Raw genomic sequence first — 55,036 nt, 5'->3', positions numbered from 1 at the left:
CGTAAGCCCCGGCATCCAGAACCTTGGATATCCACGCCGGATCGAGCCAGGGCACCCGCGCCATCAGCACCTTGTCGGAAGCGCGCATTGCCTGGAACATGCCGAGCACGTCCTTGTAGTCGACCGCGCCGTGCTGGATGTCGATGGAGATGGCGTCGTAATCCTGCGCCACCATGATTTCGGCGCTGAACGGGCTGGCAATGGACAGCCAGCCATGCAGCACCGGACGTCCCTCGGCCCAGATTTCCTTCAATTTGTTTTTCCGCATGGGATTCTCCTGCAAGGTTGTCTGTCGCTAGAGCACGTAAACGGAATCGTCGGATGTGCTCTAGCCCTTTGTTTTTCCGCATTTTCCGGACGTAAAACCGCTGCGCACTTTTACTGGAAATGCTCTAAAAGACGATCTGGGCGAGTTTGGTTTCGAGATAATCGCTTATCCCCTCGATACCACCCTCACGCCCCATGCCGGAATGGTTGGTGCCGCCGAAAGGCGCTTCGGATGCGGCGAGCGCGAAGCTGTTGATGCCGACCATGCCGGATTTCAGTGCCGCTACCGTTCGCCGTGCCCTGTCCGGAGAACGGGTGAAGGCATAGGCGGAAAGGCCCATGTCGGAGGCGTTGGCCCGCTCCAGAACCTCGTCCTCGGTGCTGAAGCGGGTGATTGCGGCAATCGGACCGAAATTTTCTTCGGCAAAAACCTTCATCGTGTCCGTCACGCCGGTCAGCACGGTGGGCTCGAAAAAGAAACCGTGGTTCAGGTGTGAGGGGCGTTTGCCGCCATGGGCGATTTTTGCACCGGCGCGCACGGCGTCGGCGACCACCGCCTCGATGTCCTCAAGGCGACCGGCATTGATGAGCGGACCCATTCCGGTATCGGCATCAAGCCCGTCGCCAAGCCTGATCTTCGCCGTGCGGGCCACGAAACCATCGACAAAGGCGTCGTGCAGGCTCTCGTGGACGAAGATGCGATCCGGCGTGACGCAGACCTGGCCGCAATTGGCGAATTTGGTGGGCACGGCAAGATCGAGCGCGTTGTCGAGATCCGCATCGTCATAAATGATGAGGGGCGCATTGCCGCCCAGTTCCATAGAGACCTTCTTCACGGTCTCAGCGGCGTCACGGATCATTTGCTGGCCGACGCGGGTGGAGCCGGTCAGCGACACCTTGCGCACGCGCTTGTCCGCCATGATCGGGCCATAGGTATCGGCGGTCGAACCGACAACCAGATTGACGGCGCCATCGGGAAAGCCGGCGGCCCTCAGGCAGTCGACCATGACCATGGCGACACCGGGCGTCTGGGATGAGGGGCGCAGCACGACGGGGCATCCGGCGGCGAGCGCCGGGGCAAGCTTGCGGGCCGGAAGGGCGGCCGGAAAATTCCAGGCGGTGAAAGCGCCGACGATGCCCACGGCTTCTCGGGTCACCTCAAACCGTCCGCCGGGCACCCGGCTGTCGACGATGCGGCCATAGATGCGGCGCGCTTCTTCGGCGAACCAGCGGAACTGGTCGCAGGAAAGCGCCCATTCGCGACCCGCCTGGGCAATCGGTTTGCCGGTCTCCAGCGAGATCATCTTCGCGCCTTCGTCAGCACGGCGCAGCATTTCGTCGGCTGCCCGGTGCAGCGCTTCGGCACGTGCGAAGCCGCCCATGGCGCGCAGTTTCGGAAGGGCCACAGCCGCCGCGTCAATCGCATCGCGGGTTTGATCGGCGCTGGCAAGCATCACCTCGCCGAGCGCAGCGCCGGTGACTGGAGAGACGACCTCTCCCGTTGCGGCACCTGCAAGCCAGCGTCCATCTATGAAAAGTCCAAAATTCGCGTACATGGCTTACCCGATCTCGCTTGTGTTGACGGTGCGCCCCTCGGCGACAGAGCGGATCGCCGCTTCGGCGAGAAGCAATGCCAGCCGGCCGTCTTCGAAGCCGACTTCCGGTGCCTTGCCCTGTTCCACCGCATCGACGAAGGCGCTGATTTCCGCTGCGAAAGCATCGGCATAACGGTCGATGAAGAAGTTCATCAGCGGTGCTGCCCGGTCGGTACCGGTTTCGGTGTGGAGGCGCAGGTGATTGAGCGTCCGGTTTTCGGAAATCGCCATGCCGGCACTTCCGAAGGCTTCCACCCGCTGATCGTAGCCATAAACCGCGCGCCGCGAATTGCTGATCGTGCATTGTTTGCCCGAAGCGGTTTTCAGCACCACGGTCACGGTGTCGTAATCGTCGCATTTTTCCATCAGCGCCGGGTCGACCAGCCGCGAACCGGTGGCCGAGACCTGGCTGATCTCTTCACCCAGAATGAAGCGGGCCATGTCGAAATCATGGATCGTCATGTCGCGGAAAATGCCGCCCGACATTTCGATATAGGCGGCGGGAGCCATGCCAGGGTCGCGCGAGATGATGACGACCTGATGCAGATCGCCTATCGTTCCGTTTTCGACGGCCTCACGCACGGCGCGGTGTCCGCTGTCAAAACGCCGGACGAAGCCGAGCATGATCGGCACGCCGCTGCCGGCAATTTTTGTTGCACAGGCGTTGACGCGGTCGAGGGAGAGATCGATGGGCTTTTCGCAAAGCACCGGTTTTCCGGCGGCAACTGCCTTTTCCAGCAGATCCGCATGGGTGGGCGTTGAGGTTGCGATCAGCACGGCGTCGACCTCAGGCGAGGCAAAAACCGCCTCGGCCGATTCAAATCGTGTCACATCAAGCTTTTCGGCAATTTCTTTCGCCGAGGGCTCGTATACATCAAAGATACCAGCCAATGTCGCGCGTGGATGAGCGACGATGTTTTCCGCATGCATGCGGCCGATACGGCCCACGCCAAGCACTGCAATTCTCAGCATTGAAATTTTCCTCCCGAGGTATTTGGCAATAATCATTGCAAAGTACCGAATTTGTCAATATGTATTCCAAAAACATATCAACAACCATCCGCAGGAGGAGGCGAGATGACCGCGAAGACCTTACGCCTGACCATGGCCCAGGCGCTAGTACGTTACCTGTGCAACCAGTTTACCGAGATCGACGGAGAGCGCGTTCCCCTGTTCGCGGGCGTGTTCGCCATTTTCGGGCACGGCAATGTCACATGCCTTTCCGAAGCTCTGGAGACGGTGCAGGACCAGTTGCCGACCTGGCGCGGGCAGAATGAACAATCCATGGCGCTTGCCGCAATCGGCTTTGCCAAGGCAAAGAGGCGCAGGCAGATCATGGTCGCTGCGACTTCGATCGGGCCGGGGGCGCTGAACATGGTGACGGCCGCCGGCGTCGCCATGGCCAACCGGCTGCCCGTTCTCCTCATTGCGGGCGATACCTTCGCAAGCCGCCTGCCGGACCCGGTTCTGCAGCAGGTCGAGCATTTCGGCGATCCGACACTGACCGTCAATGACGCGTTCAAATCCGTGGTGCGTTACTGGGATAGGATCGTGCTGCCGGAGCAATTGCTGCAATCGCTGCCGCAGGCGGTCGCTACCATGCTCGATCCGGCCGATTGCGGCCCGGCCTTTATCGGTCTCGCGCAGGATACGCAGGAAATCGCTTTCGATTATCCGGCGGTCTTCTTTGAACCGAAAGTCTGGAAAATTCCTCGGCCGCGTCCTGACCGTGACGCCGTGGCGACTGCCGCCCGGCTGCTGGCGCAGGCGAAATGTCCGCTCATCATTTCCGGCGGTGGCGTGCGTTATTCGCTGGCGGAAGAGCGCCTTGCCGATTTCGCTGCAAAGCGCGGCATTCCCGTTGTCGAAACCATCGCCGGCAAGGGCGCGCTCACCCATCACCATCCGGTCCATGCCGGGCCGATCGGCATCGTCGGATCAACCTCGGCGAATGCGCTGGCCAAGGATGCGGATGTCGTGCTGGCGATCGGTACCCGGCTTCAGGATTTCACCACGGGTTCCTGGACGGCTTTCTCCCGTGATGCGCAGTTCATTTCCGTCAACGCCGCCCGCTTCGATGCGGTGAAACACCGGGCGTTTTCCGTGGTTGGCGATGCGCTCGAGACAATCGACGATCTGGACCAAGCGCTCGGCGCCTACAAGGCCGATGCCGCCCATATGCAGCGGGCCAAAACGCTGTTTGCCGAATGGGACAATCTGCTCGACGAACACCAGCGCATCACCAATGCGCCGGTTCCTTCCTATGCGCAGGTGGTTGGCGTGCTGAACCGGGTTGCGCGGCCCGAAGATACACTGATTGCGGCGGCGGGCGGAACGCCGGGTGAGGTGACCAAGGGCTGGCGGGTCAAGAACCCGAATACATTCGATTGCGAATTCGGGTTTTCCTGCATGGGTTATGAGATCGCTGCCGGCTGGGGCTGCTCCATGGCGCAGGAAGGGCCGGGCGGTGCCGGCGGCGTTCCAATCGTCATGCTGGGGGACGGTACCTACATGATGATGAACTCGGATATCTATTCGGCCGCGCTCACCGGGCACCGGATGATCGTGGTGGTCTGCGATAATGGCGGCTATGCCGTCATCAACCGTCTACAGCAGGCCAAGGGCGTTCCCGGTTTCAACAATCTGCTGGCAGATTGCCGTATCAGGGATCGGGAAAATCCGCTGCATGTCGATTTCGTCAAACATGCGGAAGCCATGGGCGCCCATGCGCGCAGGGCCGAGAGCCTTGCCGATCTTGAAGACGCGATGATCTGGGCGCAGGGCAATGATGGCGTGACTGTCATCTCCATCGTTTCCGATGCCTGGAAATGGGTGCCGGGCGATGCCGACTGGGATGTCGGTGTTCCCTCCGTCTCCAGTTTCGAGACAGTGCGTGCCGCCCGCGCCGCGCAGGAAAACATCCGCAAGGCACAGCGAGTGGGGGTTTGAGATGAAAGCAAGACTTGGTATCGCGCCGATTGCCTGGTGGAATGATGATCTTGCCGAGCTTTCCGATGATGTGAGCCTTCAGGAATGCCTGAGGCAGGCAAGCGAAGCCGGCTTTACCGGTATGGAGACCGGGCGTCGGTTTCCGATGGATATGGCGGAGCTCGGGCCGATCCTCGACCGCTACGGCATATCGGTGTGCGGCGGCTGGTTTTCCGGCCTGCTGCTGGATGGTGACATCGAGGTGGAGAAAGACCGCATCGCGCGGCAGATGGAATTCTTCATCGCCGCCGGCGCGCCCTGCATCGTTTATGGTGAAACGTCGCGCTCCATTCAGGGCGTGCGCTCCGCTCCGCTTGCCACGAAGCCCCGGCTCGACGAGGCCGGCATGGCGGCCTATGGCCGCAGGATGTCCGACTTTGCCGACTGGTGCGCGGCGAAGGGCATGCCGATTTCCTACCATCACCATATGGCGGCCGTGGTGGAGACCGAGCCGGAACTCGATCTCTTCATGAAGCACTCCTCCGTGCCCCTGCTGTTTGATGCCGGGCACATGGCCTTTGCGGGCGGCGATGTCATGCGTGTCATCGAAAACCACCATGCGCGCATTACCCATGTCCACACCAAGGATATCCGGCGTGAGGTTGTCGACGGGCTGGACAGGAGCCGGGAGAGTTTCCTCGATGCCGTCATCAAGGGCGCCTTTACCGTGCCGGGTGATGGTAGCCTGGATTTCGGGGCAATCGTCAAGGCGCTGGCGTCGAAAGGTTACGAGGGCTGGTTCGTGGTCGAGGCGGAGCAGGCCCCGGTCAGGACCCCGCCGCTGGACATGGCCCGAAAGGGGCACAGGGAATTGCTGCGCGTGATGGACGCCGCTGGATATGAGGTCGTGAAATGAACCGTATTGAAGGAAAGATCGCCGTTATTACCGGCGGAACCCAGGGTCTGGGTGCAGCGGTTGCGCAGGTGTTCGCGCAGGCGGGCGTGGCGGGGATCGTCATTGTCGGGCGCGGTGTGGAAAAAGGACAGGCGGTCGCGGATGCCATCACGCAGAAATCAGGCGTGCCGGTTGAGATGGTGGCGGCCGATCTCGGTGATATCGATGATGTCCGCAGCATCATTCCGGCGACGGACAAACGCTTTGGTCGGGTCGATATCCTCGTTAACGCGGCGGGCCTGACGGATCGCGGCAACATGCTCAACACAACGCCCGAGCTTTTCGACCGGATGTTCGCGGTCAATACGCGTGCGCCATTCTTTCTCATTCAGGATGCGGCAAAGGTGATGATCCGCGAGGGGATCGAGGGTCGTGTCGTTAATGTCGGGTCGATGTCGGGTCTGACAGGCCAGCCTTTCCTTGCGCCCTATGCGGCGTCCAAGGGCGCGCTTGCCACCGTCACCCGCCATGCCGGCTTTTCGCTGATGCGCCACCGTATCCATGTGAACCAGCTCGATATCGGCTGGATGAATTCCGATCACGAGCGCAAGCTTGTCCTTTCCGAGACCGGCGATCCCGATTTCATCGACCGCGCGGCGGCGGCCAAGCCGTTCGGGCGCATCCTCGATCCGCTCGAAGTGGCCCGCGCCATCCTGTGGATGGCATCCGAAGACAGCGGCATGATGACGGGCGCGGTTATCCCCTTCGATCAGTCGGTCTATGGCGGTTACGACGACGCGCCGGTGCCGGCGAAAAAGCTGGAGGAATAAGATGATGCGGACCATCAAGGGGCCGGGCGTCTTTCTGGCGCAGTTCGCGGCCGATGAGGCGCCCTATAATTCGCTTGCCTCGTTGGCGGCGTGGGCCTCGGCCAAGGGCTTCAAGGGAGTGCAGATTCCCACCTGGGATACGCGCCTGATCGACATGAAACAGGCTGCGGAAAGCGATGCCTATTGTGATGATCTGAAGGGCATGCTCGGCGAGCACGGGCTGGAGATCACCGAACTCGCCTCCCACATCACCGGGCAGCTTGTGGCGGTGCACCCTGCCCATGACGCGATCATGGACAGTTTTGCGCCGGAACACGTGCGCGGCAATCCCGCAAAGCGTCGGGCATGGGCCGAGGGACAGCTGCGCTTTGCCGCCCGCGCCTCAAAGCGCCTCGGCATCGACCGCCATGTGACTTTTCCCGGGGCGCTTTTATGGCCCTATCTTTATCCCTATCCGCAATGGCCGGAAGGGCTGGTGGAGGAAGGCTTTGACGAGCTTGCGCGCCGCTGGACACCGATTCTCGATGACTTCGACGCCCATGGCGTGGACGTCTGCTATGAAATCCATCCCAGCGAAGACCTGCATGACGGCCACAGCTGGGAGATGTTTCTCGACAAGGTCAAGGAACATCCCCGGGCAAACCTGATGTATGATCCCTCGCATCTCGTTCTGCAGGGAATGGATTATCTCGCCTTCATCGACCATTACCACGAGCGGATAAAAACCTTCCACGTCAAGGATGCCGAGTTTCGTCCAGACGGAAAATCGGGCGCCTATGGCGGTTATCAGCCCTGGTCCAAAAGGGCCGGCCGCTTCCGCAGCCCCGGCGACGGGCAGGTCGATTTCGGGGCGATCTTCACCAAGCTCACCACCTACGGCTTTGATGGCTGGGCGGTGCTGGAATGGGAATGTTTCGTCAAAAACCCGGAAGACGGGGCGTCGGAAGGTGCGCGTTTCATCGCCGATCACATCATCCGTGTTTCGGACCGTGCCTTTGACGATTTCGTCAAATCCGGTGCGAACCGCAATGCCAACCGCGCCATGCTGGGGCTGGAGGAACTATGACTATCGAAAGACCACTTCGTCTGGGCATGATCGGTGGCGGTCAGGGGGCCTATATCGGCAATATCCACCGTCTTGCCGCACGCCTTGACGGCAAATGGGTGCTTGTGGCCGGGGCCTTCGATGTCGATCCCGAAAGGGGCCGCGCCTTTGCGATTAATGAAGGGCTTGACCCGGCCCGCAGTTATGGCAGCTATCAGGAGCTGATTACCGGCGAGGCTGCCCGCGAGGATCGTGTCGATGCGGTTGCAATCTGCACACCGAATTTCACCCACTATCCGATCGCGAAGGCGCTGATCGAGGCAAGTTTCGACGTGATCTGCGAAAAACCGCTGACCGCGACACTGGAAGACGCCATCGCGCTGGAAAAACTGTCGCGGGAAAGCGGCCGCTTCGTTGGGGTGACCTATACCTATTCCGGATACCCGATGGTGCACGAAGCGCGTGTGCGCGTCGCGGCGGGTGAGATCGGCGAGGTTCGCACCGTGCAGGTGGAATATCCGCTGGAATGGATGGCGACCGCCATCGAACAGCAGGGCAATGCCCAGGCGGCATGGCGCACCGACCCGAAGAAGAACGGCCGCGGCGGCTCCATCGGCGATATCGGCACCCATGCCTATCATCTGGCCGGTTTCGTGACCGGGCTGAAACTGCAGTCGCTCACCGCCGATCTCGCCACTTTCGTGGTGGGGCGGGCGCTGGATGACAATGCCCATGTGATGATGCGTTATGAGGGCGGCGCGCGGGGGCTCCTCTGGTCGTCGCAGGTGGCGCTCGGCAATTCCAACGGCGTGCGTCTGCGGGTTTTCGGCGCGACCGGTTCACTGCAATGGTTTCAGGAACAGCCGAACGAACTCGTCTATACGCCGCTTAACGGGCGTGTGCAGACCATCAAGCGCGGCGCGGACGACCTTTCCGAAGATGCGAAGGTTCGAACCCGCACTCCGCCCGGCCACCCGGAGGGATATTTGGAGGCCTTCGCCAACCTCTATGCCGGTTTCGCGGAAGCCATCCGTGCCCGCAAAGCGGGCCGTGAGACGGGTGCGATTGGCCGCAACATTCCGCTTGCCTATGACGGGCTGAAGGGTGTGGCCTTTGTGGAAGCGGTTGTGGATAGTGCCGAAAGCGCCGATCCGCGCTGGATCACGCCGGTGGCGGTGTAAAACGCGCGGCAGACCGTGCTGGAAATCGACCTTTCGGACGGGCCATGTCTGTCCGAAAGGTTCTGGCCGTTCTGTTTGCAGAGCAGGGTCTGTATCTTAACGGCGGATAAAACAGGAAAAAATGGTGTCCACGAGAGGATTCGAACCTCCGACCCCAGGATTCATACCACTTCGGCTTTAACCGCCGTCCCGCCGAAAATAGGCGGGGCGTTCGTGGTCTGGACTGTCCCTTCACCATGGACCTTGCGGCCTTTAGGCGCTGCCCTACCAGTCTCTACACCTTCAACAGGCTTTCGCCTGAAGCTTGGCTCGGGATTGGCATGCTGGAAGCCCAGCTAAGCGTTCCCCGAATTTGAGCAGATCGACTACAGCCTTTCGGACCGCAGCCCCCAATTATCAACTAGGAATCCTGTGCTCTATCCTGCTGAGCTACGTGGACACTGAATTGCTCTTTAACCTGACGATGCCTGCGGATCAACCGCGTTCTTCATCGCGGTTGATCTGTTCCTCGGCTTTCTTTGCGCTCGCCGGCAATCAGCTCGTCAGGCGCTGTTCAGCCAGCTTCACCCAATAGGAAATGCCGTAGGCGATGGCGTCGTCGTTAAAATCGTAGCCGGGATTATGAAGCCCGGCCGAATCGCCATTGCCGAGGAAGATGAAGGCGCCCGGCCTTTCCTTCAGCATGAAGGAAAAATCTTCGCCGGCCATGGAGGGATCGACATCGGGATCGACATTGTGGTCTCCCGCCACATCGCGGGCGACGCGGATGGCGTGGTCGGTCTCGGCGGCGTGGTTGAAGGTCACCGGGCAATAACGCTCATAGACGACTTCGGCTTCGGCGCCATTGGCAAGGGCTATGCCTTCCGCCATCTGCTTGATGCGGTCCTGCGCGAGATCGCGCACCGTTTCGTCGAGGCTGCGCACCGTGCCGGCAATCAGCGCCTCGTTGGGGATGATGTTGTGGCTGGAGCCGGCGTGAAAGCGGGTGACGGACACGACGACCGAACGGATCGGATCGGCATTGCGCGAAGCGATCATCTGCAGGTTGCCGACAATCTGTGCGCCGATGGTGATGGGGTCGATGGTGCGGTGCGGCTGTGCCGCATGGCCGCCCCGGCCCTTGACGGTGATGGAGAACTTGTCCGGTGCCGCCATGATGCCGCCCTTGCGGATGGCGAAGGCGCCGAGAGGAATGCCCGGCATGTTATGCATGCCATAGACCTCGTTAATGCCGAAACGCTCCATCAAGCCGTCCTCGACCATGGCGAGCGCGCCAGCGCCACCTTCTTCGGCGGGCTGGAAGATGACGGCGATCGAGCCCGCGAAGTTGCGGGTCTCGGTGAGATATTTGGCTGCGCCGAGCAGCATGGCGGTATGGCCGTCATGGCCGCATGCATGCATCGCGCCTGCTGTTTTCGATGCCCAGGGCTTGCCGGTTTCCTCGAGAATGGGCAAGGCGTCCATATCCGCGCGAAAGCCGATGGTGCGTTCACCGGCAAGATTGCCCCTGATGATGCCGACCACACCCGTGCGGCCAAGACCGGTCACGATTTCGTCAACGCCAAAAGATTTCAGCTTGTCCGCAACGAAGGCCGCGGTGTTGTCGACATCATACAAAATCTCGGGATTTTCGTGCAGGTGACGCCGCCATTCGCTGACTTCCTGTTGAAGTTCGGCGGCTCTGTTCAAAATCGGCATTCGTTCATTCCTGGGTTCATCGGTGCGGCGTGTGGTAAAAGCCATCCTCCATGGTGGATAGTGCGCCGCATAATTGACGTAATCAATGTACTTTGCCATTGCTAGGACATATATGGTGAATATTGCCATTCCCCGACCGAAGACGGGAATTCGAGGACAAGCCTTGCCACAGACAGTTAAATCGCCAAACGCCGCCCGGCGGCTCTCCGCAGCCGTTGCCATCATGACCGCAGGCCTCGTTGCCGCAGCATCCGTGGCCAATGCCAATCCGAAAATGGTGGTGGATGTTAAAACCGGCAAGGTGATTTCCCATCAGGAAGCCTTCCGCAAGTGGTATCCGGCGTCGCTGACCAAGCTGATGACCGCTTATATCGCCTTTTCGCAGATGAAGGCCGGCAAGCTCAGCCCGCAGACGGAAGTGGTGATGAGCAAGAAGGCCGCCGACCAGCCGGCCTCGAAAATGTATTTCAAGCCCGGCCAGAAGCTGACGATGGACAGCGCGCTGAAGCTGCTGCTGATCAAATCCGCCAATGATATTGCCGTGGCGATTGCCGAGACGATCGGTGGCACGTCCGATAATTTTGTGGCACAGATGAATGCGCAGGCGCAGCGGCTGGGCATGAGCTCCACCCATTACGTGAATGCCAACGGCCTGCCCGGCAAGGGGCAATATACGACCGCGCGCGATCTGGCGCTGCTGGCGCTGATCATCAAGCGCGAATTCCCGGAATATGCCCACTATTTCTCGCTGGAAGGCGTCACCACCGGCAAGAAGAATTATGCCAACTTCAATATGCTGGTCGGCCGCTTTGATGGCGCTGACGGCATGAAGACCGGCTTCATCTGTGCCTCCGGTTTTAACCAGGTGTCGTCTGCCGTGCGCAACGGCCGCTCCGTCATCACCGTAGTACTGGGCGCGGACAGCCTTGCCGGACGAACCGACCAGTCTGCAGACCTGCTGCAGATGGGGCTGACGGCGCCTTCCGGGCAGGGCGTTTCGCTTGCTTCGCTGGCGCCCTATGGCGATACCGGCGATGTGAACGATGTCAGCGCCGAAATCTGCAATCCGAAGGCTGCAAAGGTGCGTAGCGAGGGCCGCGATGAAGCCGGCCGTATGGTCATCCATTCGCCTTATGTGACGGAGATGACCCGCCCGCCGGAATATTCCTTCGCCGGTCTTATCCCGGGCAGCGAGACCGTGGCTGTCAACACGACCAAGGGGGCTGCGGCCAAGGGCGAACTGGCCAACGTGCCGATCCCGATCCCACGCCCGACATTCTGATTGGCTTGATCGCTCTTCAGTGATGAAGGGCGAGTGCGCCTGCGGATTGGCTATTCGCAGCTCTGATCTGTTATGATATTACAGTCTCGCCCATTGCCTTCAGGCCTTGGGCGATTTCTGTTTTATCGCGCGGTTCCGGCTCGAACATCGTTCAACGATCTGCCGGAGCGGCCCTCAACCATACAGGCAAGGCATGTCTCGCGAGCGTATACCGGTCTCCATCATCACCGGATTTCTCGGCGCCGGAAAATCGACGCTGCTCAACCGGCTCCTCAAAGACCCCGAGATGAGTGACGCCGCAATCATCATCAATGAATTTGGTGATGTCAGCATCGATCATATGCTGGTTGAAAGTGCCGGCGAGGGCATCATCGAACTGGCGGAAGGTTGCCTCTGCTGCACGGTGCGCGGGGAACTGGTGGATACGCTGGCGGAGCTGATGGATGGTATCCAGATCGGCAAGCTGAAGCCGGTGAAGCGGGTGGTGATCGAGACCACCGGCCTTGCCGATCCTGCCCCGGTCATGCAATCGATCATGGGCAATCCGGTGATCGCGCAGAATTTCGTGCTCAACGGCATGATTACGGTGGTGGATGCCGTGAACGGCCTCTCCACGCTCGACAACCACGAAGAAGCCGTGAAGCAGGCGGCCGTTGCCGACCGGTTGGTGATGACCAAGCGAGCGCTCGCCGACGCTTCCACAATTGCTGCACTGACGGCGCGCCTGCAGACGCTCAACCCGCGCGCAACGATCGAGGATGGCGACAAGCCGGACTGGAGTGCCTCGGCGCTTCTCGACAACGGTCTTTATGATGCCGGCAGCAAAAATGCCGATGTTGGCCGCTGGCTGGGCGAAGAGGCGGCCCATGATCATCACGACCACGACCACGACCACGACCATGACCATGGGCACCACCACCACCACCGTGGCGACCATGGCCATCACCATCACGATGTGAACCGGCACGATGCGTCGATCCGTTCCTTCTCGATCATTCATGACAAGCCGATCGAGCCGATGGCGATCGATATGTTTGTGGATCTGCTGCGCTCGGCGCATGGTGAAAAGCTGTTGCGCATGAAGGCCGTCGTCAAGCTCTCGGACAATCCCGACCGGCCGCTGGTGCTGCATGGGGTGCAGAACATTTTCCACAGGCCGGAGCGCCTTGCGGCCTGGCCTGACCCGTCTGATCAGCGCACGCGCATGGTGCTGATCACCAAGGACTTGCCGGAGGCTTTCGTGCAGGACCTGTTTGCCGCATTTACCGGCGCGCCGGGTATCGATCGTCCGGACAGGCAGGCGATGACGGATAATCCGTTGGCGATTTCGGGGATGCGGTTTTGAGGTGAGTGGCGACTAGTGGGTAAGTTTTTGGGTGTGTCTTACCCCCCCCTCTGCCCTGCCGGGCATCTCCCCCACAAGGAGGGAGATCGACAAGCGGCTTGCTTCGAATATCGTTATCGTGCGGTTGAGATCGCAGTAGTTAAGTTTGAGAGGGACCGAGCGGCTGCCTCATCCGATCTCCCTCCTTGTGGGGGAGATGTCCGGCAGGACAGAGGGGGGTAGCCACGGGTGCACAGTTAACCCTTGGTTCACCCGCCCTTCACAATCCGAAACCGATACCCGTTACCCACTGCCACGGTCTCAACCAGACTATGCCCATCCTCATTGCACATATGCGCAATATCGATCACCGCCAGCGGATCGGTCGTCTCAACCGTCAAAACATCGCCCGCTTTCAGCGCAGCAAGCTTCTTGCGGCTTCTTAAAACCGGAAGGGGGCATTTAAGCCCCCTCAGATCGTAAATCACTTCGGCCGTGTCGCTCATTCCTTGGCCCAGAATTTCCAGAAGGGCTTCTTCTCCGGCGCTTCCGGTGCCGGTGCGGAATAGGCAAGCGGGTTGAGGGCCGGAACCGGGATGCCCTGTGCGGCCGCACCGCTCTGGCCGTTGGCCGAGGGGGTGGCCGTGGCAACCATGGTCGGGGCGGCAGGCGCCGGGTTCGACTGTGGGGCAGTTGGCTGAGGCGTCGAGGTGCGTGGACCACGCAGGGATGAGGCGGTGGCTGCGGTCGCCGGCGAGGACGACGTCACCTGCTGCGCCTTCTTCTCCATCAGCGCGGCAAATTCCGTTTCCTTCATCAGCTTGCCGGCCTTCAGTGCCGAGCCGGTCGGGGCATAGGCGGGTTCGCGTCCCTTGCGCTTTTCGGCGACCAGCGCCTTGCGCTCCGCCTCGCTCGGGTCGTACCAGGCCATGCCGTCATATTTCTTCATCGCCTTTTCATAGGCGAGATCATAGGTCTTTTCGTAGCTCGAAAGCGCGCTGACCAGTGCGGGCGGCGTGCTCATGCCCGGGCACTGCGCGGAGGCGTTGAAGCTGCCGCCTGCCGTCTGCTGGTTGAAGACATATTTCTTCTCGCAGACATTCACCTCCGGCGGGCGCTTGGTGACTTCGAAATTGTCGTAACCGACCTTCAGCATCTTCCAGAATTCGAGATGTTCGCTCTGGCGGTGGCGGGCCATGTTTTCCGCTGTCATGCGGAAGGGAAAGGCCTGCAGCTGCACGGTCTTCTGGCCGCCTTTGAAGGCGTCGCGCGCGAAACCGTAGATTTCAAGAATTTGCGCATCCGTCATCGAATAACAGCCTGAGGATGAACAGGCGCCATGGATCATCAGATTGGTGCCGTTGCGGCCATTGGCGGCATCGTAACGGTTCGGGAAGCCGGTATTGATGGCGAGATAATATTTCGAGTTCGGATTGAGATGCGCGGGTGTCAGGTTGTAGAAACCTTCCGGCGCTTGCCGGTCACCTTCCTTCACCTTCGGGCCGAGTTTGCCGGACCATGCGCAAATCTCGTAGCCGGCGATCTTCTCGAAACGGTTGTCGCGCCTGGCCTTCCAGATTTCCAGCGCACCTTCTTCCTTGAAGATGCGGATCATGATCGGCGAAGTGCGATCCATGCCCCTTTTGTCGATCTCGGCCAGAATGGACGGAGACAACGGGTAATCGACCTTGTTCTTGACGTGGGAAACGTCGCGTTCGACGGTTTCGAGCGTATCGTTGCAACCGGTAAGAACGAGCGCGGTGCAGGCGAGCAGGGCAAAATGTGTCAAACGCATGATCTGATCCGAAAGACGATGGCACGGGCGGCGAAGTTCTACACCGTCCCGCGTGTATTTTAAATACGGTATTAACCGTTTACATCTTCTTAACTCAAATCGGATCCGCCCCCGCGGCCGCCGATACATCTGTTGATGTGACCGGACTATGGCCGAGTTGGGGCGATATTCAAGGAAAATAAGGCCGGGAGTTTGATCATTTTGGCGTTTCTTCGAACCGCCAAAAAATCTAACTCTCTCTTTGTACGCATTTTCCGGACGTAAAACCGCTACGCACTTTTACTGGAAATGCTTTAAAGGTTCCGGCCGATATCCAGGAATTTCTGGCGACGCTCGGCACGCAGCTGCGTACCCGAACGCTGTGAAAGATCGGCCAGAGCCTTGGCGATCACGTCACCTGTCGCGTTGATCACGGTCTCCGGCGCGCGATGCGCCCCGCCGATCGGTTCGGGGATGATGCCGTCGATGACGCCGAGCGACTTTAAGTCTTCGGACGTGATCTTCATGTTGGTTGCTGCTTCCTTGGCGCGGGTCGAATCACGCCAGAGAATGGAGGCAGCACCTTCCGGTGAAATCACCGAATAGATCGAATGTTCGAGCATGTAGACGCGGTTGCCGGTGGCGATGGCGATCGCGCCGCCCGAACCACCTTCGCCGATGACGACGGAAACGATCGGCACCTTGACGTTAAGGCACATTTCCGTCGAGCGGGCGATGGCCTCTGCCTGGCCGCGTTCTTCGGCGCCGACGCCGGGATAGGCGCCTGCGGTATCGATGAGGGTGACGACCGGCAGCGAGAAACGGTCAGCCAGTTCGAGCACGCGGATCGCCTTGCGGTAACCTTCCGGACGCGCACTGCCGAAATTATGCTTCAGGCGGCTTTTGGTGTCATTACCCTTTTCCTGGCCGATGATGGCGACGGGCTGGCCGTTGAAGCGGGCAAGGCCCGCCTGAATGGCGGCGTCTTCGGAAAATTTGCGGTCGCCGGCAAGCGGCGTGAAATCGGTGAACAGCGCCTTGGCGTAATCGACGAAATGCGGACGCTGCGGGTGACGCGCGACCTGCGTTTTCTGCCAGGCGTTCAGCTTGGAATAGATGTCCTGCATCGCGTCGTTGACGCGCGATTCCAGACGGTTGATCTCCTCCGAGGTGTCTATGCTCTCGTCTTCATCGGCAAGCTTCTTCAGCTCGATGATCTTGCCTTCAAGGTCCGAGATAGGTTTTTCGAAGTCGAGATAATTGTGCATGAGATCCGTTTCCGATCGTTTTGCGCAAGGTTTGACCGGATTATCCGGCGGTTCCGGTCGCTCTAATCAAGGTTTTTGCCCTGTTTGGCAAGGGGGTGATGTGTTTGTACCAGTTCTTGCAAGCGTTCTTCCAGCACATGCGTATAGATTTGTGTCGTGGAAATGTCGGAATGGCCGAGAAGCTCCTGCACGGCGCGCAGGTCTGCGCCGTTCTGCAGGAGATGGCTGGCAAAGGCATGACGCAGGACATGCGGTGACACCGCCGAAGGGGTAAGGCCGGCGCGAATGGCAATATCTTTGAGGTCGCGGGCGAAGACCTGCCTTGGCAGATGACCTTCCTTGCTGCTCGAAGGAAACAGCCATGGGCTTTCCGGTGCTTCGGCTTTTTTTTGCGCCTTGGCCTTCTCCGGCGCGAGCGCCTTTCTGGCGGCGTCGTATTTTTCCATGGCTTCGATCGCGGCGCGGGACAGAAGCACCATGCGGTCCTTGTTGCCCTTGCCCCGGATCATCAGGAAGCGGCCCTCCTGGCGCAGCACCTTGACGGGCAGGGAGACGAGCTCGCTGACGCGCATGCCGGTGGCATAAAGCAGTTCAAGCAGCAGATGCATGCGAATGCGGGCAAGCTGGCCGGGACCGGCGGTGGCTGCTTCCTCAGCCGCGATGCGGAGAAGTTTCGTCACATCGGCAACGCTCATCGTCTTCGGCAGGCTGAGACCCTTTTTAGGGGCGTCGATTATGCCGGTCGGATCGTCGCTGCGCAGTCCTTCCGAATAGAGGAAACGATAGAACTGCCGCATCGATGACAAGCGTCGCGCCTGCGAGGTGGCGGCAAAGCCCTGGGTCGAAAGATGGGTAAGATAAGCGGACAGGTCTGGCGTGGCCGCCTCGACCAAGGACTGACCCCGGCCAGCCAGAAATTCACGCAGATCCGAAAGGTCGTGTTCGTAAGAGGAAAGCGTGTTGGCGGCAGCGCCCCGCTCGGCGCTCATCATTTCCAGAAAACTTTCAAGCCGTGCGCCGTCGCGCCCTCCCGCCAGTGCGTTCATGGAGTGCGCCTTGCCGGTTCTGCCGCCGGTGGGTTCAGGCGTTCGGAAGGAATGCGCACGGTCACCTCGCGGTCGCGTGGTTTCACGACCATGACAAGCAGCACCATGCCGCCATAGATCAGCCCCGCGATGGTCGCCAATATCATCGTGAAGCGGAAGAGGGTGGGCATGGCGGCTCCGTGAAGGTGGCGGTCGAACTTATATGCGGTGCGGCGAAAGCGGCGGCAAGATCAAAAAGCCGGCTTTCGCCCCGTGCCGCATGCGGCGATGATTGTGATTCAACGCCATTCAGTCAGCAATTTGGCTTGACGCTTCGTAAACATTTGCAGATATCCATGCCAAACGGGCTTTCAAATTTATGAATGAAACGAATTTATCCGTCCCGGCAACACTCGGGGAGCAAGCACGGGCAAAGCTCGGGAGGCGCAACATCGTCTTTGTCGGGCTGATGGGGGCTGGAAAGTCTGCGATAGGTCGCATGGTTGCCCAGCAGCTCAAGGTCCAGTTCATCGATACGGATGTGGAAATCGAGCGCGTTTCGCGCATGACGATATCGGAACTCTTCGCCACCTATGGCGAGGAAGAGTTCCGGGCGCTGGAAACACGGGTCATCAAGCGGCTTCTGCGCGGCGGTCCCAAGGTCATCTCCACCGGCGGTGGCGCCTTCATCAACGACAATACCCGGCGTCACATCACGCGCGGCAGCATTTCGCTGTGGCTGAAGGCCGATCTTGAGGTTTTGTGGGAAAGGGTCAACAAGCGCGATCATCGTCCGCTTCTCAAGACCGAAAATCCCAAGGCTACGCTGGCGGCGCTGATGGAGAAACGTTACCCGATCTATGCCGGAGCGGATCTCACCATCGAATCCCGTGACGTCCGCAAGGAAATCATCGTGACTGAAGTGCTGGCCGCCATCGCCGGCATCGAACAGAAAGACTGACCACCATGACGCCTTCCGAAATCCACGCCGACGAACGCCTTGTCCATGTGCCGCTCGGTGAACGCGCCTATGATATTCTGATCGGGCCGGGACTGATCGGCAGGGCGGGTGGTGAGATTTCGGCGCGTCTGAAGGGCCGGCGTGCGGCGATCATCACCGATGAACATGTTGCGCCGCTTTATCTCGAAGGCCTGATGGACGGCCTGCAGACTGACGGTATCGAGGCGGTGTCGCTGACCCTGCCAGCCGGTGAAAAGACCAAGAGCTTCGAACATCTGGTCACCGTCTGCGATGCGGTTCTCTCCGCGCGCGTGGAACGCAACGATGCGGTCATCGCACTCGGTGGCGGCGTGATCGGTGATCTCGCGGGTTTTGCGGCCGGCATCGTGCGCCGTGGTGTGCGCTTCGTGCAGATACCGACCTCGCTTCTGGCGCAGGTTGATTCCTCGGTTGGCGGCAAGACCGGCATCAACAGCCGCCACGGCAAGAACCTCATCGGCGTTTTCCACCAGCCGGATCTGGTGCTGGCGGATACGGCGGTGCTCGATACGCTGAGCCCGCGAGAGTTCCGCGCCGGTTATGCCGAAGTGGTTAAATACGGGCTGATCGACAAGCCGGATTTCTTCTTCTGGCTCGAAAAGAACTGGGATGAAATTCGCACCGGCGGCCCCGCCCGCATAGAGGCGATTGCCACAAGCTGCCAGGCCAAAGCCGATGTTGTTGTGGCCGACGAGAAGGAAAACGGCGTGCGCGCCCTTTTGAACCTCGGCCACACATTCGGCCATGCGCTGGAGGCGGCGACCAATTACGACAGCAAGCGGTTGGTGCACGGTGAAGGTGTGGCGATCGGCATGGTGCTGGCGCACCAGTTCTCCGCCCGTCTCAACCTCGCAAGCCCTGATGATGCGGCGCGCGTCGAAGCCCACCTGAAGGCGGTCGGCCTGCCGACAACGATGAAGGATATTCCGGGCGAATTGCCGCCGGTCGAGACGCTGATGACGGCAATCGCACAGGACAAGAAGGTCAAGGGCGGCAAGCTCACCTTCATCCTCACCCACGGCATTGGCCAGTCTTTTGTCGCGGATGATGTGGCGTCGTCGGAGGTGCAGTCGTTCCTCTCGGAGAAGCACCCGGGGTGAGGGGCAGCTCAAGCCCGAAGCTAACCCTCTCCATTTGTAAAACCACAGCGTGGAAAGCTCATCCTTTGTTGAGCATGAAACTCAGAAGGTGTGCATAACCGCGTGCATCGTCGATTGCGCGATGGGTGTGCTCAATGGCGCCCAGCCATTCTGCGGGATAGTGCTGAACCTCGCAGTTCCAGTAATCGCGACCGGTTTTTCCCGCGACCATGGACATTATGCAAAGGGGAGCATATTTGAAAAGGCGGTTGGAAACCCATGGGCCTTCAAAAAGCGGCTGACCTGTAAACCGCTTCAGGTAGTAATCTAACCACAGACCGTCGAGAGACACTGGATGGGCTGCGAATATCGGCTCAGCATCAAAGGATTTTATCCACGCCACGAAGCTTTGAATAACGATTGCGGCAGGCTGAGCGTTTTCCGTCGATGCTTCCCAGGCCTTTGGATGTTTGCGCCAGAACTCCATGGTTCCGGGGTCGCTCTCCGCATTTTCCAGCCGTTCCAGAACGGCCTCGAAATCGCCGAGAATTTCACCGGTTTCTGAGACTGCGACAGAACCGAATGACAACATTGAGTGTTTTCCAGGAATAGGACCGTCGAATTCGCAATCGGTTACAACGTAGAAATGGGGCATCATTCTCTCGTACGGGACCGTATCCCCGTGGTTAAGTGTCGGTCGGAAAAGATCTTTAGATCAATCAAGTTCTTATGTCGGAACACGGACGCAATGCTGCGCAGTTGAGGCTAAAACCGCACGGCTTCCCCCGGTGCCGCCACCTCGATCGCGAGCGCATGCAGCCCCGCGTCGAGTTCCGGCTTCAAAACGGCATTGATCGCCCGGTGGCGTTCGACGCGAGACTTGCCGGAGAAGCTTTCCGACACTATCTGAACACGCATATGGGTCTCGCCCGTGCCGGTTATATCCGGCTGGTGGCCCGCATGCATCTGGCTTTCATCGACGACTTTCAGGCGCTCTGGTGAAAAGCTCTCACGGAGCTTCGTTTCTATACGTTCTCGCAGGGACATGCGAAGGGCTCCATTCCTGTTGGCTGGTCTTGAAGGGGGTTACCTAGAAGCCAGCAACATTCCGCTTTGTCAATTCTTGTTGTGCGGCTTTTCGCACTCCATAATCAGGGCATCATGAAACTGGATTCGAAATATTTCGACCGCATCCGCACGCGCCGGAAAAAGGAGCGGGAACCTGAGGTTCAGGCTCCTACCTGCCAGTGGGACGGATGCGATAAACCGGGCGTTCACCGCGCACCTGTCGGCCGCAATGCCGAGGGGCAATTCTTCCTGTTCTGTTTTGAGCATGTGAAGGAATACAACAAGGGCTATAATTACTTCTCCGGCCTCTCAGACGGCGAGATCGCCCGTTACCAGAAGGAGGCGATCACCGGTCACCGTCCGACCTGGACGGTGGGTGTCAACAAGACGGCGCGCGACAGCCCTTTGCATTCCACACTTCGATCCGGCACCGCGAGCGGCAATGCCCGCATTCGCGATCCCTTCGGCTTCGCCGGCGGTTTTGCGGGTGGCGCAAAGGCCGGTGGACAGCGAATGCAGCAAGACCGCAAGCTGAAGACGCTGGAGGCGAAAGCCTTCGATACGCTCGGTCTTTCTGCCAGTGCTAAGCAGGAAGAGATAAAAAGGCGCTATAAGGAGCTTGTCAAAAAGCACCATCCTGATGCTAATGGTGGCGATCGTGGTTCGGAAGAACGTTTTCGGGCTGTTGTTCAAGCATATCAATTGTTAAAGCAGTCAGGTTTCTGCTAAGCCAACTTACGTGTTTACCGCCTGATTGATGATGTGGCCGGGTGGCTGCCGCCCGCCTTGGAGACGTGATGAGCAAAATCGACCTTGATATTTCCAACCTGCCCGACACGACTGTGTCCGTGCGGGAGGTTTTCGGCATTGATACGGATCTGCGGGTTCCCGCCTATTCCCAGGGCGACGCCTATGTGCCGGACCTCGATCCCGACTATCTTTTCGACCGCGATACGACCCTCGCGATCCTAGCCGGTTTTGCTCACAACCGACGTGTCATGGTTTCCGGTTTCCACGGCACCGGCAAGTCCACCCATATCGAGCAGGTGGCTGCCCGCCTCAACTGGCCCTGCGTGCGCGTCAACCTCGACAGCCATGTCAGCCGTATCGACCTCGTCGGCAAGGACGCCATCGTCCTGAAGGACGGCAAGCAGGTTACCGAATTCAAGGACGGCATTCTGCCCTGGGCCTACCAGCACAATGTCGCGTTGGTCTTCGATGAATATGACGCCGGCCGCCCGGACGTGATGTTCGTTATCCAGCGCGTACTGGAATCCTCCGGCCGCCTGACCCTGCTCGACCAGAGCCGCGTCATCCGTCCTCACCCCGCCTTCCGCATTTTCGCGACCGCCAACACGGTCGGCCTTGGTGATACGACGGGCCTCTACCACGGCACGCAGCAGATCAACCAGGCGCAGATGGACCGCTGGTCCATCGTCACCACGCTGAACTACCTGCCGCATGAGCAGGAAGTGAACATCATTGCCGCCAAGGTGAAGAGCCTCGACAATCCGAAGGGTCGCGAAACCGTCTCCAAGATGGTGCGCGTGGCGGATCTCACCCGTTCGGCCTTTGTTAATGGCGACCTTTCCACGGTGATGAGCCCGCGTACCGTCATCACCTGGGCGGAAAATGCGGAAATCTTCGGCGATCTCGCCTTTGCCTTCCGTGTGACCTTCCTCAACAAGTGTGACGAGCTTGAGCGTACCCTGGTAGCCGAGCAGTATCAGCGTGCCTTTGGCGTTGAGCTCAAAGAAAGCGCCGCGAACATCGTTCTCAGCGCCTGATCATCCCCGGTTTTCCGGAGAAGATCACCGATGACTTGAAGACGCCGGCGGCCGCGCATCCTCTGATGGGTGGGCCGCAGGCGTCGGCAACTGACAGGAAAGACAATGGCAGGGCGCGGCGACAATTCCAGAGCGAAACCGGGTACGGCGGTCGATACGGAGCCGTTGCGTCAGGCGATTGCCGGATGCGTGCGATCCGTTGCCGGTGATGCCGAGGTCGAGGTCGTCTTCGCCAATGAGCGGCCGGGCCTTGCCGGTGAGCGCATGCGCCTGCCGGAAATTTCCAAGAAACCCACGGCGCAGGAGATCGCCATCACGCGTGGTCTCGGCGATTCCATGGCGCTGCGTCTCGCCTGCCACGATGCGGACACGCATGCGATGATGTCGCCGCATGGCGCCGAAGCGCAGCTGGTTTTCGATGCCGTCGAACAGGCGCGGGTGGAATCCATCGGCGCGCTGCGCATGCCGGGCATGGCCTCCAATATCAAGGCCATGAATACGGAAAAATACGCCAAGGCCAATTTCTCCGGCATCAATAATAAGGATGACGCACCGCTCGCCGAGGCTGTGGCGCTTCTGGTGCGCGAGAAACTGACAGGCGAAAAGCCGCCAGCGAGTGCCGGCAAGGTTCTCGATCTCTGGCGCGACTTCATCGAAGACAAGGCCGCAGGCGACCTCAACGATCTTTCCCGCGTCATTACCGACCAGAAGGCATTTTCGCGGCTGGTGCGCAAGATGTTGACCTCCATGCAGATGGCGGAAGATTTCGGCGACGAGGATAACGAGCCGGAAAGCCAGGAAGCGGAATCCAACGAGGACCAGCCGCGCACCAACGAGACCGAGGAAGAGCAGGTCGAGGAAGAGGCCGGCTCCGATGCGACGCCCGCCGATGAAAACGAGGCCTCGCAGGAGGAAATGGAAGAAGGCGAGATGGACGGCGCCGAGATGTCGGACGAAGAAATGTCCGACGATCTCGACGAGGACTCCGAAACGCCCGGTGAGACCCGCCGCCCCAACAGCCCCTTCGACGATTTCAACGAGAAGGTCGACTACCGCATCTTCACCGAGGAATTCGACGAGGAAATCCGCGCCGAGGAACTGTGTGACGAGGCCGAGCTTGACCGGCTGCGCGCCTTTCTCGACAAGCAGCTCGCCCATCTTCAGGGTGCGGTCGGGCGCCTGGCGAACCGTCTGCAGCGCCGCCTGATGGCGCAGCAGAACCGCTCCTGGGATTTCGATCTGGAAGAGGGTTATCTCGATCCGGCCCGCCTCGTCAGGCTCATCATCGATCCCATGCAGCCGCTCTCCTTCAAGAAGGAGCGTGACACCAAGTTCCGCGATACCGTGGTTTCGCTGGTCATCGACAATTCCGGCTCGATGCGCGGCCGTCCGATCACGGTTGCTGCCACCTGCGCCGACATTCTGGCGCGCACGCTGGAACGTTCGGGCGTGAAGGTCGAAATTCTCGGCTTCACCACCAAGGCTTGGAAGGGCGGGCAATCGCGTGAACAGTGGCTCGCCAATGGCAAGCCCGCTTCGCCGGGTCGCCTCAATGATCTGCGCCACATCATCTACAAGTCGGCGGATGCCCCGTGGCGGCGCGCCCGGCGCAATCTCGGCCTGATGATGCGCGAAGGACTTCTGAAGGAAAATATCGACGGGGAAGCGCTGATGTGGGCGCATAACCGCCTGATCGGCCGCCCCGAGCAGCGCAAGATCATGATGATGATCTCCGACGGCGCGCCAGTGGATGATTCGACCCTGTCGGTTAATCCGGGCAACTATCTGGAGCGGCACCTGCGCGCGGTCATCGAGCAGATCGAGACGCGTTCGCCGGTGGAACTGCTGGCAATCGGTATCGGCCATGACGTGACCCGTTATTACCGCCGCGCCGTGACTATCGTTGATGCGGATGAGCTTGCCGGCGCGATGACCGAGCAGCTTGCTGCTCTCTTCGAGGATACGAGCAGTGCCTCCGGTTCGTCCCGCAGGGTCCGCCGTGCCGGATAAGCGGGGCCGGGTAGCCTTTTCCTGCAAGTCTCTGGCGGTCGCTGCTGTGCTTGCGGCGGCTTCGCTGTTTCCCATTCCCATCGGCGCATCGACCATCGATGTACCGGTGAGCGTTCGCCTGCTGTCGGGTTTCGAAGTCGGCACCAGCGCAAAACGGTTCGGCAAGCTGGAATTTATCGGCGGCATGGTGATGAGCGCCCCGGAAAAGCTGTTCGGGGCGATATCCTCCATCCGCTTCCGCGCCGATGGTGAGGAATTTATCGCGGTGCTGGATACTGGCCACTGGCTGACGGGCAGGATTACGCGTGGTGCTGCCGGCGCGCTGTCGGGGCTTGCCGATGTCCGCATCACCCCCATGCTGGACATGAGTGGCCGCGAACCGTCGCGCAAGATGGAAATGGATGCGGAAGGGCTGGCGCTGCGCGACGGCAAGGTGTTCGTCAGCTACGAGCAGCGGCACAGGATCGATATCTATCCGGATCCGGGCTTTGCAACAGCAAAGCCACTCAGCCGCCTGCCACATCTCATCCCCAATAATGAACTGCGCCATAATGGCGGCATGGAGGCCCTGGCGGTTTCGCCGGCCAGTTCGCCGCTCGCCGGCGCTCTGGTCGTGGTGGCCGAAAAGAGTATCGATGCGGACGGCAATCTGCTTGCAGCCATATTGGAAGGCCCGCTGAAGGGTACATTCGCTGTCACCCATCATCCGTCATTCGATGTGACGGATGGCGCCTTCCTGCCGAACGGCGATCTGCTGCTTCTCGAACGGCGCTTCAATTTCGCCGAAGGCGTCGGCATGCGCATCCGCCGCATCCGCGGGGGCGATATCCGGCCGGGTGCCGTGGTGGATGGCGAAATCCTCATGGAAGCGGGCATGGCCTACCAGATCGACAATATGGAAGGCATGGATGTGCTGAAGGGGCCGGATGGCTCGACGCACCTCATCATCGTGTCTGACGACAACCACTCGTTCCTCCAGCGCAACCTGATGCTGGAATTCAAGCTGGTGGAGTGAATATCAGGCCTTTTCCTGTACTGCCTTGTAGGCAGCGAGGAGATCCTCGACCGGAATGCCGTCGATCTTCATGCCGGTCATTCGGCATGCCGTTATCTGCGCGCCGGACAGGTTCGTGTTGCTCAGCTTCAGTCCGGTAAAATTGACATCGTCGATCGACCAGCCGGACATGTTGCTGTCCGTAAACGAGGCACCGGAAAAATTGATGTCGTTGAAACGTGTGCCGGCCAGATTGACATTGTTGAAGGCCGTTCCCGACAGATTGACATCGTCAAAGCTGGAGCCTGAAAGCGTGGCGCTTGTCGCATCCACAATGTCGATAACATCCTTGATCTGCATGCCGATCCGCCTCCGAGCCTTGCCACGGACGGCAGATTGCAACGCCGCCCGTGGGTTTGCAAGCGCGATTTGATCCACGCCTTGCACAGCTTCAAACGCGGCTGGCGGATAATGTCAGCTTGGTTTGACCGCGCCCGGCATCGGCTTCAGCGTATTCATCAGCGCGCCGTAAGGCAGCAACATGACGAGGCCGACGAGAATTTTTACCGAAAGATCGCCCAGCGCCCAGGAGATCCAGCGTGGCGCCTCAAGTGTAAGTACGCCAAGTATGGGCGCGTTTTCGATGGCGAAGGCATCGTTGGGGCCGATGAAGGCGAAGCTTGCAGCAAAAGCGATGGAGAAGAACAGCGCCGTATCCAGCACGGAACCCAGCATCGAGCCGGCAAGTGGCGCATGCCACCAGCGCTGGCGGCGCAGGCGGTTGAAGACCGAAATATCGAGCAGCTGGCCGATGAGATAGGCGGTGCCGGAAGCGACAGCGATACGCGGGATGGATGTCCAGAACGACAGCGTGACACCGACGACAAAGCCGGCAAGCACGACGCGGCGTGCGATGGAGGGCCCAAACTGGCGGTTTGTCAGGTCGGTGACGAGGAAGGCGACCGGATAGGTAAAGGCACCCCAGGTCAACAGATCACCGAGATTGACGCCGAACAGCGATCCGGAAAGCGGATATTGAACCAGAATATTGGAGGCGACGACCACCAGTGTCATCAGGAGAATGTAGATCAGCGTATAGCGCAGGGTCAGCATTTTTTTATCCTGGGTGATGCCACCAGTTGGAGTTGAACTGAAATAAAACAAAAGGCTTGAGCGGCAAAAGCCATTCAAGCCCTCTGAATATCGATGATGTCGAAACCGCTATTAAGCAGCTTCGGCCGTCTTCTTGGCGATCTGGCGGCGCAGGAGACGAGCGCGCATGCTCAGTTCGTTTTCGCCGGACTTCAGAAGGAAAGCATCGAGGCCGCCACGGTGTTCAACGGAGCGCAGAGCTGCTGCGGAAACACGCAGGCGGAAGCGCTGGCCGAGAGCATCGGAGATCAACGTGACCTGGCAGAGGTTCGGAAGGAACCGGCGCTTGGTCTTGTTGTTGGCGTGGCTGACGTTGTTGCCCGTCTGGACGCCCTTGCCGGTCAATTCGCATACACGGGACATGGGTACACCTATTTCGTTTCGTCTGTTTCACCACTGGCTCGCCACCGGCAAAACCGGGGTGGCAATCCAACTGGCCATGATTGGAAAGTTGCGGTTCTATAGTCAGACGAGACTTAACAGTCAAGCCGCTCGCGATCAAATGAAAGGAAATTCCGGCGTTTTCAACCGTCGTCCGCTTTTTTATTGCCACAAGTCAGCGTATATCATCGCCCGATAAGGCCGCTTCCGCGCCTCTTTTAAGGTGATATCGAAATGATTGCCAGAGGAAAAAGCATTTTCATGGCCGTGACGATGGCGTTTGCGGGCGTCTCCCCCTCGCTCGCCGCCGAAGCACGCCACACAAGCGAATACAGCATCAATCTGGGCATTTTGCCGATTGCACGGGCAAGTTTTTCGACTCGCATGGATGGACCGAATTATTCGATCTCCGGTTCCTTCAGTGCCGCCGGCCTTGCCAGCATCCTCAAGGACATTTCCGGCAAGACAACGGTTTCCGGCGCCAAGCGCGGTCACCGGCTGCAGGCGAACGAATATTCGCTGGTCTACAAGGACGGCAAGCGGGTACGCACCTATGACGTCGTTTACCGCAACGGCAATGTCACCTCGACGACGGTGAAACCCGAACCCAAGGCCCGGCCGGACAACTGGGTTGACGTGAAGGACCGCGACCTGCGCTCGGTTCTCGATCCGATTTCCGGTCTGATCATTCCCTCAGGCGGCCGCATCTGCCCGACGCGCCTGCCGATCTATGACGGCGAATCGCGACTCGACCTCGTTTTGAGCTCCAGCGGCACCAAGCCGTTCAAGACCAACGGTTTTAACGGTGATGCCATCGTCTGCAAGGCGCGTTACGTGCCGAAGTCGGGCTACCGGCAGGGGCGCAAGGATATCGAATATCTGAAATCCATCTCGATGGAGATCTGGTTCGCCAAGTCGAACAATATGGATGTCTATGCGCCTGTTTATGCGATCATTCCGACGCGGGTGGGTCAGGTCTATATTACGGCTACGAAATACGGCGGCTGACCGGGATTTATAGCAGGGCAGGTGATGCTCGGCGGCACCCCATGTTTCTTCTCCCCGCCGGGGAGAAGGTGGCCCGAAGGGTCGGATGAGGGGGGCAACGCCAGCAATATGCGGAGAGCCAGCCCCCTCATCCCGCTGCCGCGGACTTCTCCCCCACGGGGAGAAGCAACAAGTGGCATCCGCTCATTCCACAGCATTGCCCTGAAAATTACGGCCCATCCCCAGGCGACCAGCCGGGTTCGGCCATGACGAAGCTCGTAAAAGCGAAACCGGGTGAAACGGTGCAGCCGACAAGGGTGAAATCGCCGAGACTTTCCGCCGATTGCCAGCAATTGGCCGGCACGATCACCTGCGGGCGCTCGCCTTCGAGAATGGCTGGGCCGAGCGTGAAGGTCTGCACCTCCCGGCCGTCCTGCGAAAGATGCAGGGTTATTGGCGCGCCGGCATAATAGTGCCAGACCTCCACCGCGTCGGTGACCCGATGCCAGTGCGAGCGCACGCCCTTTTCCAGCAGATAATAAATCGCCGTCGAATGGCCACGCTCGCCACCCGCCCTGTCGCGAAAAGTCTGGTGGTAAAAACCACCTTCCGGATGCGGTTCCAGCCCCAATTCGCGAATGATCGCTTCCGCAGACAGATTGGCGGCCATCAGAAATTGTCCTTGCGTGTGCGGATTTCCGCAAAGACGTCGGCATCGGCGGCCCCTTCAAGACCGAGATGTCTGCGAATGCCGGCATCTGCCACGCGCATATAGGGATTGGTCTGCTTTTCGAGCCCGATGGTGGTGGGAATGGTGAACTCATTGGCCTTCCGCGCCGTCTCGACACGTGCTGCGCGTTCGCTCAATACGGCATTGTCAGGGTCGACGGTCAGCGCAAAACGGGCATTCGAAAGCGTATATTCGTGACCGAAATAGACGCGCGTCTCATCCGGCAGGGCCATCAGCTTCTGGAAGGAGTGCCACATGTCCGCCGCAGGGCGTTCGAACAGTCGGCCGCAACCCATGGCAAACAGCGTATCGGCGGCAAACAGCAGGCCGTCATCCGGTAGATAATAACAGATATGACCCGCCGTGTGGCCGGGTGTGGCTATGACCTGAACGCGGCGTCCGGCAAATTCGAACTCATCGCCATCGGCCTGCGAGCGATCGAGACCCGGTATTGCAATCGCCTCGTCATAGGGGCCGTATACCTCGCAGCGGAACTTGTCCTTCAGCGCCAGATTGGCTTCCACATGGTCCTGATGGTGGTGGGTGGTGAAGATATGGGTCAGTTTCCAGCCGTGGCCGTCGAGAGCGCGAAGAATCGGCCCTTCCTCCGGCGCGTCGATGGCCGCCGTCGCCCCGCTTTCGGGATCGTGCAGGAGCACTCCGAAATTATCGCTGCGGCAAAGAAAGACGTCTATTTCCAAAGGTTTCATCGTATCCTCTCCATTTGCCGGCCGAAACCGGCGCATTCGCCCGCCTGACTTTCCCAACTGACTTCCAATGTAGGGGCAGACGCCTTGAAGTCCAACCGCCTGATGCTACATTCTCGCCCATGAATACCGATATCGTCGATCTGCGCGAATTCTATCATTCTCCGCTTGGCCGCTCGGCCGAGCAGGCGATCACCATGGCGCTTTCGACGCTGTGGCCGCCCTTACCGGAGGAACGGCTGGTTGGCCTCGGTTATGCCGTGCCGTTTCTGGAGCGGTTCCGCCACGATACGGAGCGCACCTTCGCCTTCATGCCGGCGGGGCAGGGGGCGGTGAACTGGCCGGCGGGCGAGCTTTCCTCCACCGCGCTGGTGTTTGACGAGGAATTGCCGCTGCCCGATTCGTCGATAGACCGGGTCCTTATGGTGCATGCGCTGGAATTTGCTGAAAATCCGCGTGAGAGTTTAAAGGAACTGTGGCGGGTGCTGGCGCCGGGCGGCCGCCTGGTGATTGTGGTGCCGAACCGACGTGGCGTCTGGGCGCGCATGGAACATACGCCTTTTGGTTCCGGCCGGCCCTATTCGCGCGGGCAGCTGACGGCGCTTTTGCGCGAAACCAATTTCACCCCGGGCGCCACCGCCGAGGCGCTGTTCTTTCCGCCCACCACGAGCCGCCCGGTGCTGAAATTCCGTCGTTACCTCGAACATACCGGTCGCAGGCTTTGGCCGCTGTTTTCGGGTGTCATCGTGGTGGAAGCGCAAAAGCGTCTCTATCAGGGGCTGCCGGTCACCCAGCGCGCCTCGCGCCGGGTTTTCGTGCCGGTTCTCGCGCCGCAGGGGGTGCCCACCACGCGCACTGCCGCAAGCCAAGGAAAGCCGCGCTGACCCTCGACAAAGCGGCCATTCCGGTCTAATGCCTCCGGCATTGCTTTTGCCGGGTTCTCCGGCGTTTTTCCAAAGGTCGATCAAATGAGTGCAGAGCTTAACCAACCTGTTCCGCGTCCGGGTATTCTGGATATCGCCGCTTATGTTCCCGGCAAGGAACACGTGGACGGCGTCGCGAAGGTTTATAAGCTCTCTTCCAATGAAACGCCGCTCGGGCCGAGCCCGAAGGCGATCGAAGCTTTCGGCACCGCCGCCAGCCATCTGGAAATCTATCCGGACGGTCAGGCGATCGCGCTGCGCCAGGCGATTGCCGATGTGCATGGTCTCAACATCGCGAACATCCTGTGCGGCAATGGTTCGGACGAGCTTCTCGGCCTGCTTTGCCACGTTTATCTCGGTACAGGCGATGAGGCGATCATCACCGAACACGGTTTCCTCGTCTACAAGATCCAGATCATGGGCGCGGGTGCGACCCCGGTGACGGTGAAGGAAAAGGATTGCGCAGTCGACGTGGACGCGATCCTCGCCGCCGTGACGCCGAAGACGAAGATGGTTTTCGTCGCCAATCCGGGCAATCCCACCGGCACCTATGTTCCCGTGGCGGAAATCCGCCGGCTGCAGGCCGGCCTGCCGAAGCATGTCGTGCTGGTGCTGGATGCGGCTTACGCCGAATATGTGCGTAAGAATGATTACGAAGCCGGGCTGGAGCTGGTCTCCGGCAACCGCAACGTCGTCATGACGCGCACCTTCTCCAAGGTTTACGGTCTGGCCGCCCTGCGCGTTGGCTGGATGTATGGTCCGGCCGCCGTCATCGATGCACTGAACCGCGTTCGCGGCCCGTTCAACATGAGCGCGCCGGCGATTGCTGCCGGTGCCGCTGCAATCCGCGATCAGGCCTTCGTTGAAAAGGCTGTGGCGCATAATGCGCTGTGGATGGAAAAGCTGATCACGACCTTTACCGGCCTCGGCCTCAGCGTCACGCCTTCGGTCACCAATTTCATCCTCATTCATTTCCCGGATCAGGACGGCAAGCGTGCAACCGATGCGGACGAATTCCTCAGCCGCCGTGGTTATATTCTGCGTGCAGTGCGTGGTTACGGCTTCCCGAATGCGCTGAGAATGACTGTCGGCTCGGAAGAGGCCAATCTCGGCGTTATCGCCACACTTACCGAGTTCATGGGGCAGGCGTGATGGGCGAGATCCTGTTTGAACGCATCGCGCTGATCGGCATCGGCCTGATCGGCTCGTCGATTGCCCGTGATATTAAAGAGCTGGGGCTTGCCCGCCATGTGACGATTTCCACCCGCAGCGAAGACACGCTGAAACGGGCGGAAGAACTGGCGCTCGGCACTGATTACACCGTTTCGGCGGCAGACGCGGTGAAGAATGCCGATCTCGTCATCGTTTCGGTACCGGTCGGTGCGTCGGAAAGCGTGGCGCAGCAGATCGCGCCGCATCTGAAACCGGGCGCCATCGTCACCGATGTCGGCTCCACCAAGGCTTCTGTTATCGCGCAGATGGCCCCGCATATGCCTGAAAATGTGCATTTCATTCCCGGCCATCCGCTGGCGGGCACGGAAAAATCCGGTCCGGATGCCGGTTTTTCCGGCCTCTTCCGCGAGCGCTGGTGCATTTTCACGCCGTTGCCGGGCACGGATGCCGGGGCGCTGGAAAGGCTGAAGGATTTCTGGCGGGCGCTCGGCTCGCGCGTCGATGAAATGGACGCCGAACATCATGACAAGGTTCTGGCGATCGTCTCGCATCTGCCGCATATCATCGCCTACAATATCGTCGGCACGGCGGACGATCTGGAGACCGTGACCGAATCGGAAGTCATCAAATATTCCGCTTCCGGTTTCCGCGACTTCACCCGTCTCGCCGCCTCCGATCCGACCATGTGGCGCGATGTCTGCCTGCACAACAAGGATGCCATCCTTGAAATGCTGGCACGGTTCTCGGAAGACCTTGCGTCGCTGCAAAGGGCGATCCGCTGGGGGGAGGGCGACAAGCTGTTCGAACTGTTTTCCCGCACACGCTCCATCCGCCGCTCCATCATCGAGGCCGGTCAGGACGTTGATACGCCTGACTTCGGGCGTCACGCGCTGGATCAGAAGAAGTAGCGCGCTGGCATGATATTGATATCGGCTGCGACGGATGACGATATCGAATGGCTGCAGCGGGAAGACAAATGGATCGATGAGGATTGGTTGCGGCGCTGCGTCGGACACTGCGAATATCTCGTCGCGAAAGAAGATACGATTCTGGTCGGTTTTCTGCGGTTCTCGATGTTCTGGGGCAAGATTCCCTACATGGACATGATCCGCGTCGTTCCCGAGTTTCGCGGGCATGGCGTTGGCGCATCGCTTACAGCTTTTTGGGAAACCCTGATGCGTGAGCAGGGTGCCTCACTGGTGATGACGTCCAGCCAGCAGGACGAGCAGGAACCTCAGACGTGGCATCGCCGCAATGGATATAAAGAAGCCGGCATCCTGAATCTTTCAAAATTTCAGGATGCCGCTGAGGTATTTTTTACAAAAGCTCTCTCTTAGATCGGCGGAATCTTCCCCAGCGGAATGAAGCCGCTGACAGTGGCGCGGCCGCGATCCACCACGAGATCGACGGATGCCCTGTCTCCGCCGCCGGCAAGCGCGCCGAGCAGCTTGCGGGCCGTATCGATGGTGGATTGCAGCTGCGGAAACGCCTGTTTGGCATTGTCCGACCAGGCCCCGAGCTTTTCGATTTCCAGCTTGAACTGACCGGAGAGATAGCCCTCATTGTCAAAGGAGAAGGGACCGCTGATGCGCATGGTGCGGCCGTCGCCAATATCGGCCGCCAGCCGGCGAAGCTCGCCGCTCGTGCCGTAGAGGCCTGACGTATCGCTGCCGTCCACCATGCCCGCCTTGCCGGTGAGCGTCACATCGACGATGGCATCGAGGCGGGGAAGAACCTGCGGCCAGTCCTTGATGACGGTGGCCGAGTCGGTGAGGGTGATCGCGCCGTCAAGATCGGCGCCGTTCTGGCGCAGGTGCACCTCCGTCTTGACCGCATCGAAGTCGATCGTCTGGCCGGTGACGGAGGAAACCGCCTGCGCCTTCAGCCCATCGATGACGAGCGAGCTGCGGTCGATGCCCTTCAGTTTGGTAACGATGCTCGATTGCATGTTCTGCCAGGAGGCTGAAACGCTCAGGCCATGGGCGGAGCGGATTTCCGCGGGCGAATCGAGTTCCCAGACGATGTGGCCGGGATTATAGACCTGCGCCGCCGAGCGAAGTTCGCCGAAAGACGCGGAAACGCCGTTCCCGCTGTCGTCCACGGTCACCTTTGAGCAGAAGAGGCCGATGCGGAAAGGATAACCGCGGAAGGCGATATCGCCGCATTCGCCGCTGACATTCCTCGCCTGTGATGGAGCAATGACGTTCAGTACCGTCTGCTTCAGCCTGTCGGCGGCATAAAACCACCCGGCTGTATAAAGTCCGATGACCACCGCGACGGTGATGGCGAGCCAGAGGAATTTTTTGGCCGTGCCGGATTGGCTTGACGCTGCCATATTGATCTCCGATGAACAGACTTCAGGGAATTTTGATTTGGCTTGGGATATGGACGATTTTTGGGTCTTTGGCTACGGTTCGTTGATGTGGAACCCGGGCTTTGCCTTTGAGGAGAAGCAGCAGGCGCGGCTGCATGGTTATCGGCGCTCGCTCTGCATCAGTTCCAATTTTTATAGAGGTACCACGGAAAAGCCCGGTCTCGTGCTGGGTCTGGAACGCGGCGGCTCCTGCCTCGGTGTCGCATTTCGCGTGCGAGGCAGGGATCATGATCCCGTCATGGCTTATCTGCGCGAGCGAGAACTGGTGACGAATGTCTACAAGGAGCGGGTGGTTGCCATCGCATTTGCCGATGGCAGGCGCGGCAGTGCCGTGACCTATGTGGCCGACCCCGCGCATGAGCAGTACATCGGCGGTCTTGCTGTGGCCGAAGCGGCCACCATCGTCGCGACTGCCTCGGGTCGGTCCGGCCCGAACACGGATTACGTTTTTAATACCGTGCAGCATCTACAGGATATGGGCATTCGCGACTCTCTGCTGGAAAGTATCGCCGCCAATGTCGGCACGCTTGCGGCTCAGCCGGCGGGGGTTGTTTCAGTGCCCTGAAGCTCGGCGATGCGCTTGATGGCGGTTGGCGGCAGCGGGAGGTGCGGGTTGTTACGCACGGTTTCCAGCAACAACTCGTCGCTCGCCTTTTCCGTGACGTCGATCAGCCGCTTGAAAAACACGTCGGGGTCCAACCCCGGCTCGATAGCCGGCAGGATACGCACCTTGAAATGGCCGGGATAACGCATGGTCGAACGGCGTGGCCAGAAGAGGCCGGGATGCATGGCGACGGGAATGACCGGAACCTGCAGATCACGATAAAGCCGGGCGATACCGTAACGGTACTCGGGCTCGGCACCGGGCGGGCGGCGCGTGCCTTCGGGGTAGATAATGAGTTCGCGGCCCGCCGCCATTTCCTCTCTCGCCCGCTCCATCACCTTCAGCATGACCTTGCCACGCGCGGCGCGGTTGACCGGGATCATGCGCTGTTTCATCACATACCAGCCGAACAGCGGAATCCACATCAATTCCCGTTTCAGAATGTAGACGGGGTCCGGCAGATTGGGCAGCAGTGCGTAGGTGTCCCAGAAGGATTGATGCTTGGGCGCAAAGATGCAGCCGGTTTCGGGAATGTTCTCCAGCCCCTCGATCTCGAAGGTGGTGCCGACGATGGTTTTCATCAGCCAATGGTTGGACCGTGCCCAGTTCTTGGGAATTTCGAAGGCGATCTTGCGCGGCAGAATGAAATAGATCGGTGTCAGCACGATCATGCGGACGATCAGGTTGAGATAAAACAGCGTATTAAAAAGAAAAGAGCGCAGCTTGAGCATCAACAGCCTTCCCGGGGCGCAGCCGTTCCGAAGCGTTGATACGCCTCGATGCCGGATGCCGATGCCAGACGCCTACACGAAAACAAGGCCCCGCAGCAAGCGCGTTTCTCGCCGCTCATGGTGAAGCAGCCGCCACCTTCGGGGTGGAATGGTCAGCGGCGGCCTTGCGCAGGCCATCGCCCTTGCCGAAGCCGGTGAGATCGCGTCCTGCCGCCGCCACGAACTTTAGATATTCATAGAGCATGGTTCTGACCACATCCGGCTCCACAAACCAGTTCGTGCGGGCAAGATCGGCGCTGATGACGGGATAGGCAATGAATTGCGTCTGCGGGCTGGCGCTGCGCAATTCATGCAGGCTGCGGTGCATATGATAATTGTTGGTGACGACGACGATCGAGGAATAGTTGTGATCGCGTATCCAGCTTGCGGCTTCATTGGCATTGCCGATCGTGTCTATGGCTTTGTAACCCATGTCCACGCAGCAGGAAAACATGTCGGATGAGCCTTGCGTCATCTTGCGGATCTGCGAGCGGGTAGTGGCCGGGTTGACGCCGGAAATCAGCAAACGTTTGCCCACGCCATCACGCAGCAGGCCGACCGCCTGTTCGATGCGTTGATAGCCGCCGGTCAGAACAATGATGGCATCGCCCTTCGTGCCCTCCGGCGGGCGCATGGAGGCAACGGAATCAGCGAACCACAGGAAACCACCTAAAAAAACGCCGAGAAGAACAACGCAAAGAAGGATAAAACCGCGAATAAAACGGCGCAGCGGACCACGCCGCGACAACAGGCCCTTTTTGGCCGGTCGCGTGGTCGTCTGATCCTGGTCCATCCGACTCACAAACATTCCTCCTGAATACTCGCCGATTAAGGCAAGGAACAGGCATTTTTGTCCACCGTCCGCAGGTTACATCCGGCTTGTGACGGTTTCAGTTTGCCATGGGATTTCGGGCGCAAGGTCACGATGTGAGGCCATCACTTTTCGACGGATCGGAGCGGACGCGGTCGATATCGTCGATGGTGCGGATGACGGTCACGCGCGCCGTGATGGTGGTAAGAAGTGCTATGACGATCATCGTTGTGGCGATGCCGATATAGCCGCCGAGACCAACGGAAAACGAACCAAAAAGCGCGCTTGCCTGATCGCTCTGCGGCGTGGCGACCGTGCTGGATTGCCAGAAACCGGCGACAAGGAAAACCGCGGCCGCGAGCGCGCCGCCCGCCGCCGCCCCTTTGAGGCTGATCTTCAGGAAGTGTTTCTGGAATTCCCGTGCCACAAAGCTGCTTTCCGCCCCGACGAAATGCAGCACCTCGACGATATGCCGGTTACCGGAAAGCGCTCCGCGTGTCGCAAACACTACCGTCAGCACCATGGCGGTGAAAACGAGGATCAGAACGCCGAGGCCGATCATGACCGTGGTTCTGGCCATGGAGACAAGCCTGTCCACCCATGTGCGGTGGTCGTCCAGAAACGCCTGCGGAAGCTCGGCCTTCAGCATGCCCCGCATCGCCTGAAAATCAGGCGGATTGTTTTCATCGATGGTGATGACGACGAGGCGCGGTATGGGCAGTTCGGAAAGGTCAAGACCGCTGCCGAGCCATGGCTCCAGCAGGCGTGATGTCGCCGCATCATCAAGGATCGTGCCATCCCGCGTGCCGACGAAGGTGAGCGCCAGATTGCGCGCCTTGTTGAGCGCCGCATTCATGTCCAGCCCGTCCTCGGGCTTGATCTGGATGGTGATCTCACGGGAAATCTGGCTCTGCCATGTGGCGGCGGTGGCGCGCACCATGGAGACGGCGCCAAGCGTCAGGCAGGCGAGAAAGGCCATGATGGCGATCACCACCATCAGCGCATTGCCCTGAATGTTCGACGGTGGCAGAATGGGCGCCATCGGGCGGATGCGCATGGGCGGGCGCTTCGGCTGGGCCGCTTCCGGGGTCAGTTGTTTGCGGGTGATCTCATTCATAGATGTCGAGCCGCCCTTCAGTCAGGATCATCCGGCGGGCGTCGATCTGGTCCATCAGCGCAAAATCATGGGTGGCGATGACAACAGCTGTGCCCAGCCGGTTGAGTTCCAGGAAGAGGTTGAGAAGGCGCTTGGCCATCGGCGGATCGACGTTACCGGTCGGCTCGTCGGCCAGCAGGATTTCCGGCTGGTCCATAAGCGCGCGGGCAATGGCGGCGCGCTGCTTTTCGCCACCGGACAGAATGGCCGGCAGCACATTGATGCGTTCGCCAAGCCCAACCCATTTCAGGAGCTCGATCACATCGTTGCGGTAAGCGCTTTCTTCCTTGCCGCGCACGCGCAGCGGCAGGGCGACATTCTCATAGGTCGTCAGATGATCCAGCAGCCGGAAATCCTGAAAGACGATGCCGACACGGCGGCGCAGCATCGGCAGCTCGCTGCGCGGAATGCGTGATACATCACGGTTGAACATGCGAATATTGCCGCGGGTGGGCTGCAGCGACATCAAAAGCATGCGCAGCAGCGAGGTCTTGCCCGCACCCGAGGGGCCGGTCAGAAACTGGAACGAACCCTTGGGGATATCGAAGGTCATGTCCCTCAGGATCTCGGGTCCCATGCCGTAACGCAACCCGACATTTTCGAAATGGATCAACGGACTTCCAGTCTCTTCGTTTCGTGGTGGTTCGCAAACCGCTGGCGCTTGGGGGCCGGATGTCGCGGTGTAACCCGGTTCCGGTGGCCTGCGCGAGCCGTTTTTGCGAAGCATTAACCAATTAAATTTAAAACTTGGCAGGATTCGTTGCAATGCCCAGTTTTGCGGGCCGGAAAACCTCATCCAAGGAATTCTATGGCTATGTTCCGTTCATCTCGCCGGCAAGCGGCATTCGATTTCGACCTCCTGATGCCGGAAACGCCGGTGCGCCGCACGGCGCGGACGGCAAATCCGGTACACGACGTGGTAGACGCGGAATTTGTCACCATCAAGGAAAACCGTGCGCGTCAGCCCGGAAACGACAATCGCGGCGCGGCACGCCGGCAGATGGCAAAACCACCCGTCACCATCGGTACGCTTAGCCTTGCCTTCATCGGCTGGCTGGATCGCAGATTGTCGCGCCTCTCGGCGGATGCCTATTCAGCGCTGGTTGCGGGGCTCGCCATTTTCGTTTTCGTCTGCTCCGGTGGCCTTTCGGTGGTCGTGCCGGAAAAGCAGGCCGTCGCCGCGGCAAACCCGCTCGCGATTTCTCACGTGACGGTTACGCCGCAGGAGGCGGGCGGCATGGATATCCTGCTCATCAGTGGCATCGTGGAGAATAATGGCGGCAATCTGGAAGAGGTGCCAGCCATTCGCGCCGATCTCTTTGCCGCCAAGGGGCAATTGGTGGCCAGCATGGTCATTGAACCGCCGGTGCGAGAGATGCAGCCCGGTTTCAGCCACGGTTTTTCGGCAAAGTTGCGCCATCCCGGTGGAAAAACGCCAGAGATCAAGCTTTCCTTCGTCGAGGCGGGTGCGTCCGAACGTTGACTGTGCTAACGCGTGATCTTCGTATTTTTACTGAAAGGTAAAATCGGCAAGGCGCAGCACAGGAGAAAGAATGCCCGTCGTCCGTGGAAAAAACATCGAGCCGCTTTACACCGCCGAGCAGATCGCCGAGCGCAATCGCGATATGGCCAAGCACATTGCCGGTGGCCCGACCAAGGATTTGCTGGTCATTGCCGTGCTCAAGGGATCGTTTATTTTCGCAGCCGATCTTATCCGCGCGCTGCATGACAGTGGTCTTGCTCCCGAAGTCGAATTCATCACGCTGTCGAGCTATGGTGCCGGCACGGTCTCGCAAGGTGTGAGGATCGTCAAGGATATCGACAGCGACGTGAAGGACCGTGATGTCCTTCTCATCGACGATATTCTCGAATCCGGCCGCACGCTGCGTTTCGCCAAGGAACTGCTTTATGAGCGCGGCGCGCGTAACGTCACCATTGCCGTGCTGCTCGACAAGAAGGTCAAGCGCAAGGAAGATCTGGAGGCCGACTATGTCGGTTTCGAATGTCCGGACTATTTCGTCGTGGGTTACGGCATGGATGTTGCCTATGCTTTCCGAGAACTGCCTTTCGTCGGCGTGGTCACAGGCGACGCCTGAGCATATTTGCCGTGCCGGAACGGCACAGGGCGGAGACGCCTCATTAACCATTCACCCAGCCAGGGCCTGGGTGTTTACCTCTTGAAAAGAGGAGCCTGCGATGTTGCTCATGGCTGGAAATGATGCCCAGGAGCAATGATTAATGGCGAAAATTCTGATTACCGAAGACGAGGATGCATTGCGGGCTTTCGTTGCCCGCGCGCTGCGTCTCGACGGTCACGAGACCCATGAGGCGGCTGACGGCGAGCAGGGGCTGGAGAAGCTTCAGGAGACCAGTTTCGATCTTCTTCTTTCGGATATCCGCATGCCGGTCATGGATGGCATCGAGCTGGCGCACCGCGCCGCCGAGAGCTTCCCGGCCATGCGCATTTTGCTGATGACGGGTTATGCCGAGCAGCGTGAACGGGCCGATGATCTGGCGACGAAGATCGTGGACGTGGTGTCCAAACCCTTTGCGCTTCCGGATATTCGCAAAGCCGTGGCGCGGGCGCTGGCGGCCTGAGTGACAGGATCGCAGGGATTGGGAGGGTGGCTGTTAGGCCGCCCTTTTTGTTGGTCAGCTCCTGGCTCAGCGTAGCCCCTACCTCCGTCATTCCGGCCTTGAGCCGGAATCCAGCCAGCCCAAGTCCTTGGGCTGATAGAACTCTTTCCGCCGCGCAGACGCGCGCCAACTGGATGCCGGATCAAGTCCGGCATGACGGAAACTTTAGCTTCTGAAACAGGATGTAACGAGGCGCACCATTACCTGTGCGCAACCCTCACCGAATATCCAGCAACCGCTCCAGATAACGCCGCTCGATCTCACCCGGCGGGTTGTTGCCGAGTTTTTCGCGGATGGCCTCGAGGATTTCGCGGGCGCGCTGCACGTCGATCTCGTCAGGCACTTTCACCTGGTCGCCGAAATCCGGGCCGGTGGTGCTGCGCGGGCGACCGAGCGGGTCGCGGCCGTTCTGGCCGCCCTGACCGGCCATGCCTTCCTGCCCTTGACCCGGTTGCTGGCCCTGCTGGCGCATGGCCTGCATGATCTGGCCCATCATGTCCTGTGCGCCCTGACGCAGCGCGTTTAGCGCATTGCCCTGTCCTTCGACGGCCTGTTCGCCCTGGCCCTTGCCGAGCGCTTCACCGGCGCCCTGCATCTCCTGCTGCGCCTTGCCGAAGTTTTCGCCCGGTTCCATGCCGAGATCACGAAGGCCCTGCTGTAGCTCGCCGAGCTGCTTGCCGAGCGCATCCTGCTGCGCCCGCAGGTTTTTCAGCGCCTCGCGTAGCTGTTCGGCGGTCATCTGGTCGCTCGGCTGTTGTCCGCCCTGCTGACCATTTTGACCCTGTTCGCCTTGCTGGCCTTGCTGACCCTGTTGCGGCGGCTGGCCGTTTTCGCCCATCTGCTGGTCATCTTCGCCTTCGCCGCCCTGCTGGGGGTCGCCGCGCTGCATGCGGTCTCGAAGTGCCTGGTCGAGCTTGAAGGTCTCGTCCATCAGCTTCTGCTGCTGTTGGAGAATTTCGCCCAGCTTGTCGATCTGCTGGCGCATCTTGCTGCTCTGCTGCTGCCCCTGCTGGCCCTGACGTTGCGGGCGGCCAGCCTGCAGATTGTTCATCATGCGCTGCAGCTGCGAGAGCATTTCCTGCGCCGCGTCGCGATTGCCGGAGCGGGCAAGGTTCTCGATCTGGTTCATCATGTTTTCCAGATCGCGCTGGCGCAACACGTTCTGTGCTTGGCTGTTCATGTTGGCCTGCGGCGCGTTCTGCATGCGCTGCGCAAGCTCGCTCATGAATTGCTGCATCGCCTCGCGCAGCTCCTGCATCAGCTTGGCAACTTCCTCATCCGAGGCATTGCGCTGCAGCGCTTCGGACAGCGCGGTCTGTGCATCGCGCAGGCGCTTTTCCGCCTGCGAAAGATCGCCATCCTCAATGCCGAGCGCGATTTCCCAGAGGTAATCCGCCGTGTTCTTCAGCATTTCGTCATTATAGGCAAGCCGCATGCGGGTCTGCGCCGATTGCAGCAGCATATAATGCGTGGTGTTGGGAATGGTCTCTTCCGGGCGCAGGCCCACCGCCTCGTTATAGGCGATGGCCTTCGGCATCTGGCGCGTATCGAGCGAGAAAATCTGCCGCTGTTCGGCAATGGAAGCTGCCAGCGGTTCGGAAAAATTGCGGCCCGGCAGCACCATTTCATGCGCAGGGCTGCGGCCCGTTTGGCCCGCACCATCGGTTGCCACCAGCGTGATGCGTACACGTTTGCCGGCCATGGGATGTTCGGTCAGGTTGCGGCTGGTCAGGCCCTTGATCTCGCGATTATTTTGCCGCGGCAGATCCAGCTTGAATTCCGGCGGTGGGTAAAGTGCCGTCGCGCCTTCCGCTACACCGAGTGGCTCGATGATGGCATGGGCTTCCTTCAGCCCATAATCGTCCTTGGCGGTGAAGCCGATTTCCAGCGCACCGTTGACGGCGCGGCGCGGCATATTGTCGAAGGCGATGCTGGGCGGCTGGTCAGGAATGACGTTGAACACCCATTGTTCGCCATTGGCACTGATCATGCCGCTTTCGGTGACATCCATGGCAAAGGTGCGCGGTGCAATGGGTTGATCCGTCGAGCGTGCCGGCGTCTGAACCGCAACATCGCCGCTGGCGCTGTCGGCGCGTGCAGCTTCGGGCGCAAGCTTCTGCAATGCGCCGGCCATTTCCGGCTCGAAGGTCACTTCCTCACCGCCATCGCCGCCGGTCATGCGGATCGTCAGCCTGGAGGATTGCGGCACTGAAACCGCGTCGCGGCCGCTCGCATCACGTCCGGTCAGGAAAATCGGCGCGCGGCCGGTATAGGCGGGCGGTGTGACCCAGGCATCGAGACGGATATCGGGATTGAGCGGACCAACGGCCGGCCGGCTGCGGAATGCATCTGCAACCGTGCCCGCGCCGTTCGAATAGGAAAAACCGAAGGCGGTGACCAGAAGCAGTGCCGGAACGGCGCGCAGCGCCAGGCGGTCATAACGGGCAATATCGGGTTTCGGCAGGCCGGCATTCAGCGCGGCAATGCGCTCGGCCATGCGGATCTGGTGTTCTTTCCAGAGCGTGCGGGAAAAAGGCGTATCGAAGGCCGGTTCGTCTTCCTGCACGCCGACCGGCTGGTGCGCCATGCCGTTGCGGTCTTCAAGCAGACGGGAGGCGTCATTGTCGGTTGGCCATTTCAGCCGCAGGATTGGCAGGAGTGTGGCGATGAAGCCAAAAACAAGGACGAAAACAATGCCGAGGCGCAGAAAATCCGGCATGTGCCGGTAAAGGCCGAACCAGGCGAGCGCCAGAAACACGGCGGCGATGGACAGCGGCCACAACGTCTTCGGGGCCATTTTTTCGGAAAACAGCACAATTTTTGCGAAGAAGCGCTTGGCCGCAACCCGGCGTGCAAGGTCCGGCCGCTGCGCGAATGCGCCGGTCGGGCGCTTTCTGCCTGTCCTGTCCTCTCCGGCTGTGGTCATCAATCCGTTCTCCCGGTTCTGGCCACGTCGAACGCCATTCCCGGAACGGCGAGCTGTTCATATCACTGGGGCAAGGATAACATTCTTTGTGGCGAAGACGAGGGCACCCAAGCCCTCACCCCCATTTTTTAGGCAGCTTCGCTCAATTGTGATCAACCAGCCGCATGATAGACGGTCAGTCGAGCCATTCAGGTACGGAATCGAGCGCGATCAGCTCCTCATAGGTGCCACGCGGACGGATGACGTGGAACTTGTCACCCTTGACAAGCACTTCCGGCACCAGCAGGCGCGAATTATAGGTGCCGGCCTGTACCGCGCCATAGGCGCCGGCGGAACTGACGGCGATCAGATCGCCCGGCTGAGGTGCCGCCATCTCGCGGTCAAGCGCCAGATAATCGCCGGTCTCACAGACCGGGCCGACAATATCGGCCTTGATGCGCGGCGTGTCCTCGGCTGGCTGCACCACCGGGCGGATGCCGTGATAGGCCTCGTAAAGCGTGGGGCGGATGAGATCGTTCATGGCGCCGTCGACGATGACGAAGGTCTTGTCACCGCCATCCTTCACATAGATGACTTCCGTCACCAGAATGCCGGCATTGCCGACGATCAGGCGTCCTGGCTCGGTGACGATCTTGCAGTTGAGGCTTTTCAACTCGTTTTTGACGATATGCGCATAGGCGTCCGGCAGCGGCGGCGGATTGTTATCCTCGCGATAGGGAATGCCAAGGCCACCGCCAATATCGACGTGGCTGATAGCATGGCCATCCCCGCGCAGCACTTCCACGAGTTCGCGCAGCAAGCGGAAGGCATCCTCGAAGGGCTGCAATTCTGTGATCTGGCTGCCGATATGCATGTCGATGCCGGTGACTTCGATGCCGGGCAAAGTGGCGGCATGGGCATAGACCGCCCGTGCCCGCTCATAGGAAATGCCGAACTTGTTTTCCTTCTTGCCGGTGGAAATCTTGGCGTGGGTGCGCGCATCCACATCCGGGTTGATGCGGAAGGAGACATGCGCCCGCTTGCCCACTTTCACCGCGCGCAGGTTGAGGACTTCCAGTTCCGGCTCGGATTCGATGTTGAAACAGTAGATGCCCGCTTCCAGCGCGTAATCCATTTCCGCCACCGTCTTGCCGACGCCGGAGAACATGATGCGGCTTGCCGGCACGCCGGCTGCGAGCGCGCGGCGCAATTCGCCGCCGGAAACGACGTCGATACCGGCGCCGAGCTTTGCCAGCGTTTTCAGCACCGCCTGGTTGGAATTGGCCTTCATGGCATAACAGACCATGGCGTCCACATCGGCAAACGCGCCTGAGAACACCTTGTAGTGGCGCTCCAGCGTCGCGGTCGAATAGACATAGAACGGCGTGCCGACCGCCTTGGCGATCTCGGGCACGGGCACGTTTTCGGCGTGCAGTACGCCGTCGATATAGCCAAAATGGTTCACGGCTTTTTACCCGTCAGAGAAGCTTGTCGAGGATGAACGGGCGTTCTGCCGTTGCCGGCTTCGTCTCCGTTCCGTCGGCATTGCGCTTGTTGCGCATTTCGACCGGCGTGCTCGGCGGATCGATGTCGCCCTTACGCCCGCAGGCGCTGAGAACAAGGCTGACAGCGAGTGTCATGCCGATGGGAACGATGAGTTTACGCGCGGTTTTTGAAAGCATGAGCCTGTCCAAAGGAAATATGTGCCTCTCTGATAACGAAAAACAGGGCGCTTGTGCACCCTCAGACTGGGGCAAAGCGCGAAAATCTCTCCTCCGTCATGCCGGACTTGATCCGGCATCCAGCCACGGCGCGTCTGCGACGTGAAAAGATTCTTCTGCGATCAAAGACTTGATCGCGCTGGACCCCGGATCAAGTCCGGGGTGACGACGTCAAATCGGCTTATCAGTTGCGTCCACGCCACCAGGCGATCTGCTTCTTCACTTCGGAAGGCGCCGTGCCGCCGAAGCTGGTGCGGCTGGCGACCGATGCTTCCACCGAAAGAACGTCGAAAACACCCTTGGTGATATCAGGGTGGATGGCCTGCAAATCCTCCAGCGACAGATCGGCAAGATCGCAGCCCTTCTTTTCCGCCAGCGCCACGGCATTGCCGGTCACATGGTGGGCATCGCGGAAGGGCAGGCCCGCCTCGCGCACCAGCCAGTCGGCAAGATCGGTGGCGGTGGAATAGCCCGAACCGGCGGCCGCGCGCATGCGGTCCTTGCGCACTTCAAGGTCGCGGATCATGCCGGTCATGGCGGCAATCGCCAGTTCCAGGCTCTCGGCGGCATCGAAAACCTGTTCCTTGTCTTCCTGCATGTCCTTGGAATAGGCAAGCGGCAGGCCCTTCATGACCGTCAGAAGCGCTACCAGCGAACCGTTGATGCGGCCGGTCTTGGCGCGCACCAGTTCGGCGGCGTCGGGATTCTTCTTCTGCGGCATGATCGACGAGCCAGTCGAGAAGGCATCCGACAGCCGGATGAAGCCGAATTGCGGCGTCGACCAGATGACGATTTCTTCGGCGAGACGCGACAGATGCGTGGCGCAGATGGAAGCGATCGACAGGAATTCCAGCGCGAAATCGCGGTCGGATACGGTATCGATGGAGTTGCGGGTCGGCTCGCGGAAACCAAGCGCCTTCGCCGTCATATGACGGTCGATCGGGTAACCGGTGCCAGCAAGCGCTGCGGCACCGATTGGGCTTTCGTCCAGATGTTCGATGGCGTGGCGTACGCGGGCGCGGTCACGGCCAAACATTTCCACATAAGCCATGCAATGATGGCCGAAGGTCACCGGCTGCGCCGTCTGCAAATGGGTGAAGCCCGGCATGACCGTATCGGCATTTTCTTCGGCGCGATCGAGAAAGGCGGCGATGAGCGCGGTCAACATGCCTTCCGTTTTCTGCAGTTCTTCCTTCACCCACAGGCGGAAATCGAGCGCCACCTGGTCGTTGCGCGAACGGGCGGTGTGCAAGCGGCCGGCTGCCGTGCCGATGAGGGTTGCCAGGCGGGCCTCGATGTTCATGTGAATATCTTCGAGCTTGCGCGAAAATTCGAAGGTGCCTGCTTCGATTTCTGACAGGATCGTGTTCAGACCCTCGATGATCTTGTCTTTATCATCAGGCGAAATAATGCCTTTAGATGCCAGCATGGTGGCATGCGCCATAGAGCCGCGGATGTCCTGGGCATAAAGCTTCTTGTCGAAGCCGATGGAGGCATTTATTTCTTCCATGATGGCTGATGGACCGGAGGCAAAACGCCCGCCCCACATCTGGTTGGAGGATTTCTGATCTGTGCCGTCAGCCATGTTCGCAGTGCCCTGGAGTATTCGATGACAGAAAAAAGGCCGTTCAGGCTTCCTTCCGCCAAATTGGTTGCAATTGCTGCCGTTGCCGGTGTCGTGTTTGGCGCGGGCGCGGTCTGGTTCAGGCATATTGGGTCTGAGAGCCCGGTTCAAGGGGCAGCGGTCGCTGACGCCGGTTTATGTGAAGGGGCGGCAAACCGCATTGCCTCGCTGAAACCCTTTCTGAAGGGCCAGGTGGCTGCCATGTCGGCCGCGGATAGACCGCGTGTCGTCCCGCTGTCTTTCAAGGGGCCGGAGGCACAGGATATGACGCTCACCGATCTCAAGGGCAAGGCGGTCCTTCTCAACCTCTGGGCCACATGGTGTGTGCCATGCCGGGAGGAAATGCCGGCGCTGAATGCGCTGGAGAAGGAAAAGGGCGGCAATGATTTCGAGGTGGTCACCGTCAATATCGACATCGGCGCGGACGAAAAGCCGAAAGCCTTCATGGACGAATACAAGATCGATGCGCTGAAGCTTTACCGCGACAGTTCCATGGGCGTTTTCAACACGCTGAAAAAGGAAGGCCTCGCCTTCGGCCTGCCGGCAACCATGCTGCTTGACGAAAACGGCTGTCTGCTCGCGGCGATGAATGGTCCGGCCGCCTGGGATAGCGAAGATGCCAAGGCGCTGGTATCGGCGGTGAAGGCCAGATAATTTTTCCGGTCGCGCGGGAGGGTGCTTCCTCCCGCAGCTGATCCTTACGCCTCAGCGCGTCGGAACCGGTGTCTCGCCGCGATAGTCGTAAAAACCACGGCCGGATTTGCGGCCGAGCCAGCCGGCCTCGACATATTTCACCAGCAGCGGGCAGGGGCGGTATTTGCTGTCGGCCAGACCGTCATGCAGCACCTGCATGATCGACAAACAGGTGTCGAGACCGATGAAGTCGGCAAGTTGCAGCGGTCCCATCGGGTGGTTTGCGCCAAGCCGCATGGCGGTGTCGATGGCTTCCACCGAACCGACGCCTTCGTAAAGCGTATAGATCGCCTCGTTGATCATCGGCAGCAGGATGCGGTTGACGATGAAGGCCGGGAAATCCTCGGCGACGGTGATCGCCTTTTCCAGCGTGCGCACATAATCCTTGGCCGCGTCGAAGGTCTTTTCGTTGGTGGCGATGCCGCGCACCAGTTCCACGAGCTTCATGACGGGCACCGGGTTCATGAAGTGAATGCCCATGAACTGTTCGGGACGGTCGGTCGCAGATGCAAGACGGGTGATGGAAAGCGAAGAGGTATTCGTGGCGAGCAGCGCCTCCGGCTTCAGGACCGGGCAGACCTGCGCATAAATCTTGCGCTTGATCTCCTCGTTCTCGGTCGCGGCCTCAATGACGATATCCATCGGTGCGAGATCGTTGATATCCGTCGATCCGCTGATCAGGGCCAGTGCTTGTTTGCGGGCATCGTCGGAAAGCTTGCCGTTGGTGACCTGGCGGGCAAGGTTGCCATTGATCGTGGCAAGGCCGGCTTCGATGCCATCCTTGGACAGATCGTAGATATGAACCTTGTAGCCTGCCAAGGCGGAAACATGCGCGATGCCGCACCCCATCTGACCGGCTCCGATGACACCGATATTCTTAAAGGGGGCGGTCATATGCTGTTCTCCTGTGGCTGGTCTGCGTCATTGTCGGCGATGTTACGCATATCGCCGGAAAAGAGAAGGCGGCGCGTTCAAAAAACGCGCCGCCTTGCTTGGGTGGTTAAAATCAAAGCGCCTTTTGCAATTCTGGAAGCGCCTCGAACAGATCGGCGACGAGGCCGTAATCGGCAACCTGGAAAATCGGTGCCTCTTCGTCCTTGTTGATGGCCACGATGACCTTCGAGTCCTTCATGCCGGCCAGATGCTGGATGGCGCCCGAAATGCCGGCGGCGATGTAAAGCTGCGGCGCAACCACCTTGCCGGTCTGGCCGACCTGCCAGTCGTTGGGTGCATAACCGGCATCCACTGCGGCGCGGCTTGCGCCGACGGCGGCCCCCAGCTTGTCTGCAACGGGAAGAATGACTTCCTTGAACTTTTCCGAGGAGCCAAGTGCGCGGCCACCCGAGATGATGATCTTCGCAGATGTCAGTTCCGGACGGTCGGACGAGGCCAGTGCATCGGAAACGAAGCTGGAGAGGCCGGGATTTTCGGCAGCACCGATGGTTTCAACCGCTGCCGAACCGCCTTCCGCTGCTGCCGCAAAAGCGGTCGGGCGCACGGTGATGACTTTCTTGGCGTCGGTTGCCTGCACGGTCTGGATGGCGTTGCCGGCATAGATCGGACGCTTGAAGGTATCCGGGCTGACGACCTCGATGATTTCCGAAACCTGCGCGACGTCGAGAAGCGCTGCCACACGCGGTAACACGTTCTTGGCAGATGCGGTGGCTGGTGCGAGGATCACATCATAGGACGGTGCGAGCGAGATGATCAGCGCTGCCAGCGGCTCTGCCAGCGAGTTGGCATAGGAGGCGTCGTCGGCAAGGAGCACCTTGGAAACGCCGGATAGTTTTGCTGCCGCATCGGCAGCGCCCTTCGCGCCGGAGCCGGCGACCAGCACGTGGACATCGCCGCCGATCTGGGTTGCTGCCGTCAGCGTCTTTGCCGTCAGGTCGGAAAGGGTTGCGTTGTCGTGTTCTGCCAGAAGAAGAATGGCCATGAGAATATCTCCCTTTTCCTAAACCTTAGAGGACGCCGTCGGCTTTGAGCTTTTCGACCAGCTCGGCAACCGAACGGACCTTGATGCCGGCCTTGCGGCCTGCCGGCTCTTCAGTCTTCAGCACCTTGAGGCGCGGCGAAACATCGACGCCGAAATCGGCCGGAGCCTTTTTATCGAGCGGCTTCTTCTTGGCCTTCATGATGTTCGGCAGCGAGGCATAACGCGGCTCGTTCAGGCGAAGATCGGTGGTGACAACGGCGGGAAGCTTCAGCTCAACGGTCTGCAGGCCGCCATCGACTTCGCGGGTGACCGCAACCTTGGCGTCAGAAGGCTCGACCTTCGAGGCGAAGGTGCCCTGGCCCCAGCCGAGAAGCGCTGCGAGCATCTGGCCGGTCTGGTTCGAATCGTCATCGATCGCCTGCTTGCCGACGATGACGAGGCCGGGCTGTTCAGCCTCTGCCACGCCCTTCAGAAGCTTGGCAACGGCAAGCGGCTCTACCGTTTCGTCGGTCTCGATCAGAATGGCGCGGTCTGCACCCATGGCAAGCGCCGTGCGCAGCGTTTCTTCCGCCTTGGCCGGGCCGATGGACACGACCACAACTTCTTCGGCCTTGCCGGCTTCCTTCAGACGAAGCGCCTCTTCCACCGAGATTTCGTCGAACGGGTTCATCGACATCTTCACATTGGCAAGCTCAACGCCAGAACCATCCGATTTCACGCGGATCTTCACGTTGTAATCGACGACTCGTTTAACGGGGACAAGGATTTTCATCGGCGGCTTTCCTCAAACTCCTGTCCGCTTGGTGAATAGACCGCGCGGACCTCCAAAAACAGGTTGGCGACATGGATAAGCATTTTTCCCGCAAATACAACGGAGCAATGTTCATTATCACATGCACGTAAGGCATATCTTACGTTGACGTTAACGTAAATACTTTATCTCTTCCGAACGGGCTTATCCGCCCCCGTCATAGCCCCGTTCGATTTGCGACAACCCTGCCGTTTGCGACGGATTCTTGAACTGCGCCGCCCTCGGCGGAACAATGGTGCGGTCGAACAGCGGAACGCCCGGCCTGCGCATGAAAAGCACCATGACGGCGCCTGCCACTATGCCGCCCACATGGGCGCCCCAGGAGACATTTTCTTCCAGCCCGAGCGCCAGCATCAAGAACTGCTGGCCAATCCACAGCGCCAGCGGAATGAAGGCGGGCAGGGGCAGCGGAATTCGCATGAAGACCAGCACCCAGACACGCACTTTGGGGTGCAGCAGGAAATAGGCCGCGACGACGCCGGAAACCGCGCCGGATGCACCGATCAACGGTCCTTCCGACGTCGGGCCGACAAAACCGTGCAGCAGCGCACCGGCGATGGCGCAGGCGAGATAGAAGATCAGGAACCGGAAATGGCCAAGCGCGTCCTCGACATTGTCGCCGAAGACCCAGAGAAACAGCATGTTACCGGCCAGATGCCAGAAATCGAGGTGCAGGAACGCATAGGTGACGACAGTCAGGTCATCAGGCACCACCTGCAGGGCCGGTTCCAGATAGGCATAATCGAACACCACTGCCGGAATGAAGCCGAGGCCAAGTGCGGCGGCATTGGCCTCCGTGTCGCTGGCAAGCACGCCGGTAAACAGCCAGACCAGCACATTGACGACGATCAGGCCGATCGTGACATATTGCAGCCGGATGTGTTTCAGGGAATTCGCGTCGTGCAGCGGTATGAACATCGAATGCCCTTTGATTGCGCGATTGTCTCAGGTTTTTAGCGGTTCTTGCCGGGAACCCATAAAATGTCGGCCTTGCCCGTTTCATTGGCGAAACGCGCTGCGACGAACAGGAAGTCGGACAGGCGGTTGGCGTATTTGATGGCCGCTGGGCTGACGGTCTCGTTCTCGGTGACTGAAAGGGCCACCATCAGCCTTTCTGCGCGGCGGCAGATCGTGCGCGCCATATGCAGATTGGCCGCTGCGGCACTGCCGCCCGGCAACACGAAAGATGTCAGCGGTTCGAGCGTCGCGTTGAGTTCGTCGATTTCGTTTTCGAGCCGGGTAACCTGGCTTTCGACGATACGCAGCGGTTCGTAGGACAGCGGCTCGCCGCTGTCAGGTGTGGCGAGGTCGGCGCCGAGATCAAAGAGGTCGTTCTGGATGCGGAACAGCATGGCATCAAGCTTTTCCAGCCCGCTCGTATGCAGCCGCACCATGCCTATGGCCGAATTGGTCTCGTCCACCGTGCCATAGGCCTCGACGCGCATATCGTGCTTCAGGCGGCGCGGGCCGGAAACCAGCGCCGTCGTGCCCTTGTCGCCAGTGCGGGTGTAGATCTTGTTCAATTTCACCATGTCAGCGGCCGCCGCCGGTGAGCCAGAGTGTCAGCATGATCAGTGCAATGGCGATGGCCTGTAACAGCAGACGAAGCTGCATCAGCTTGTTGGAACGGTTGGCGTCCTGTCCCTTCAGCATGTTGAAAAGGCCACGTATCAGCACGATGACGACAAGGCCCATGACGATAAGGGCCAGAACACTGGTGAAGCCGGACATTTAGGGGTTACTCCTCCTCAATCGAATCTGCGCAGCAGACGATAGAACAGTCCGGCAGGCAAGAGCCGTTTCAGCAACAGACCCTGTTTGGCTGGAACGGTGACGGGATAATGCGGTTTTGGTTTCGCGGCGGTCAGGGCGTGTTTCAGCACGGCATAAACGGCCTCGGGGCCAAGCTTGTGGCGGTTGACGGGGCCTGAACCATCCATGCGCGCCAGCTGACGTTTATATTCCACCGCATGGGCTGAATTTTCGAGATCGATCTTGTCCCTGACATGGGCAAGCGCCGTCGCCGTGAATTTCGAGGCGATCGGACCGGGTTCGATCAGGCTCACATGGATGCCACTGCCCTGAAGTTCCATGCGCAGGGTCACGCCCAGCCCCTCGATCGCGAATTTCGAGGCGGTGTAGGCGCCGCGATACCGATAGGGTACGAGGCCGAGAATGGAGGAGCAATGCACGATACGGCCTGAACCACGTTTGCGCATGAAGGGAATGACCCGTCGTGTGAGATCGTGCCAGCCGAAGACATTGGTTTCGAACTGTGCCCGCAGCGCCTCCACCGGCAGATCTTCCACCGCACCGGGCTGGCCATAGGCGCCGTTGTTGAACAGCGCGTCGATGCGGCCGCCGGTCCGAGCTGCGACGGTATCCACCAGCGCGGCAATGGTCTCGGGTTTGGTGTAGTCCATGATCAGGGTTTCGATGCCCTGATTTTCAAGCGCGGCCATGTCGACGATGCGGCGCACGGTGGCAAAGACCCGCCAGCCGTCCCGCTGGAGTGCGCCGGCGCAATAAGCGCCGATGCCCGAGGAACATCCGGTGATGATGATGACGGGTTTTTCAGACATCTGCCGCTCCGGAAAGCCGAATGGTGTTCTGGCCCGATGGTCCGGCCCGTGAAAATTGAATTGCGCAAAATTCGTGCCCCGGCGGGAACCGAAAGACGGGTTTGCGCGCTGTACAAAGCAAAGCTGATTTCCCATATTCGGCTCGAAGTTACAAATGAAATGCCGATGAATGGAGGTGACATGGTTGCCGCAGTGCGCCTGGCAGGCAAGGTTGCCTTCGATGCCTATTCCCATTTCGCCGAGGATGACGGCTGGGCGATGGCGAGCCATATGGCGCTGTCCATTCTTCTGGCGCTTTTCCCGTTCCTGATCTTCGGCACGGCTCTGGCCGGTTTTCTGGGCGCCGACCAGTTTTCCGAAACGGCGGTGCATCTGATTTTCGACACCTGGCCGGAAGCGATTGCCGGGCCGCTTGCGGCGCAGGTGCAGCAGGTGCTCACCATTCCGCGCGGCGGACTGCTGACGATCTCGGTGCTGGCCGCCGCCTATTTTGCCTCCAATGGCGTCGAGGCGCTGAGAATTTCGCTGAACCGCGCCTATCGCGTCACCGAAACACGCTGGTGGTACATTACCCGTCTGCTCAGCCTGCTTTATGTGCTGATCGCGGTGGTGGTCTTTACCGGCATCAGCATCGTGCTGGTCGCCGTGCCGGTCGCCACCTCCTTTGCCGAAGAGCGGTTTCCATGGCTGACGGATGTGCTGAACACCATTTCCAACCTCGGTCTTTATGGCACCATCGTCGTGCTGACGGCGGGGCTGGTGGCCGCGCATCTGTGGCTTCCTGCCGGCAAGCGGCGCATCTGGGACGTCTGGCCCGGCATTTTGCTGACGATGATCTTCTGGGTCATCGGTGCAGCAATCTTTGCCTATTACCTCTCCACCTTCGCCAATTATGCCGCGACCTATGCGGGTCTCGCCTCTGTCATGGTGGTGCTGGTTTTTCTTTATATGGTCGGCGTCATCTTCATGCTGGGTGCGGAGGTCAATGCCGCACTCATGAAATACAAGGTGCGGCAGATCATCCGCCGCAATATCGGCGGCAACGGCGCTCGCCGCGAGCGGGCGCTAGAGGAGGCCGACAAGCCGGCGGATATCTGAGGGCGTCGCCCCTTCGGCGCGAAGGGCGGCAAGCCCGGTGCTGCCTTCGCTTTTCGAAAGCTTGCGCCCGTCCGCGCCCAAAATCAGCCGGTGATGGTGATAGACGGGTTGCGGCAGGTCCAGCAGGTGTTGCAGCAGCCGGTGAATGGTGGTTGCGTGGAACAGATCCATGCCGCGCACCACATGGGTTATGCCCTGCAGCGCATCATCCACCACAACGGAAAGATGATAGCTCGAAGGCGCGTCGGAACGCGACAGCACCACATCACCCCAGAGTGCCGGCTGGGCCTCGATTTTCCCCGTCTCGCCATCGCCGCTCTCCTGCCACAACAGGGGGCTGCCGGCGGCGCGGATCGCTTTTTCCATATCAAGCCGCCAGGCATGTTGCTGACCGGCGGCGAGGAATTTTGTCCGTTCCGCCTCGGGCCTTTCGCGGTCCACCGATGGATAGAGCGGCGCGCCATCCGGATCGCGCGGCCAGAGCCCGCCATCGGCCTCGAAGGCTTTGACGATCGCCTTGGTTTCTCCACGGCTCAGAAAGGCAGGATAGGCAAGGCCCGCGTCGATCAGCCTGTCCAGCGCCACGCGATACGCATCGAAATGATCGGATTGACGCCTGACAGGTTTTTCCCAGGCTAGCCCCAGCCAGCCGAGATCGTCATAGATCGCCTGCTCTAACGCCGGTGTGCAGCGCGTCTGGTCGATATCTTCGATACGCAGCAGAAAGCGACCGCCATTGTCCCGCGCCATATCATGGTTCAGGAAGGCGGAAAGCGCATGGCCGAGATGCAGCAGGCCGTTAGGGCTTGGCGCAAATCGGTAAAGCGGTTTTTGACGGAGAGGCGAAGGCATGGTTTCTTCTGCCATGTTTTAAAGCACCCCGCCAGCCGGCTGCGTGTGGGGCGGATACGGAATGCGAAGATGAAAATCATTACCAGAATGGATGATATCAACGAAGGGCTGGAGCATCTCGCCCGCCTCGATCCTGCGCTCAGCCTCGTCATCGAAAAAGCCGGCCCGCTGGAACTGCGCATTCATGAACCCGGCTTTGCCGGCCTTGCCCACATCATCGTCTCGCAGATGGTGTCGCGTGCCAGCGCCAATGCCATCTGGGCGCGAATCCTTGCCGGCACCGATGGCGTGGTTACGGCGGAAAATTATCTCGCCGTACCGGAGGAGCGGCGCGCCACCTTTGGCCTTTCCCGTGCCAAGGCAACGACGCTGGAAGGGCTGGCGCGTGCCGTGACGGAAGGGCAGGTCGATCTTGATGGCGTGGTGCGCAAGGAGCCGGGAACTGCCCTTTCCGAGCTGGTCGCGCTTCGTGGTATCGGCCCATGGACGGCGGAGGTCTATCTGATGTTCTGCGGCGGACATCCGGATATTTTTCCGGTCGGCGATGTGGCTCTGAGATCGGCAGTGGCGCATGCGCTTGATCTGGAAGTGAGGCCGGAAGCGAAATGGCTGGCGGAGCGGGCGACACTCTGGTCGCCGTGGCGCTCCGTGGCCGCCCGGCTTTTCTGGGGTTATTATGCCAATATCATGCGTCGCGCCATGGTGCCGCTGCCATAAGCGGGCTCCAAAGGCTAAAAATCTGCGATGCTGTAGGGCAATGCTCCACGCGAAAGGTGGTCGAATTGCAGTTTGCGTTTCAGCGGCGGTACGGCGCGCTGCACGCAATCTACCCTTTCGCAGACCCGACAGGAAATGCCGATCGGTTTAAAGGAGGCTGAGTTGCCGAGATCGAGCGTATCGGCATAAACGAAATTCTGCGCATGGGAAATTTCGCAGCCGAGCGCGATGGCGTAACGCGGCCTCTCGGTATTGAAACCGGCACCGGCCTTTTCGATCTGGGTGGCAATGGAAAGATAGCGCACGCCGTCAGGCGTTTCCGCCAGCTGCCGCACGATCCTGTCGGAGCTTTCGAAAGCCTGATGGATATTCCACAGCGGACAGGCCGCGCCGAAACGGGCAAATTGCAGCCGTGTAGCGCTGTGGCGTTTGGTGATGTTGCCGGCGCGGTCGATCTTGGCAAAGAAGATCGGCACGCCCTTCAAGCCCGGCCGTTGCAGCGTGCTGAGCCTATGCGCCACCTGTTCTAGGCTCGCGCCGAAACGCACGGCCAGAAGCTCGAGATCATGCCGCAGTTCCTGCGCCGCCCGGTGAAAGCGGCCATAGGGCAGGATGAGGGCTGCGGCAAAATAATTGTGCAGC

At 60.0% G+C, this 55,036-nt stretch carries 59 protein-coding genes (2 of these 59 running past the window's edge); 25 read left to right on the top strand and 34 right to left on the bottom strand.

What is annotated here, in order from left to right; translation table 11 throughout:
- From PL640_RS10375 to iolG, 3 genes are all read right to left on the bottom strand, one after another.
- A protein-coding gene (locus PL640_RS10375) for an HpcH/HpaI aldolase family protein (protein ID WP_271361787.1) crosses the window boundary here: on the bottom strand, positions 1 to 268 show its beginning. The gene continues 545 nt to the left of window position 1, outside the view; the window shows 268 of its 813 coding nt (coding positions 1–268); it begins with the start codon at positions 266 to 268; its stop codon lies beyond the left edge, outside the window.
- 124 nt (positions 269 to 392) lie between these two features.
- The gene (locus PL640_RS10370; RefSeq protein ID WP_271361786.1) at positions 393 to 1,823 is read right to left on the bottom strand and encodes an NAD-dependent succinate-semialdehyde dehydrogenase; all 1,431 of its coding nucleotides are present in this window, start codon (positions 1,821 to 1,823) and stop codon (positions 393 to 395) included.
- A 3-nt stretch (positions 1,824 to 1,826) separates the two neighbouring features.
- Positions 1,827 to 2,834, bottom strand: a complete 1,008-nt coding sequence (gene iolG / locus PL640_RS10365; RefSeq protein ID WP_271361784.1) for an inositol 2-dehydrogenase — start codon at positions 2,832 to 2,834, stop codon at positions 1,827 to 1,829.
- A 105-nt stretch (positions 2,835 to 2,939) separates the two neighbouring features.
- On the opposite strand from iolG, the gene iolD reads away from it, so the two are divergent.
- From iolD to PL640_RS10340, 5 genes are read left to right on the top strand one after another with little or no spacing between them, the layout of a single operon-like run.
- Complete coding sequence (iolD, locus tag PL640_RS10360) at positions 2,940 to 4,811, top strand: 3D-(3,5/4)-trihydroxycyclohexane-1,2-dione acylhydrolase (decyclizing) (protein WP_271361783.1); 1,872 nt, start codon at positions 2,940 to 2,942, stop codon at positions 4,809 to 4,811.
- A gap of 1 nt (position 4,812) precedes the next feature.
- Positions 4,813 to 5,706, top strand: a complete 894-nt coding sequence (gene iolE, locus PL640_RS10355) for a myo-inosose-2 dehydratase (protein ID WP_271361781.1) — start codon at positions 4,813 to 4,815, stop codon at positions 5,704 to 5,706.
- Positions 5,703 to 6,515, top strand: a complete 813-nt coding sequence (locus tag PL640_RS10350) for an SDR family oxidoreductase (RefSeq protein WP_271361780.1) — start codon at positions 5,703 to 5,705, stop codon at positions 6,513 to 6,515. The genes iolE and PL640_RS10350 overlap by 4 nt, the downstream gene beginning before the upstream one ends.
- A 4-nt stretch (positions 6,516 to 6,519) precedes the next feature.
- Entirely contained in the window at positions 6,520 to 7,581 is a 1,062-nt protein-coding gene (locus PL640_RS10345; RefSeq protein WP_271362096.1) for a sugar phosphate isomerase/epimerase family protein, read from the top strand.
- Positions 7,578 to 8,741, top strand: coding sequence for a Gfo/Idh/MocA family protein (locus tag PL640_RS10340; protein WP_271361779.1), 1,164 nt, complete (start codon positions 7,578 to 7,580; stop codon positions 8,739 to 8,741). Before PL640_RS10345 ends, PL640_RS10340 begins: the two co-directional genes overlap by 4 nt.
- 534 nt (positions 8,742 to 9,275) lie before the next feature.
- Here PL640_RS10340 and PL640_RS10335 read toward each other — a convergent pair.
- Complete coding sequence (locus tag PL640_RS10335) at positions 9,276 to 10,439, bottom strand: M20 aminoacylase family protein (protein WP_269699050.1); 1,164 nt, start codon at positions 10,437 to 10,439, stop codon at positions 9,276 to 9,278.
- A gap of 223 nt (positions 10,440 to 10,662) precedes the next feature.
- Between PL640_RS10335 and PL640_RS10330 the strand changes: the two genes are divergently transcribed.
- Together PL640_RS10330 and PL640_RS10325 are read left to right on the top strand one after the other, a co-directional pair.
- Positions 10,663 to 11,721 (top strand): D-alanyl-D-alanine carboxypeptidase family protein, encoded by a 1,059-nt coding sequence (locus PL640_RS10330; RefSeq protein ID WP_271362095.1) that lies wholly within the window; start codon positions 10,663 to 10,665, stop codon positions 11,719 to 11,721.
- A gap of 193 nt (positions 11,722 to 11,914) precedes the next feature.
- A complete protein-coding gene (locus tag PL640_RS10325; protein ID WP_271361778.1) occupies positions 11,915 to 13,066 on the top strand; it encodes a CobW family GTP-binding protein in 1,152 nt (383 codons plus the stop codon).
- Between the two features lie 248 nt (positions 13,067 to 13,314).
- Here the strand turns inward: PL640_RS10325 and PL640_RS10320 are convergent, their stop codons facing one another.
- The 5 genes from PL640_RS10320 to PL640_RS10300 form a co-directional block, all read right to left on the bottom strand.
- The gene (locus tag PL640_RS10320; protein WP_271361777.1) at positions 13,315 to 13,551 is read right to left on the bottom strand and encodes a sulfurtransferase TusA family protein; all 237 of its coding nucleotides are present in this window, start codon (positions 13,549 to 13,551) and stop codon (positions 13,315 to 13,317) included.
- A complete protein-coding gene (locus PL640_RS10315) occupies positions 13,548 to 14,840 on the bottom strand; it encodes a L,D-transpeptidase family protein (protein WP_271361776.1) in 1,293 nt (430 codons plus the stop codon). Before PL640_RS10315 ends, PL640_RS10320 begins: the two co-directional genes overlap by 4 nt.
- A 293-nt stretch (positions 14,841 to 15,133) precedes the next feature.
- On the bottom strand, positions 15,134 to 16,087 hold the full coding sequence (locus PL640_RS10310) for an acetyl-CoA carboxylase carboxyltransferase subunit alpha (protein WP_142841505.1): 954 nt from the start codon (positions 16,085 to 16,087) through the stop codon (positions 15,134 to 15,136).
- Between the two features lie 62 nt (positions 16,088 to 16,149).
- Positions 16,150 to 17,133, bottom strand: a complete 984-nt coding sequence (gene xerD, locus PL640_RS10305) for a site-specific tyrosine recombinase XerD (RefSeq protein WP_271361774.1) — start codon at positions 17,131 to 17,133, stop codon at positions 16,150 to 16,152.
- On the bottom strand, positions 17,130 to 17,303 hold the full coding sequence (locus PL640_RS10300) for a hypothetical protein (RefSeq protein WP_052819510.1): 174 nt from the start codon (positions 17,301 to 17,303) through the stop codon (positions 17,130 to 17,132). Before PL640_RS10300 ends, xerD begins: the two co-directional genes overlap by 4 nt.
- Positions 17,304 to 17,491: 188 nt before the next feature.
- Between PL640_RS10300 and PL640_RS10295 the strand changes: the two genes are divergently transcribed.
- Positions 17,492 to 18,073 carry a shikimate kinase gene (locus PL640_RS10295; RefSeq protein WP_046799848.1) on the top strand — a complete coding sequence of 194 codons (582 nt, stop codon included), beginning with the start codon at positions 17,492 to 17,494 and terminating at the stop codon, positions 18,071 to 18,073.
- Between the two features lie 5 nt (positions 18,074 to 18,078).
- Positions 18,079 to 19,212 (top strand): 3-dehydroquinate synthase, encoded by a 1,134-nt coding sequence (gene aroB / locus PL640_RS10290; protein WP_271361773.1) that lies wholly within the window; start codon positions 18,079 to 18,081, stop codon positions 19,210 to 19,212.
- Positions 19,213 to 19,270: 58 nt separating this feature from the next.
- On the opposite strand, the gene PL640_RS10285 is transcribed toward aroB, so the two are convergent.
- On the bottom strand, positions 19,271 to 19,846 hold the full coding sequence (locus PL640_RS10285; RefSeq protein WP_271361771.1) for an exonuclease domain-containing protein: 576 nt from the start codon (positions 19,844 to 19,846) through the stop codon (positions 19,271 to 19,273).
- A 110-nt stretch (positions 19,847 to 19,956) separates the two neighbouring features.
- Complete coding sequence (locus tag PL640_RS10280; RefSeq protein WP_052819513.1) at positions 19,957 to 20,238, bottom strand: BolA family protein; 282 nt, start codon at positions 20,236 to 20,238, stop codon at positions 19,957 to 19,959.
- A 114-nt stretch (positions 20,239 to 20,352) separates the two neighbouring features.
- Here PL640_RS10280 and PL640_RS10275 point away from each other — a divergent pair, with 114 nt between their 5' ends.
- The 4 genes from PL640_RS10275 to PL640_RS10260 all read left to right on the top strand — a co-directional run bounded on the left by PL640_RS10275 (position 20,353) and on the right by PL640_RS10260 (position 25,071).
- Entirely contained in the window at positions 20,353 to 20,988 is a 636-nt protein-coding gene (locus PL640_RS10275) for a J domain-containing protein (protein ID WP_271361770.1), read from the top strand.
- A 68-nt stretch (positions 20,989 to 21,056) separates the two neighbouring features.
- On the top strand, positions 21,057 to 22,046 hold the full coding sequence (cobS, locus tag PL640_RS10270) for a cobaltochelatase subunit CobS (RefSeq protein ID WP_003509875.1): 990 nt from the start codon (positions 21,057 to 21,059) through the stop codon (positions 22,044 to 22,046).
- 105 nt (positions 22,047 to 22,151) lie between these two features.
- On the top strand, positions 22,152 to 24,056 hold the full coding sequence (gene cobT, locus PL640_RS10265) for a cobaltochelatase subunit CobT (protein ID WP_142841501.1): 1,905 nt from the start codon (positions 22,152 to 22,154) through the stop codon (positions 24,054 to 24,056).
- On the top strand, positions 24,046 to 25,071 hold the full coding sequence (locus PL640_RS10260) for an esterase-like activity of phytase family protein (protein WP_271361769.1): 1,026 nt from the start codon (positions 24,046 to 24,048) through the stop codon (positions 25,069 to 25,071). The genes cobT and PL640_RS10260 overlap by 11 nt, the downstream gene beginning before the upstream one ends.
- Positions 25,072 to 25,074: 3 nt before the next feature.
- On the opposite strand, the gene PL640_RS10255 is transcribed toward PL640_RS10260, so the two are convergent.
- The 3 genes from PL640_RS10255 to rpmB form a co-directional block, all read right to left on the bottom strand.
- A complete protein-coding gene (locus PL640_RS10255; protein ID WP_142841499.1) occupies positions 25,075 to 25,410 on the bottom strand; it encodes a pentapeptide repeat-containing protein in 336 nt (111 codons plus the stop codon).
- Between the two features lie 114 nt (positions 25,411 to 25,524).
- Positions 25,525 to 26,163, bottom strand: a complete 639-nt coding sequence (locus tag PL640_RS10250) for a queuosine precursor transporter (protein WP_142841498.1) — start codon at positions 26,161 to 26,163, stop codon at positions 25,525 to 25,527.
- Positions 26,164 to 26,274: 111 nt separating this feature from the next.
- Positions 26,275 to 26,565, bottom strand: a complete 291-nt coding sequence (rpmB, locus tag PL640_RS10245) for a 50S ribosomal protein L28 (RefSeq protein WP_003509888.1) — start codon at positions 26,563 to 26,565, stop codon at positions 26,275 to 26,277.
- 252 nt (positions 26,566 to 26,817) lie between these two features.
- On the opposite strand from rpmB, the gene PL640_RS10240 reads away from it, so the two are divergent.
- Positions 26,818 to 27,591: a DUF3108 domain-containing protein gene (locus PL640_RS10240; RefSeq protein WP_046799841.1), complete on the top strand. Its 774-nt coding sequence runs from the start codon at positions 26,818 to 26,820 to the stop codon at positions 27,589 to 27,591.
- Positions 27,592 to 27,799: 208 nt separating this feature from the next.
- Here PL640_RS10240 and PL640_RS10235 read toward each other — a convergent pair whose 3' ends face one another.
- Positions 27,800 to 28,240: a cupin domain-containing protein gene (locus PL640_RS10235; RefSeq protein WP_271361767.1), complete on the bottom strand. Its 441-nt coding sequence runs from the start codon at positions 28,238 to 28,240 to the stop codon at positions 27,800 to 27,802.
- A complete protein-coding gene (gene gloB / locus PL640_RS10230; protein ID WP_271361766.1) occupies positions 28,240 to 29,010 on the bottom strand; it encodes a hydroxyacylglutathione hydrolase in 771 nt (256 codons plus the stop codon). Before gloB ends, PL640_RS10235 begins: the two co-directional genes overlap by 1 nt.
- A gap of 119 nt (positions 29,011 to 29,129) precedes the next feature.
- Here gloB and PL640_RS10225 point away from each other — a divergent pair, with 119 nt between their 5' ends.
- The 4 genes from PL640_RS10225 (at position 29,130) to PL640_RS10210 (ending at position 32,440) form a co-directional block, all read left to right on the top strand.
- Positions 29,130 to 29,891 carry a class I SAM-dependent methyltransferase gene (locus tag PL640_RS10225; RefSeq protein ID WP_142841496.1) on the top strand — a complete coding sequence of 254 codons (762 nt, stop codon included), beginning with the start codon at positions 29,130 to 29,132 and terminating at the stop codon, positions 29,889 to 29,891.
- 84 nt (positions 29,892 to 29,975) lie between these two features.
- Entirely contained in the window at positions 29,976 to 31,082 is a 1,107-nt protein-coding gene (gene hisC, locus PL640_RS10220; RefSeq protein ID WP_271361765.1) for a histidinol-phosphate transaminase, read from the top strand.
- The gene (locus tag PL640_RS10215) at positions 31,082 to 32,011 is read left to right on the top strand and encodes a prephenate/arogenate dehydrogenase family protein (RefSeq protein WP_271362094.1); all 930 of its coding nucleotides are present in this window, start codon (positions 31,082 to 31,084) and stop codon (positions 32,009 to 32,011) included. Before hisC ends, PL640_RS10215 begins: the two co-directional genes overlap by 1 nt.
- A 9-nt stretch (positions 32,012 to 32,020) precedes the next feature.
- The gene (locus PL640_RS10210) at positions 32,021 to 32,440 is read left to right on the top strand and encodes a GNAT family N-acetyltransferase (protein ID WP_271361764.1); all 420 of its coding nucleotides are present in this window, start codon (positions 32,021 to 32,023) and stop codon (positions 32,438 to 32,440) included.
- On the opposite strand, the gene PL640_RS10205 is transcribed toward PL640_RS10210, so the two are convergent.
- Positions 32,437 to 33,438 carry a DUF2125 domain-containing protein gene (locus PL640_RS10205; RefSeq protein WP_271361763.1) on the bottom strand — a complete coding sequence of 334 codons (1,002 nt, stop codon included), beginning with the start codon at positions 33,436 to 33,438 and terminating at the stop codon, positions 32,437 to 32,439. The two genes, PL640_RS10210 and PL640_RS10205, sit on opposite strands and share 4 nt — an antisense overlap.
- Before the next feature lie 49 nt (positions 33,439 to 33,487).
- Here PL640_RS10205 and PL640_RS10200 point away from each other — a divergent pair, with 49 nt between their 5' ends.
- Positions 33,488 to 34,042, top strand: coding sequence for a gamma-glutamylcyclotransferase (locus PL640_RS10200; protein ID WP_271361762.1), 555 nt, complete (start codon positions 33,488 to 33,490; stop codon positions 34,040 to 34,042).
- Here PL640_RS10200 and PL640_RS10195 read toward each other — a convergent pair.
- The 4 genes from PL640_RS10195 to ftsE form a co-directional block, all read right to left on the bottom strand.
- A complete protein-coding gene (locus PL640_RS10195) occupies positions 34,012 to 34,812 on the bottom strand; it encodes a lysophospholipid acyltransferase family protein (protein WP_142841491.1) in 801 nt (266 codons plus the stop codon). The genes PL640_RS10200 and PL640_RS10195 overlap by 31 nt on opposite strands.
- A 115-nt stretch (positions 34,813 to 34,927) precedes the next feature.
- Positions 34,928 to 35,644, bottom strand: a complete 717-nt coding sequence (locus PL640_RS10190) for a YdcF family protein (RefSeq protein WP_161991357.1) — start codon at positions 35,642 to 35,644, stop codon at positions 34,928 to 34,930.
- Positions 35,645 to 35,771: 127 nt separating this feature from the next.
- Positions 35,772 to 36,779 carry a cell division protein FtsX gene (locus tag PL640_RS10185; protein ID WP_271361761.1) on the bottom strand — a complete coding sequence of 336 codons (1,008 nt, stop codon included), beginning with the start codon at positions 36,777 to 36,779 and terminating at the stop codon, positions 35,772 to 35,774.
- Positions 36,772 to 37,431, bottom strand: a complete 660-nt coding sequence (gene ftsE, locus PL640_RS10180; protein WP_046799830.1) for a cell division ATP-binding protein FtsE — start codon at positions 37,429 to 37,431, stop codon at positions 36,772 to 36,774. Before ftsE ends, PL640_RS10185 begins: the two co-directional genes overlap by 8 nt.
- Positions 37,432 to 37,632: 201 nt before the next feature.
- Between ftsE and PL640_RS10175 the strand changes: the two genes are divergently transcribed.
- From PL640_RS10175 to PL640_RS10165, 3 genes are all read left to right on the top strand, one after another.
- Positions 37,633 to 38,301, top strand: coding sequence for a hypothetical protein (locus PL640_RS10175; protein WP_271361760.1), 669 nt, complete (start codon positions 37,633 to 37,635; stop codon positions 38,299 to 38,301).
- Between the two features lie 70 nt (positions 38,302 to 38,371).
- Positions 38,372 to 38,914 (top strand): hypoxanthine phosphoribosyltransferase, encoded by a 543-nt coding sequence (gene hpt, locus PL640_RS10170; RefSeq protein ID WP_003497442.1) that lies wholly within the window; start codon positions 38,372 to 38,374, stop codon positions 38,912 to 38,914.
- Between the two features lie 142 nt (positions 38,915 to 39,056).
- Positions 39,057 to 39,416: a response regulator gene (locus PL640_RS10165; RefSeq protein ID WP_006310388.1), complete on the top strand. Its 360-nt coding sequence runs from the start codon at positions 39,057 to 39,059 to the stop codon at positions 39,414 to 39,416.
- 256 nt (positions 39,417 to 39,672) lie between these two features.
- Here PL640_RS10165 and PL640_RS10160 read toward each other — a convergent pair whose 3' ends face one another.
- The 4 genes from PL640_RS10160 to argH all read right to left on the bottom strand — a co-directional run bounded on the left by PL640_RS10160 (position 39,673) and on the right by argH (position 45,666).
- On the bottom strand, positions 39,673 to 42,381 hold the full coding sequence (locus PL640_RS10160; RefSeq protein ID WP_271361759.1) for a TIGR02302 family protein: 2,709 nt from the start codon (positions 42,379 to 42,381) through the stop codon (positions 39,673 to 39,675).
- A 175-nt stretch (positions 42,382 to 42,556) separates the two neighbouring features.
- Positions 42,557 to 43,825 (bottom strand): diaminopimelate decarboxylase, encoded by a 1,269-nt coding sequence (gene lysA, locus PL640_RS10155; RefSeq protein WP_271361758.1) that lies wholly within the window; start codon positions 43,823 to 43,825, stop codon positions 42,557 to 42,559.
- 13 nt (positions 43,826 to 43,838) lie between these two features.
- Positions 43,839 to 44,042 carry an LPS translocon maturation chaperone LptM gene (gene lptM / locus PL640_RS10150; protein WP_003497438.1) on the bottom strand — a complete coding sequence of 68 codons (204 nt, stop codon included), beginning with the start codon at positions 44,040 to 44,042 and terminating at the stop codon, positions 43,839 to 43,841.
- Between the two features lie 223 nt (positions 44,043 to 44,265).
- On the bottom strand, positions 44,266 to 45,666 hold the full coding sequence (argH, locus tag PL640_RS10145) for an argininosuccinate lyase (protein WP_271361757.1): 1,401 nt from the start codon (positions 45,664 to 45,666) through the stop codon (positions 44,266 to 44,268).
- A gap of 24 nt (positions 45,667 to 45,690) precedes the next feature.
- Here argH and tlpA point away from each other — a divergent pair, with 24 nt between their 5' ends.
- A complete protein-coding gene (tlpA, locus tag PL640_RS10140) occupies positions 45,691 to 46,359 on the top strand; it encodes a thiol:disulfide interchange protein TlpA (RefSeq protein WP_142841484.1) in 669 nt (222 codons plus the stop codon).
- A 51-nt stretch (positions 46,360 to 46,410) separates the two neighbouring features.
- On the opposite strand, the gene PL640_RS10135 is transcribed toward tlpA, so the two are convergent.
- The 7 genes from PL640_RS10135 to PL640_RS10105 form a co-directional block, all read right to left on the bottom strand.
- On the bottom strand, positions 46,411 to 47,292 hold the full coding sequence (locus tag PL640_RS10135; protein ID WP_142841483.1) for a 3-hydroxybutyryl-CoA dehydrogenase: 882 nt from the start codon (positions 47,290 to 47,292) through the stop codon (positions 46,411 to 46,413).
- 112 nt (positions 47,293 to 47,404) lie between these two features.
- Positions 47,405 to 48,334 carry an electron transfer flavoprotein subunit alpha/FixB family protein gene (locus tag PL640_RS10130; protein ID WP_142841482.1) on the bottom strand — a complete coding sequence of 310 codons (930 nt, stop codon included), beginning with the start codon at positions 48,332 to 48,334 and terminating at the stop codon, positions 47,405 to 47,407.
- A 25-nt stretch (positions 48,335 to 48,359) separates the two neighbouring features.
- Positions 48,360 to 49,106, bottom strand: a complete 747-nt coding sequence (locus PL640_RS10125) for an electron transfer flavoprotein subunit beta/FixA family protein (RefSeq protein WP_271361756.1) — start codon at positions 49,104 to 49,106, stop codon at positions 48,360 to 48,362.
- A 183-nt stretch (positions 49,107 to 49,289) separates the two neighbouring features.
- Complete coding sequence (locus tag PL640_RS10120) at positions 49,290 to 50,063, bottom strand: rhomboid family intramembrane serine protease (RefSeq protein WP_271361755.1); 774 nt, start codon at positions 50,061 to 50,063, stop codon at positions 49,290 to 49,292.
- A 35-nt stretch (positions 50,064 to 50,098) separates the two neighbouring features.
- Complete coding sequence (locus PL640_RS10115; protein ID WP_271361754.1) at positions 50,099 to 50,677, bottom strand: cob(I)yrinic acid a,c-diamide adenosyltransferase; 579 nt, start codon at positions 50,675 to 50,677, stop codon at positions 50,099 to 50,101.
- A gap of 1 nt (position 50,678) precedes the next feature.
- Complete coding sequence (locus PL640_RS10110) at positions 50,679 to 50,876, bottom strand: twin transmembrane helix small protein (RefSeq protein ID WP_142856156.1); 198 nt, start codon at positions 50,874 to 50,876, stop codon at positions 50,679 to 50,681.
- Positions 50,877 to 50,893: 17 nt separating this feature from the next.
- Positions 50,894 to 51,727 carry an SDR family oxidoreductase gene (locus tag PL640_RS10105; RefSeq protein WP_271361753.1) on the bottom strand — a complete coding sequence of 278 codons (834 nt, stop codon included), beginning with the start codon at positions 51,725 to 51,727 and terminating at the stop codon, positions 50,894 to 50,896.
- A 180-nt stretch (positions 51,728 to 51,907) separates the two neighbouring features.
- On the opposite strand from PL640_RS10105, the gene PL640_RS10100 reads away from it, so the two are divergent.
- Positions 51,908 to 52,825 carry a YihY/virulence factor BrkB family protein gene (locus tag PL640_RS10100; RefSeq protein WP_142841478.1) on the top strand — a complete coding sequence of 306 codons (918 nt, stop codon included), beginning with the start codon at positions 51,908 to 51,910 and terminating at the stop codon, positions 52,823 to 52,825.
- Here the strand turns inward: PL640_RS10100 and gluQRS are convergent.
- Positions 52,793 to 53,692 (bottom strand): tRNA glutamyl-Q(34) synthetase GluQRS, encoded by a 900-nt coding sequence (gene gluQRS, locus PL640_RS10095; RefSeq protein ID WP_271361752.1) that lies wholly within the window; start codon positions 53,690 to 53,692, stop codon positions 52,793 to 52,795. The genes PL640_RS10100 and gluQRS overlap by 33 nt on opposite strands.
- A gap of 54 nt (positions 53,693 to 53,746) precedes the next feature.
- Here gluQRS and PL640_RS10090 point away from each other — a divergent pair, with 54 nt between their 5' ends.
- Complete coding sequence (locus PL640_RS10090; protein ID WP_271361751.1) at positions 53,747 to 54,394, top strand: DNA-3-methyladenine glycosylase family protein; 648 nt, start codon at positions 53,747 to 53,749, stop codon at positions 54,392 to 54,394.
- 14 nt (positions 54,395 to 54,408) lie between these two features.
- On the opposite strand, the gene PL640_RS10085 is transcribed toward PL640_RS10090, so the two are convergent.
- Positions 54,409 to 55,036 carry the end of a helix-turn-helix domain-containing protein gene (locus PL640_RS10085; protein ID WP_271361750.1) on the bottom strand. Its footprint extends 791 nt past the window's final position, so only the last 628 of its 1,419 coding nucleotides appear in the window; its start codon lies beyond the right edge, outside the window; the stop codon is at positions 54,409 to 54,411.

Source organism: Agrobacterium sp. ST15.16.024 (genome assembly GCF_027956545.1).
Lineage (GTDB): Bacteria > Pseudomonadota > Alphaproteobacteria > Rhizobiales > Rhizobiaceae > Agrobacterium > Agrobacterium cucumeris.
Note: the sequence above shows the minus strand (reverse complement) of the source record. Positions and strands in the feature narration are given on the sequence as shown.

Coding starts and splice junctions, on each gene's coding strand:
- rpmB (WP_003509888.1), bottom strand. CDS start 26,565: ATGTCCCGTGTATGCGAATTGACCGGCAAGGGCGTCCAGACGGGCAAC.
- xerD (WP_271361774.1), bottom strand. CDS start 17,133: ATGAACGCACTGGCGGGAGGGCGCGACGGCGCACGGCTTGAAAGTTTT.
- iolE (WP_271361781.1), top strand. CDS start 4,813: ATGAAAGCAAGACTTGGTATCGCGCCGATTGCCTGGTGGAATGATGAT.
- PL640_RS10210 (WP_271361764.1), top strand. CDS start 32,021: ATGATATTGATATCGGCTGCGACGGATGACGATATCGAATGGCTGCAG.
- PL640_RS10135 (WP_142841483.1), bottom strand. CDS start 47,292: ATGACCGCCCCCTTTAAGAATATCGGTGTCATCGGAGCCGGTCAGATG.
- PL640_RS10315 (WP_271361776.1), bottom strand. CDS start 14,840: ATGCGTTTGACACATTTTGCCCTGCTCGCCTGCACCGCGCTCGTTCTT.
- PL640_RS10250 (WP_142841498.1), bottom strand. CDS start 26,163: ATGCTGACCCTGCGCTATACGCTGATCTACATTCTCCTGATGACACTG.
- PL640_RS10110 (WP_142856156.1), bottom strand. CDS start 50,876: ATGTCCGGCTTCACCAGTGTTCTGGCCCTTATCGTCATGGGCCTTGTC.
- PL640_RS10100 (WP_142841478.1), top strand. CDS start 51,908: ATGGTTGCCGCAGTGCGCCTGGCAGGCAAGGTTGCCTTCGATGCCTAT.
- PL640_RS10330 (WP_271362095.1), top strand. CDS start 10,663: ATGACCGCAGGCCTCGTTGCCGCAGCATCCGTGGCCAATGCCAATCCG.
- PL640_RS10255 (WP_142841499.1), bottom strand. CDS start 25,410: ATGCAGATCAAGGATGTTATCGACATTGTGGATGCGACAAGCGCCACG.
- cobT (WP_142841501.1), top strand. CDS start 22,152: ATGGCAGGGCGCGGCGACAATTCCAGAGCGAAACCGGGTACGGCGGTC.
- PL640_RS10345 (WP_271362096.1), top strand. CDS start 6,520: ATGCGGACCATCAAGGGGCCGGGCGTCTTTCTGGCGCAGTTCGCGGCC.
- PL640_RS10205 (WP_271361763.1), bottom strand. CDS start 33,438: ATGGCAGCGTCAAGCCAATCCGGCACGGCCAAAAAATTCCTCTGGCTC.
- PL640_RS10165 (WP_006310388.1), top strand. CDS start 39,057: ATGGCGAAAATTCTGATTACCGAAGACGAGGATGCATTGCGGGCTTTC.
- PL640_RS10090 (WP_271361751.1), top strand. CDS start 53,747: ATGAAAATCATTACCAGAATGGATGATATCAACGAAGGGCTGGAGCAT.
- PL640_RS10295 (WP_046799848.1), top strand. CDS start 17,492: ATGAATGAAACGAATTTATCCGTCCCGGCAACACTCGGGGAGCAAGCA.
- PL640_RS10105 (WP_271361753.1), bottom strand. CDS start 51,727: ATGTCTGAAAAACCCGTCATCATCATCACCGGATGTTCCTCGGGCATC.
- PL640_RS10160 (WP_271361759.1), bottom strand. CDS start 42,381: ATGACCACAGCCGGAGAGGACAGGACAGGCAGAAAGCGCCCGACCGGC.
- cobS (WP_003509875.1), top strand. CDS start 21,057: ATGAGCAAAATCGACCTTGATATTTCCAACCTGCCCGACACGACTGTG.
- PL640_RS10275 (WP_271361770.1), top strand. CDS start 20,353: ATGAAACTGGATTCGAAATATTTCGACCGCATCCGCACGCGCCGGAAA.
- PL640_RS10115 (WP_271361754.1), bottom strand. CDS start 50,677: ATGGTGAAATTGAACAAGATCTACACCCGCACTGGCGACAAGGGCACG.
- PL640_RS10310 (WP_142841505.1), bottom strand. CDS start 16,087: ATGCACAATTATCTCGACTTCGAAAAACCTATCTCGGACCTTGAAGGC.
- iolD (WP_271361783.1), top strand. CDS start 2,940: ATGACCGCGAAGACCTTACGCCTGACCATGGCCCAGGCGCTAGTACGT.
- PL640_RS10235 (WP_271361767.1), bottom strand. CDS start 28,240: ATGGCCGCCAATCTGTCTGCGGAAGCGATCATTCGCGAATTGGGGCTG.
- PL640_RS10175 (WP_271361760.1), top strand. CDS start 37,633: ATGTTCCGTTCATCTCGCCGGCAAGCGGCATTCGATTTCGACCTCCTG.
- PL640_RS10340 (WP_271361779.1), top strand. CDS start 7,578: ATGACTATCGAAAGACCACTTCGTCTGGGCATGATCGGTGGCGGTCAG.
- PL640_RS10200 (WP_271361762.1), top strand. CDS start 33,488: ATGGACGATTTTTGGGTCTTTGGCTACGGTTCGTTGATGTGGAACCCG.
- PL640_RS10325 (WP_271361778.1), top strand. CDS start 11,915: ATGTCTCGCGAGCGTATACCGGTCTCCATCATCACCGGATTTCTCGGC.
- hpt (WP_003497442.1), top strand. CDS start 38,372: ATGCCCGTCGTCCGTGGAAAAAACATCGAGCCGCTTTACACCGCCGAG.
- PL640_RS10280 (WP_052819513.1), bottom strand. CDS start 20,238: ATGTCCCTGCGAGAACGTATAGAAACGAAGCTCCGTGAGAGCTTTTCA.
- argH (WP_271361757.1), bottom strand. CDS start 45,666: ATGGCTGACGGCACAGATCAGAAATCCTCCAACCAGATGTGGGGCGGG.
- PL640_RS10320 (WP_271361777.1), bottom strand. CDS start 13,551: ATGAGCGACACGGCCGAAGTGATTTACGATCTGAGGGGGCTTAAATGC.
- PL640_RS10125 (WP_271361756.1), bottom strand. CDS start 49,106: ATGAAAATCCTTGTCCCCGTTAAACGAGTCGTCGATTACAACGTGAAG.
- iolG (WP_271361784.1), bottom strand. CDS start 2,834: ATGCTGAGAATTGCAGTGCTTGGCGTGGGCCGTATCGGCCGCATGCAT.
- PL640_RS10300 (WP_052819510.1), bottom strand. CDS start 17,303: ATGCCCACCCTCTTCCGCTTCACGATGATATTGGCGACCATCGCGGGG.
- PL640_RS10215 (WP_271362094.1), top strand. CDS start 31,082: ATGGGCGAGATCCTGTTTGAACGCATCGCGCTGATCGGCATCGGCCTG.
- PL640_RS10350 (WP_271361780.1), top strand. CDS start 5,703: ATGAACCGTATTGAAGGAAAGATCGCCGTTATTACCGGCGGAACCCAG.
- PL640_RS10185 (WP_271361761.1), bottom strand. CDS start 36,779: ATGAATGAGATCACCCGCAAACAACTGACCCCGGAAGCGGCCCAGCCG.
- PL640_RS10240 (WP_046799841.1), top strand. CDS start 26,818: ATGATTGCCAGAGGAAAAAGCATTTTCATGGCCGTGACGATGGCGTTT.
- gluQRS (WP_271361752.1), bottom strand. CDS start 53,692: ATGGCAGAAGAAACCATGCCTTCGCCTCTCCGTCAAAAACCGCTTTAC.
- PL640_RS10190 (WP_161991357.1), bottom strand. CDS start 35,644: ATGGACCAGGATCAGACGACCACGCGACCGGCCAAAAAGGGCCTGTTG.
- gloB (WP_271361766.1), bottom strand. CDS start 29,010: ATGAAACCTTTGGAAATAGACGTCTTTCTTTGCCGCAGCGATAATTTC.
- hisC (WP_271361765.1), top strand. CDS start 29,976: ATGAGTGCAGAGCTTAACCAACCTGTTCCGCGTCCGGGTATTCTGGAT.
- aroB (WP_271361773.1), top strand. CDS start 18,079: ATGACGCCTTCCGAAATCCACGCCGACGAACGCCTTGTCCATGTGCCG.
- PL640_RS10285 (WP_271361771.1), bottom strand. CDS start 19,846: ATGCCCCATTTCTACGTTGTAACCGATTGCGAATTCGACGGTCCTATT.
- PL640_RS10195 (WP_142841491.1), bottom strand. CDS start 34,812: ATGCTCAAGCTGCGCTCTTTTCTTTTTAATACGCTGTTTTATCTCAAC.
- lptM (WP_003497438.1), bottom strand. CDS start 44,042: ATGCTTTCAAAAACCGCGCGTAAACTCATCGTTCCCATCGGCATGACA.
- PL640_RS10120 (WP_271361755.1), bottom strand. CDS start 50,063: ATGTTCATACCGCTGCACGACGCGAATTCCCTGAAACACATCCGGCTG.
- PL640_RS10335 (WP_269699050.1), bottom strand. CDS start 10,439: ATGCCGATTTTGAACAGAGCCGCCGAACTTCAACAGGAAGTCAGCGAA.
- PL640_RS10130 (WP_142841482.1), bottom strand. CDS start 48,334: ATGGCCATTCTTCTTCTGGCAGAACACGACAACGCAACCCTTTCCGAC.
- PL640_RS10225 (WP_142841496.1), top strand. CDS start 29,130: ATGAATACCGATATCGTCGATCTGCGCGAATTCTATCATTCTCCGCTT.
- tlpA (WP_142841484.1), top strand. CDS start 45,691: ATGACAGAAAAAAGGCCGTTCAGGCTTCCTTCCGCCAAATTGGTTGCA.
- PL640_RS10370 (WP_271361786.1), bottom strand. CDS start 1,823: ATGTACGCGAATTTTGGACTTTTCATAGATGGACGCTGGCTTGCAGGT.